The sequence below is a fragment of the Micromonospora xinjiangensis genome, from assembly GCF_056150165.1.
The window spans coordinates 639,986-696,283 of sequence record NZ_JAXCFO010000003.1 but is presented as its reverse complement, the minus strand read 5'-3'; the positions used below and the strand labels follow the sequence as shown (position 1 = coordinate 696,283).

Here is a 56,298-nt window from a genome sequence, read left to right as displayed (position 1 = left end):
ACCGCGGCCACCGCGGTCTCGGCCTCGGCCAGCTCCGCCGCGTCGCCCACCCGGTGGGCGACGAGCAGACGTACCCGATGGGCGAAGACCAACGTGCCGCGCGCCGCGAGACCGGCGAAGAGCCGGTCCACGGCGCTGCCCCCGCCGGGCGCCACGGCGGCCGCGCGGGCGGCGGCGGCGAGCGCCGGCAGGTCGTCCGCGCCGACCCGCAGCGCGCCGCCGAAGACCCCGGTCGCCCCGGCCAGAGACCCCGCCGGGCCGGTCTCGACCACCTGGCCGCGCTCCTCGCGCACGGCAACCCGGCCGGCGGCGGGCGGATCGGTGAGGACCAGCGCCACGGTCGGCCCGACCGGGCTGGTGGCCAGGTGCCTGAGCACGGCCGTGTGCGCGACCAGATCGGCGCCGGTCACCAGCACCGGGCCGGCCGTGCTGTCCGCCAGCGCGGCCAGCTCGTCGAGGTCGGCGGCGAACCGGACGTCGTCGGCGCCCGCCCGGCGACACTGCGCGGCGAGCCGCGCGGCCACCGTCTCCCCGGTGCGGGTCGGCAGGCCCGCCGCGGCCGCGCCGCCGACGAGCACGATCGCGAGCGTCACCGCGGGACCGCGCCGTGGTACGCGTCGAGCGCCTCGGCGACCGTGCCGTCGAGCGTCAGCCGCCCCCCGTCGAGGTAGAGCCCCCGACGGCAGAAGCGGGTGAGGTCCTTTTCGTTGTGTGACACCAGCACCAGAGTGCGCCCCTCCCCGAGCAGTCGATCGATGGTCGCATAACACTTCTCGCGGAACTCCGCGTCCCCGACCGCGGTCACCTCGTCCATGAGCAGGATCGGGTGCGGCAGGTGCGAGATGATCGCGAAACCGAGCCGCACCTTCATACCGGACGAGTAGTGCCGCACCGACGTGTCGATGGCCCGCAGCACCTGCTCCCCGGCGAACGAGACGATCTCGTCGAAGTGCCGCCGCAGGTAGCCCGTCGAGAGCCCGTGCAGGCCGCCGACCAGGTACAGGTTCTCCCGACCGGTCAGGTCGTTGGAGAAGCCGGCGGAGAGCTCCAGCAACGGCGCGACGTCACCGCGCACCCGGATGCGGCCCTCGTCCGGGATCAGCACCCCGGCGATCAGCCGCAGCAGCGTGCTCTTGCCGGTGCCGTTGCGCCCGATCACCCCGACGGTCTCACCGGCCCCCACCGTGAACGACACGTCCCGCAGCGGCCAGAACTGGCCCGACGACGCGTTCCGCGCGCCACGGTGGATCACCAGGTCGCGCAGGCGCAGCTGCCGGCGCCGGTAACGGACGAACCGGATGCCCAGGCCGTCCGCCTCGATGATCGGGTCGGCCACGTCAGAGTTCCTTCAGCACGGCCGGTTCGAGCCGGCGGAACGACCACCAGCCGAAGGCCAGCACCACCAGGCTGATGCCCACGGTCGTGGCGAGCAGGCGGGCGTCGGGGAACTCGTCCGGATACCAGATCGAGTGGTGCAGCTGGAAGATGCCGACCAGCGGATTCAGCTCGTACGCGACCTTGAGCCAGCCGGGCAGGTCGGAATCCCGCACCAGGCTCAGCGGATAGATGATCGGCGTCGCGTAGAACAGCACCCGGATGACCAGCCGCATGAACCGCTCCACGTCCCGCATGAGCACGTTGACCGCGGAGAGCAGCAGGGACAGCCCGATCAGCAGGACGCCCTGCACGACCACGGCGAGGGGCAGGGCGAGCAGGGACCAGCCGAAGTCCACCCGCCCGTGCGCCGCGTACGCCACCGCGACGGCGACGAGGATCGGCAGGCCGGCCGCGTACTCGGCGAACCGGCCGGTGACCCGGCCGATGGGGAACACCTGCCGCGGCACGTTCATCACCGTGATCAACCGGGACTGGCCGGTCAGCGCGTTGGTCGCCTCGCTGAGCGCCGAACTCGTCCACATCCAGGCGAAGATCCCCGTGATGAGGAAGAGCGGGTACGACTGCGCCGCCTCGCCCAGGTGCCGCCCGGTGTCCCGGGAGTAGAGCACCCCGAACACGAACCAGTAGATCGCGCCCATGCCGAGCGGCTCGATTAGCGACCATACGTAGCCGAGCACCGACTGCTGGTACTTCACGGCGAGGTCGCGCTTGACCAGGATGCGCAGGGAGTTGCGGTGTGACCACAACGCCGCGACCCCAGAGGTCACCGCCGCCTCCCGCCTTCGAAACGGACGACAGGCTAGCAGCCGGTGGACGAACGGCCCGGGAGCGCGTTCAACACTCGATCACGTTGACGGCCAGACCGCCGCGTGCCGTCTCCTTGTACTTCACCTTCATGTCCGCGCCGGTCTCCCGCATGGTCTTGATGACCTTGTCCAGCGAGACGGCGTGCACCCCGTCACCGCGCAGCGCCAGCCGGGCGGCCGTGATCGCCTTGATGCTAGCCACCGCGTTCCGCTCGATGCAGGGGATCTGCACGAGGCCACCGACCGGGTCACAGGTCAGCCCCAGGTTGTGCTCCATGCCGATCTCGGCCGCGTTCTCGACCTGCTCCGGCGAGCCGCCCAGCGCCTCGGCCAGCCCCGCCGCCGCCATCGAACACGCCGAGCCGACCTCGCCCTGGCAGCCGACCTCGGCCCCCGAGATCGAGGCGTTCTCCTTGAACAGCACGCCGATCGCACCGGCCGCCAGCAGGAACCGCACCACGCCGTCCTCGGAGGCGCCGGGCACGAACCGGGTGTAGTAGTGCAGCACGGCGGGGATGATCCCGGCCGCGCCGTTCGTGGGGGCGGTGACCACCCGGCCGCCGGCCGCGTTCTCCTCGTTGACCGCGAGCGCGAAGAGGGTCACCCAGTCCATCGCGTGCAGCGGGTCGTCGCCGCCCGCCTCGGCCTCCAGCCGGCGGCGCAGCTCGGCGGCACGGCGGCGCACCTTCAGCCCCCCGGGCAGCACACCGTCACGCTCGCAGCCCCGCTCGACGCACTCCCGCATGACCCGCCAGATCTCCAGCAGGCCGGCGCGCACCTCGGCCTCGCTGCGCCAGGACAGCTCGTTGGCGAGCATCACCTCGCTGATCGACAGCCCGGTCGCGGCGGTGACGTCCAACAGCTGCGCGCCGGTGAGGAACGGGTGCCGGACGTGGGTGGTGTCCGGGACGATCCGGTCCGCGCCGGCCGCCGCCTCGTCGACCACGAACCCGCCACCCACCGAGTAGTAGGTGCGGGCGCGCAGCTGCGCGCCGGTGGCGTCGTACGCCGCGAAGGTCATCCCGTTCGGGTGGTACGGCAGCGAGCGGCGGCGGTGCAGCACCAGGTCCCGGTCGGGGTCGAAGTCGATCTCGTGCGCCTCGAGGAGGCTGATCCGCCGCTCCGCCCGGATCCGGGCCACCCGGTCCGCCACGCCGTCGGTGTCGACCGTCTCCGGCGCCTCCCCGGCGAGCCCCAGCAGCACCGCGCGGTCGCTGCCGTGACCGTGCCCCGTCGCGCCCAGGGAACCGAAGAGTTCGGCCTGCACCCGGGCGGTGTCGGCGAGCAGCCCGTCGGCCTTGAGCCCGCTGACGAAGGTGCGAGCCGCCCGCATCGGCCCGACGGTGTGCGAGCTGGACGGCCCGATGCCGACGCTGAAGAGGTCGAAAACGCTGATCATGGCTGCACTTTCCTCGCCGTCGCCCACGTCCCGCGGGTACGGCCCGCTCGTGGCCGCCCGGGTCGGGCAGCCGGTCGGGACCCGGGGTGTGGGTGCCCAGCCCACGAGCCTACCTGCCCCGACCACGCCCGGCTCGGCAGTCGCCCGCCCTCCCACCCCGGCGCTGTCCGCCGGACCGTGGCGGCTCGGGGGCATCGCCGCCGCCCGGCCCGGGTAACCACCTACGGGTACGCAGGCCCCCGATCGTCCTGCCGACGGAGGGCGCGCTGGCTGCGCGTTCCTACCGTGGACTGCAGACGCGGCGCGGTACGCCGCAGAGTGGGAGTACGACGATGAGTCGCAAACTGGTCCGGCCCCGCCAGGGGCGCATGCTCGCCGGTGTCTGCGCCGGCCTGGCCCAGCGGTTCGGCATGTCGGCCGGCATGGTCCGGCTGCTGTTCCTGCTGTCGCTGCTGCTGCCCGGGACCCAGGTGATCGTGTACCTGGTGCTCTGGGTCCTCATGCCGAACGAGGACCGCTACCTGGTCACGTCCCGCTGACCCCGCCCGCCCGCGGCGCCCGCGCCGCCGGGCGACGACTGGGGCGGCACGATCTCCGACAGTGCCGCCGCCGCACGCGGCGGCGCCCGCCCCGGACGTGGGGCGGGCGCCGTCGACGGTGCCGTCAGGGGGCCACGTAGGTGACGGTCACCTTCTCGTAGCCGAGCGAGCCGAGCAGACCCTCCAGCATCTTGCGGGTGTTCTCCTCGGCCCGAGCGCCGAGCCCGCTGTCGCGGGCGGCGGCGGTGATCCGCTCCTCGGCGAGGCGGTAGACCTCCTGCTGCCGGTTCGGGTCGCCGCCGAACACGTCGCCCAACCGGTTGAGCAGGCCCCGCCGTTCGGCGAAGACGTAGCTCTTCTCCAGGTCCAGGTTGGTCTCGCCGAGCTGCGGCGCGGGCAGCTTGACCTCGACGGACTTGCCGTCGGCCGACTCCACGATCGCGCCGTCGGAGATCTTGCCGAAGTCCACGTACGCCTCGACGCTGCCCGCCCCGACGAAGAGCGTGCGCTCGTTGAGCAGGAAATCCGGCACGTACTGGCGGTCCTTCTCAAGATCGACGACCACCTGGAAGTTGCCCTCGGCCGCCACGTAGCGGCTGAGGTCCTGGATCGACTTCAACAGCGTCGGCTGGCTGCGGTCCGTCCGCTCCTCGGCGAACGGGTTGCGGAAGCTGGGCCAGAGCCCGGCGGTCTGCACCCCGAGCAGCACGATCACCGCGAGCGCGGCCGCGCCGAGCACCAGGAGCAGGCCCCGGGTGGGGCGGGCTGCGGGCTGCGGCGGTGTCACCGACCCCTCGGGGGCGGCGTCGGAGCGGCCCTTGAGCGCGTCGCCGGTCGGGTATCCCGGGAACTCCCTGGTGGGCTCGTTGCTGTCAGCGTCGCGGGCCATCGCCCTCACCGTCCTCGTCAGACACTGCCGTCTGCATTGACGGTACGTCCGCCGTACGACAGGCGCGCGCCGAGCCGGCAGACGGGCCGTAACCGCAGGTGAGAGCCGGGGTGAGGCCCGCTCAGGCGAAGGCGCTGACGCCGGTCAGCGTCTGCCCGACGACGAGCTGGTGGATCTCCGAGGTGCCCTCGTAGGTCAGCACGCTCTCCAGGTTGTTGGCGTGGCGCATCACCGGGTACTCGCCGGAGATCCCGTTGGCGCCGAGGATCGTGCGGCACTGCCGGGCGATGTCCAGCGCCTCCCGCACGTTGTTCAGCTTCCCCACGCTGACCTGCTCGGGCCGGAGCCGGCCGGCGTCGGCGAGCCGGCCCAGGTGCAGCGCCAGCAGGTAGCCCTTCTGCAGCTCCACCGTCATGTCGGCGAGCTTGGCCTGGGTGAGCTGGAAGCCGGCCAGCGGACGGCCGAACTGGGTGCGGGTGGTCGCGTACGCCAGGGCGGTCTCCAGGCAGTCCCGGGCGGCACCGAGCGCGCCCCAGACGATGCCGTGCCGGGCCTCGGTGAGGCAGCTCAGCGGCGCCTTGAGGCCGACCGCCTCGGGCAGTCGCGCGTCGGCCGGGAGCCGGACGTCGTCGAGCACGATCTCCCCGGTCACCGACGCCCGCAGGGACATCTTGTGCCGGATCTCCCGCGCGCTCACCCCGGGGGTGTCCATCGGTACGGCGAAGCCGCGCACGCCGTCCTCGGTGCGCGCCCAGACCACGCCGACGTCGGCGATCGGCGCGTTGGTGATCCACATCTTGCCGCCGGTGAGCACCCAGTCGCCGCCGTCGCGGCGGGCCCGGGTGGCCATCGACGCCGGGTCGGAGCCGTGGTCGGGCTCGGTCAGCCCGAAGCACCCGATGGCCTCCCCCGCGGCCATCGCCGGCAGCCACCGCTGCTTCTGCTCCTCGCTGCCGTAGCGCCAGATGGCGTACATGGCCAGTGAGCCCTGCACCGAGACCAGCGAGCGGATCCCCGAGTCGCCGGCCTCCAGTTCGAGGCAGGCCAGCCCGTACGCGACCGCCGAGGCGCCGGCGCAGCCGTAACCGGTCAGGTGCATGCCGAGCAGGCCGAGCTTGCCGAACTCGCGGGCCAGCTCGCGGGCGGGCACCTGGCCCTGCTCGTACCAGCCGGCGACGTGCGGGCGGACCCGATCGTCGACGACCTGGCGCACGACGGCGCGGATCTGCCGCTCCTCCTCGCCGAGCGCGGAGTCCAGGTCGAGCAGGTCGAGCGGGGCGGTGGGCTGGCTCATGGCAGCCACCCTAACGAAGGCTCAGCCGGCGACGCGAGGACGCGTTACTCCACCGCCTCGGAGAGCACGAGCACCCGCGCGTGGATCTGGTTGCGCTGCTGGAGCGCCGCCCGCAGCGCCCGGTGCAGGCCGTCCTCCAGGTAGAGGCCGCCGTTCCACTGCACCACGTGCGGGAACAGGTCGCCGTAGAAGGTGGAGTCCTCGGCGAGCAACTTGTCGAGCGCCAGCTCGCGCTTGGTGGTGATCAACTGGTCCAGGCGCAGCGGCCGCGGCGGGATCTCGGCCCACTGCTTGAGCGTCAGGTTGTGCTCCGGGTAGGGACGCCCGTCCCGGACCGCTCTGAAGATCACGACGGCACGCTCCCCTCCCCGTGGCCGGGCCGACCGACGGCGCCGTGCCGGGTCGCGACGTGGCGCCGCGCCACGCGGCACCGATGACCGTGCCAGCCTAGCCGCCTGTCGCACACCACGTTCTGCTCCCCGATGTCAGTTTCGCTACCGCTCGCCCGATCTTCAACAGCGCTCGTCGGCGTGCCGCTCAACTCCACCGGCCGCGCCGGACCACCTCGTCGACCGGGCGGCGTCCGCGCCGCAGCGACGCCGACCGGTGGTCCGGCGCCCGGTAACCCACGGTGACCGCGCCGATCGGCTCGAACTCCTCCGGTACGCCGAACGCCTCCCGGTACGCCGCCAGCCGCCGCGGCGGGATGCCGAAGAAACACGCGCCGAGCCCCTCGTCCACCGCCGTGAGCAGCATCAGCAGGGCGGCGAAGCCGGTGTCCACGTACCAGTAGGGCACCGGCCAGCGCTCGGCGGCGCGGTCCACCCAGCCCTTGTCCGGCTCGGCGTACCGCTCCAGGTACGCCGAGCGGTTCGCGTGCGGTACGACGATCAGGGGCGCCCGCCGCATGCCCGCCAACCAGCGCTCCCGCCCGCCGCCACCGGGCGTGGCCGCCGCCCAGAAGCGCTCCCGGTCGGCGGCCTCCTCCAGCACCAGGAAGCCCCAGCCCTGCGCGAAGCCGGCGGACGGCGCGTGGACCGCGTGGTCGAGCAGCCGCTGGACCACGTCGGGCGGGACCGGACGATCCGGGTCGTAGTTGCGCACCATCCGCCGGCGGCTGACCACCTCGGCGAACTCCATACGGTTCTCCCCCGCCGGTCAGGCGCCGGGCCGGATGCCCCAGACGCCCCGCCAGGTCTCACCCGGCTTGAGCATGATCAGGTCCCGACCGGAGCGGAAGGCGTCAGGTGGGCAGGTCATCGGCTCGATCGCGACCGAGCGGCGGTGCCGCTCGCCGGTGAGCGTGTCACCGGTGAAGACCTGCCACCAACCGAACTCGCGGTCGGCCCAGATGGTGACGCCCGCCGCGCCGTCCGGCGCGGCGAGGCTCACCGACGACCCGCCGTCGGCCTCCCGGACCACGTCACCGAAGGACAGGTCCAGGACGGCGTCACCGATCCGCCGCGGGCTCGTGAAGTCGTACTCGGTGCCGGCCACCTCGGTCGCGCCGATCGGCAGCAGCCGGTTGTCGAGCACCATCCGCGTCCCGCCGGGCACCCGCATGGCCAGGTCGTCGACCGCCACCCCGGGGAGCTGGAGGTACGGGTGGACGGAGAAACCGAACGGCGCCGGCTCGCCGGCGATGTTGCGTACGTCGTGCTCGACCCGCAGCCCGTCCGGGCCGACGCTCCACCGGCTCCGCAACCGCAGCGACCACGGGTAACCGGGCTGCGCCGGCAGGTCGTAGCCGAGCGTGACCGCGTCGGCCGACTGCTCCAGCAACTCCCAGCGCACCCAGTTGACCAGCCCGTGGATCGCCACGTGCCGCTCCGGCTCGGTCAACGGCAGCTGGTGCGTCCGCTCGCCGAGCGTGTACCGGCCGTCGCGGATCCGGTTCGGCCACGGCGCCAGCACCTGGCCCGCGCAGCCGGGACAGAGCTCGTCCTCGGCGTACCCGTCGAGGTAGTCGACGCCGTCGTGCCGGTACGTCCGCAGCCCGCCGCCCACCTCCACGACGACGGCCTCGTGGCCGGCGGCGGAGATGGTCCACTGGGTGCCCGAGAGGGGCCGCTGGTCAGGGGTGTCCATGTGGGCGACCCTAACGGGTCACTCGCGGTCACCACCCGACGCCGGCGCCCGCCCGCCGTCGGTCGCCGCGGCGGCCGTCTCGCCGTCCCCGGTCGCCGGCCGGTCGGCGACCGGCGTCGCGGCGGCCCGGTAGCGCAGCAGGGCCGGGAAGGCGACCGCGAGCACCACCACGAGCACCGCGGAGGCGACACCACCGGCCACCCAGGCGACTCCACCGCCGAAGCCCGCCGCCATGGCGCCGGCCCGCAGGTCGCCGAGGCGCGGGCCGCCGGCTACCACCACGGTGTTGACGCCCTGGAGCCGGCCACGCATCCGGTCCGGCGCGTAGATCAGCAGCATGGACTGGCGCAGCACCGCGCTCACGAGGTCGGCCGCGCCGGCGACGCCGAGCAGCAGGACCATCAGCCAGAGCTGGTGCGCCAGCCCGGCCGCCGCGATGGCCACCCCCCAGGCGACCACCGCGAGCACCAGCCCGAGGCCCTGCCGGCGGAGCCGGCCGATCCAGCCGGACGTGAGGCCGCCGAGCATGGAGCCGATCGCGATGGCCGCGTAGAGCCAGCCGACCGCCTCACCCCCGTCGAACCGCTCGTGGGCGATCTCCGGGAAGAGCGCCCGGGGCATCGCCAGGATCATGGCGATCAGGTCGACGGCGAACGAGAGCAGCAGCACGGGTGTGGTCGCGAGGTAGCGGAAGCCGTCCACGACGCTTGCCAGCCCCGCCTTGCGCGGCGCGCCGTCACCCTCCGGGTCCGGCTCGGGCGGCAGCGCGGGCAGCCGCAGGGTGGCCCAGAGCGAGACGGTGAACAGCAGCGCGTCGATTCCGTACGCGATCGGCAGCCCGAGGTCGACGTCCCACCACGCGAAGATCAGCCCGGCCGCGAGCGGGCCGACCACCGAGGCCGCCGTGAAGGTGGTGTAGTTGAGCGTGCTCGCCGCCGGCACCAGGTGCTCCGGCACCAGCTTCGGCAGGATCGCGCTGCGGGCGGGCGAGGTGATCGCGAACGCGATCGACTGCACGGCCACCAGCACCAGCAGCAGCACGGGGCTGCCCACCTGGAGCAGCGACTGCGCCAGCAGCCCGAGGGTGGACGCCCAGAGCAGCGCGCCCGCGGCGAGCAGCACCTTGCGGCGGTCCCGGGCGTCGGCGACCGCGCCGCCCCAGAGCCCGAAGATCAGCAGGGGCAGGAACCCGGCGATGCCGAGCAGGCCGACCCAGAGCGAGTCGGTGGTGAGGTCGTACATCTCCACGGGCACGGCGACCGCCGTGAACTGGAAGCCGAACATGGCGACGCCGTTGCCGAGCCACATCCGCCGGTAGTCCGGCACCCGCAGCGGTCGCAGGTCGATCGCCCAGCGGCGCGCCCCGCGCTGCCGGGTCTGCTTCTCCTGGGTCACGGGGCCAGCCGTTCGACCGTCCAGTCTCCGGCGTCGCCGCGCCGGAACCGCAGCCGGTCGTGCAGCCGACCGGCCCGCCCCTGCCAGAACTCCACCGAGCGCGGGCGGACGCGCAGGCCGCCCCAGGTCGGGGGCGCGGGAATGACCGGCTCGTCGGCGAACCGCTCCGCGGCCTCCCGGTAGCGCTCCTCCAGCGTGGCCCGGTCCGGGACGACCTGGGACTGCGGGCTGGCCCAGGCGCCCACCTGGGAGGCGCGGGGCCGGGTGGCGAAGTACGCCTCGGTCTCCGCCCGCGACACCGGCTCGACGGTGCCGGCCACCACGACCTGTCGCTGCATGGGGAACCAGGGGAAGACCAGACTGGCGTACGGGTTGGCGGCCACCTCGGTGCCCTTGCGCGAGGCGTGGTTGGTGAAGAAGACGAACCCCTCCGGGTCGTACCCCTTCAGCAGCACGGTGCGCCCGCTCGGCCGGCCGGCGGCGTCGGCGGTGCCGACGACCATCGCGTTCGGTTCGGGCAGCCCGAAGGCCACCGCGTCGGCGAACCAGCGGGCGAACTGGGTGTGCCAGTCGCCGGCCAGGTCAGCCTCGGAAAGGCCCTGGTCCGCGGCGTACTCGTTACGCATGGCGGCCGGGGCCGGTGTGTCGCCCGTCACGTTCCTACTCCTTCTCACCGGGCCCGCGCACACCGGTCCGGCTGGCCAGCCCGTACCGACCCATCCTCGCCCACGCCGTGAGCCGCTCGCGCCCGTGGGGATGTCGCGTGCGGCACAGTCGGACGGGTCGCGTACCGGGTTACTCAGCAGGCAAGATGTTCCGAACACATCCCTGAGGGTCGTCTACGGTGCTCGATCGGCTGGGCCGCGTTGAGCTCGACGGGGCGCCGACCAGAGCCAGGAGAGCGACATGGCCGACTTCAAACCGGGGCTGGAGGGCGTCGTCGCCTTCGAGACCGAGATCGCCGAACCCGACCGCGAGGGTGGTGCGCTGCGCTACCGCGGGGTCGACATCGAGGATCTGATCGGCCAGGTCTCCTTCGGCAACGTGTGGGCGCTGCTGGTCGACGGCCGCTTCGGGCCGGGCCTGCCGCCGGCGGAGCCGTTCCCGGTGCCGGTGCACTCCGGCGACATCCGCGTCGACGTGCAGTCCGCGGTCGCGATGCTCGCCCCGTACTGGGGGCTCAGCCAGCTCCTCGACATCTCCGACGAGCAGGCCCGCGAGGATCTCGCCCGGGTCTCGGTGACGGCGCTCTCCTTCGTCGCCCAGTCCGCCCGTGGCCTCGGCCTGCCCGCCGTGCCGCAGAAGGAGATCGACAAGGCGTCCACCATCGTGGAGCGCTTCATGAAGCGCTGGCGGGGTGAGCCGGACCCGCGGCACGTCAAGGCCGTCGACGCGTACTTCATCTCGGCCGCCGAGCACGGCCTCAACGCCTCCACCTTCACCGCCCGGATCGTGGCCTCTACCGGCGCGGACGCCGCCGCCTGCATCTCCTCCGGCATCGGCGCGCTCTCCGGCCCGCTGCACGGCGGCGCGCCGTCGCGGGTGCTGAACATGCTCGAGGCGGTCGAGCGCAGCGGCGACGCCGAGGGGTACGTCAAGGGTGTGCTCGACCGCGGCGAGCGGCTGATGGGCTTCGGGCACCGGGTCTACCGGGCCGAGGACCCGCGCGCCCGGGTGCTCCGCCGGACGGCGAAGGAGCTCGGTGCGCCCCGCTTCGAGGTGGCCGAGGCGCTGGAGAAGGCCGCGCTGGAGGAGCTGCACAACCGCAAGCCCGACCGGGTGCTGGCGACCAACGTCGAGTTCTGGTCGGCCGTGGTGCTCGACTTCGCCGAGGTGCCGGCGCACATGTTCACCTCGATGTTCACCTGCGCCCGGATGGGCGGCTGGAGCGCGCACATCCTGGAGCAGAAGAAGCTCCAGCGGCTGGTCCGGCCGTCCGCCCGCTACGTCGGCCCGGCTCCCCGCAAGCCGCAGGAGGTCGAGGGCTGGGACGCCATCCCGCACGGCGTCTGAGGTCGCGGAGCGAAGGGCTCCCCGCGCCGCACCGCCGGCGCGAGGAGCCCTTCCTGCTGCACGCCCGCACCGCACCGCGCGGCACCACCGCACGCGCCCCCGCCGTCCACCCGGTGTCGTCGCCCCTCCCCCGGTCGAGGAGGGGTCCATGCCCACCTTCACCGTCACCCTCGGTAAGAGCCCATCGGGCGGAGCGGACCCACCTCGCCCCCTTGCTCTGCACCCGCGTCTGCACCGGTCACCGTCCGCATCCGCCGCTCCGCCCACGCGGCTCGATCGTCGGGACGTAGCGCCAGGTCACCCGCGTGGTGCATCCACGGTCGCAGAGCAGAGGCGCGGGAGAGGGTCGGTGGTCGCCGGAGGCGCTGCGGAGGCTGTGGCGTACGCCTCAAACCGGGGGACGGGACCGAAGCTCGGGCGCCCGTGCCGGGATGGCAGGATGGTGTCTCGGCAGTGCCGCCGGACCAGGCTCGGATCCCGGCCGCCGCGCGCCCCGCGCCCGCTGCCCGTCCGCGCCGCCAGTCGACCGGGCCCCGGCCCACGCGGAAGGATCTTGAAGACCGTGGCTGACGCACCGACCATCCGGATTCCCGACGAGATCAAGCCCGCCGACGGACGCTTCGGCTGCGGGCCGTCCAAGGTCCGTCCGGCGGCGGTGTCCGCCCTCGCCGACGTGGCCACCAGCTACCTCGGCACCTCCCACCGGCAGAAGACGGTCCGCGACCAGGTGGCTCGGCTCCGGCGCGGCATCGCCGAGTTCTTCTCCCTGCCCGAGGGGTACGAGGTGATCATCGGCAACGGTGGCACCACGGCCTTCTGGGAGGTCGCCACGTTCGGCCTGATCCGCGACCGGGCCCAGTTCGCCAGCTTCGGCGAGTTCGGCGCCAAGTTCGCCAAGGCGGTCAAGGACGCGCCGTTCCTCGGCGAGCCGACCATCCGGAAGTCGGACGCCGGCACGGCGCCGAGCCTGGTCGCCGAGGCCGGGATCGACGTGTACGCGACCCCGCACAACGAGACCTCCACCGGCGTCGCCGTCCCGATCTCCCGGGTGCCCGGCGCCGACGAGGGGTCCCTGCTGCTGGTCGACGCCACCTCCGGCGCCGGCGGTCTCGACGTGGACGTCGCCGAGACGGACGTCTACTACTTCGCCCCGCAGAAGTGCTTCGGCTCGGACGGCGGGCTCTGGCTGGCCCTGATGTCCCCGGCGGCGCTGGAGCGGGCCGCCGAGATCAAGGGGTCCGGCCGTTACATCCCGGCCTTCCTCGACCTGGTCACCGCCATCGACAACTCGCGGCTCGAGCAGACCTACAACACCCCGGCGCTGGCCACCATCTTCCTCGCCGCGGAGCAGACCGACTGGATGAACTCCCAGGGCGGTCTGGCCTGGGCGGCGAAGCGGACGGCCGAGAGCGCCTCCATCGTGTACGGCTGGGCCGAGCGCTCCGAGGTGGCGACCCCGTTCGTCACCGACCCGGCGCTGCGGTCCAACGTGGTCGCCACCATCGACTTCGCCGAGGGGGTCGACGCCGGTGCGATCGCCAAGGCGCTGCGCGCCAACGGCATCGTCGACACCGAGCCCTACCGGAAGCTCGGCCGCAACCAGCTCCGGGTGGCGCTCTTCCCGGCCGTCGAGCCGGCCGACGTCGAGGCGCTGACCGCGTCGATCGACTACGTGGTCGAGCGACTCTGACCGACATGACGGTGGGTGGCCGCCGTAGCGCCTGGCGGCCACCCACCGTGATCATCGCCGCAGCTCATCCACGACATGCGGGTGTCGCTTCCCCCACCTGAGGGCAGATGAGCGTACGGTGGTGCGAGACGCCCGGGTGGCTGACTCGTGGCGTGCGGCCAACGAAGCGGGACGGAGGCAACGCTATGCGCCCAGTACGCTTCGTCGCCCTTTCCGAGGACGGCCAGGCTCTGGTTCTCGCCGACGAGGTGGGGCGGCTGCTCGCGCTGCCCATCGACGAGCGCATCACCACGGCGCTACACGCCGAACCGGGTGCCCCGCCGCTCGCGGTGGCGCCGGCCGCTGCCGCCGATCCGATCCCGTCCCTGTCGCCGCGCGACATCCAGGCCCGCATCCGCTCCGGCGAGTCCGCCGAGGACGTCGCCCGGATCGCCGGGGTGCCGGTCGACCGGGTGCTGCGCTACGCCGGCCCGGTGCTGCAGGAGCGGGCGATGCTCGCCCAGCACGCCCGGCGCACCCGGTTGAAGGGCGCGGAGAAGCCGACGCCGCTGGCCGAGGTGGTCAACGGGCGGCTGGCCCAGCACGGGATCGACACCGAGAAGATCTCCTGGGACGCCTACCGGCGGGACGACGGCACCTGGCGGATCATCGCGACCTGGCCGTCGGGCAAGGCCACGGCGCAGGCGGTCTGGGTCCTCGACAAGACCCGGCAGGCGGTCGCCCCGCACGACGACATGGCGCAGTACCTGTGCGCCGAGCGGCCCACGCCCATCCTCGGCCAGGAGCCGGCGCCGGAGCGGGGCGGGCACGCCCTGCCGGGGCCGTCCCGGGGCGAGCCGAGCCGCGGCGGGCACGGGTTGCCGGCGCCCGCCGAGCACTCGCGTCCCGGGCGTGACCCGATCCGCGCCGGGCGCGACGCCCTCCTCGCGTCCCTCGACCGGCCGCTCGGCGGGTCCTCCGGCCGCGGTCTCGAGCCGCGCACTCCGGCCGCGCTGGCTGGCTCCGACGCGCCGCGGCAGCGGGCCGTCGCCGGTGGCGCCGCCGCGCTCCTCGGTGGTGGGCCAGGCTCGGCGTTCGACGACGACTCGGACGCGCCGAAGGAGGTGCCGGCCGTGCCGTCGCTGGCGGTGCTGCGGCCGCGCCGCACCGGGGCGGCCGCGGCCGCCGGGGGCGAGGCGACCGACACCACCGGCAAGCCGCGTAAGCGCCTGCCGAGCTGGGACGACGTCCTGTTCGGCAGCGGGCCGGCGGCGCGCGAATCCTCCTGACGCACCCCGCAACGGGCGGGTGGCGGTCCGCCGCCCGCCCGCGTGGGGAGGCACGTCAGGTGCCACGGTGGCAGGCTCGGGTCCATGGAGTACACGAATCTTGGCCGCACCGGCCTCTCGGTCAGCCGTCTCTGCCTCGGCACGATGAACTTCGGCCCGCAGACCAGCGAGCCGGACAGCTTCGCGATCATGGATCGCGCGCTGGAGCACGGGGTCAACTTCTTCGACACCGCCAACGTGTACGGCTGGAAGGTCGGTGAAGGGGTCACCGAGCAGATCATCGGTCGCTGGTTCGCCCAGGGTGGTGGCCGCCGCGAGAAGGTCGTCCTGGCCACGAAGGTCTACGGCCGGATGGGCGACTGGCCCAACGAGAACGGTCTCTCCGCCCGACACATCGTCCGCGCCTGCGAGGACTCGCTGCGCCGCCTCCAGACGGACACCATCGACCTGTACCAGATGCACCACATCTCCCGGACCACGCCGTGGGAGGAGATCTGGCAGGCGATGGAGACGCTGGTGACGCAGGGCAAGGTGCTCTACGTCGGATCGTCCAACTTCGCCGGTTGGCACATCTCGGTCGCGCAGGCGGCCGCCGCCACGAGGAACTTCCTCGGCCTCGTCTCCGAGCAGTGCATCTACAACCTGATGACCCGGCACGTCGAGCTGGAGGTGATCCCCGCCGCGCAGCACCACGGCCTGGGCATCATCCCGTGGTCGCCGCTGCACGGCGGGCTCCTCGCCGGCCTGCTGCGCAAGATGGCGGAGGGCACGGCAAAGCGCGGCACGGACGGCCGGTCGGCCGACGCGCTCGCCACGCACCGGGCCACCATCGAGGCGTACGAGAAGCTCTGCGCCGATCTCGGCCACGACCCGGCGGATGTCGCGCTGGGCTGGCTGCTGTCCCGTCCCGGGGTGACCGCGCCGATCATCGGCCCGCGCACCGTCGAGCAGCTGGACCGGTCGCTGGGCGCCCTGGACGTCCGTTTCGACGAGGCGACCCTGACCCGGCTCGACGAACTGTTCCCGCCCCTGGGCAAGGGCGGCCCGGGCCCGGAGGCGTGGGCCTGGTGACGACCGGCGCCGGGCGCACCCCTCACAGCGGCCAGGCGGCGATCCGGTCGTAGCGGGGCCGGGGGCCGAGGTGGCTGCGTACCAGCACCACCTCGGTCGCCGGCCACTCCGGGCCGAGGTAGCCGTCCAGCGTGGCCCGGTCCGCCTCGATGTCGGCGTCGTCGACGCGGTCACCGGGCCGGGCGACGGTGAGGTGCGGACGGAACGGCTTCTCGTCGTGCGGCAGGCGGGCGTTGCGCAGCCGGGAACGGACCAGCCGGGCCAGGGTGGTCAGGGCGTCGACCTCGCCCCGGACATCCACCCAGAGGATCGTGAAGCGGCCCCGCCCGAACCGGCCGCCGCCGCCCAGCCGCAACCGCGGCGGGGCGTCCCGCGCCTCCCGGAACCACTGGGCGGCGAGCCCGAGCGCGCTCTCCACGTCGACGAGCCGGGCCTCCTCGACCTCACCGAGGAAGGCGAGCGTGAGGTGGGCGTGCGCCGGGTCGGCGAGCCGGACGTTGGTCCCGGCGGCGGCCGCCGCGCCGACCCGGAGCCGGCCGACCTGGGCGGTCAGGTCGGCCACCGCCTCCGCCGGCGGGTTGACGCTGACGAAGAGCCGCAATCCGCGTACGCCTCAGCGGTGCTGCTGGCGACGGCCGGCCCGGGCGGACGGGAGGTTGAGCCCGGCGGCGTGCAGCAGCCCCTCGACCCGGACGCGCTCGATCTCCCGGTCGACGCCGTCCAGTTCGCTCAGGTACTCGGTGATGCCGAGGGCCCGGCAGGCCAGCCGCAGCCGGTCGTCGTACGCCTGGAGTACGGCGCCGTGCCAGACCATGGGCCGGCCGCCGCCGCCGAGCCGCTGGCCACCGAGGCGGCGCAGGTCGGCGGCGAGTTGCTCCAGCGGTCGCCGGTCGTGCCTGTCGAACTCGGACAGGTCGATGTCCCTGGTCAGCGCGTCGGCCTCGATGGCCTTGTCCAACCGGGCGATGATCCGTCGCTCGCGCCGGCGGTCGCGCCATTCGGTGTAACCGCAGACCACCCGGTCGAGGATCTCGTCGTAGCAGAAGAGCAGGGCGATGACCGCGGGCAGGCTGGCGACGGCGAGGAACGCGAGGACCAGCAGCAGCACGCGTCCAACTCCCACGTATCGACGCTAAGCTCCGCCGTGCCACTCCGCCACCGAAATGGCGGCATCCGCTGCGATCCGTACCACCGGACTCCCGCCGGGTCCGGACACGCGGAGGCCCCCGCGACCCGGACTCGGGTCACAGGGGCCTCTTCCCGCTCAGCTCTCGGTCTGCGTCACGTAGAAGCGGGGCAGCGGCAGCACGCGGAACCGCAGTCGGGCTCCCGAGCGGCGCAGCTGCCAGGCCAGCGCGAGCAGCGCGGTGGTCAGCGAGATCAGCGCGCCGATCCAGATGGCGGCCCCGGCGCCGAAGGTCTCCGCGACCCAGCCGATCACGGGCGCGCCGACCGGGTTGGTGCCGAGGAAGACGAGCACCCACAGGGCCATGACCCGACCGCGGAACGCGGCGTCCACGCCCAGCTGCACCCGCTGGTTGGCGGCCTGCGCGAAGAAGACCATGAAGAACCCGGTCGGAACGAGCAGGGTCACCACCAGCCAGTACGTGGGAGCGAGCCCGACCAGCGTGCCGAAGCTCGCGCAGCCGATGGCCGCGCCGAGAACCAGCCAGACCGAGGGCCGGCTGCGCCGGCCGGTGCCGGCGAGGGCGCCGCCGAGCGCGCCGATCGCCAGCGCGGTGCTGAACAGGCCGAACGAGGCGGCGCCGGTGTTGAACACGGTCTTGGCGAGCGCGGCCAGAGTGAGCTGGAAGTTGAACAGCGACATGCCGATCACCGACATGACGACCATCGGCAGCAGCAGGTCGGAACGGTGCCAGACGTATCGCAGGCCATCGATCACCCGGGCCTCGGCGCGCTCGTCGCGCGGCGGCAGGGCCTCCCGGTAGAGCTCCGACGTCCGCATGCGGACCACGTTGACCAGCGGCGCGATCGAGCTGAGCGCGGTGAAGAGGAAGACCGGGCCCACGTCGAACGCGGCGATCGCCAGGCCGGCGACGGCCGGGCCGATGATCCGGGCGGAGTTGAACACGGCGGCGTTGAGCGAGAGCGCGTTCGGCAGCAGGGAGACGCCGACCAGTTCGGAGACGAAGGCCTGCCGGACGGGGGTCTCCACGGCGTTCGCGACGCCGAGCAGGGCGGCGAACGCGAAGACGTGCCAGAGCTGCACGAGGTCGGTGAGGACCAGCAAGCTCATGCCGAGCGCGAGCAGGGTCCAGAGGGTGTTGGCGGCGAAGAGCAGGAACCGCTTGTCGTACCGGTCGGCGAGGCGGCCGGAGAGGAGCGTGAGCAGCAGGACCGGGGTGAACTGGAGGGCCGTGACCACACCGAGGGCGGTGGCGGAGTTGCCGGAGAGGTCGAGAACGAGCCAGTCCTGCGCGATGAACATCATCCAGACGCCGATCAGTTTGATCAGCTGCCCGGTGGCGAAGAGCCGGTAATTGCGGACCTGTAGGGACTGGAACATCCTGCTCAGCCTGGCCTGCACTCTTGGTGCGCCTCCTCGAGTCGTACGCGTCATCGACGACGGACGGCGCGGACCCGGTGGCGCGGGCGCGTGAGTCAGGCGCGAGCGAGCTGCTGGAGGATCTCGGCGGCCCTCTGCAACGTCTCCCGGTCGGCCTCGGTGAGCTCGGCCAGCCGGTGGGCCAGCCATTCGTTACGTGCGCGCTCGAACTGGTCGAGCACCGCCCGTCCCCCCTCGGTCGGCGCGAGGATCACCTGGCGACCGTCGGTCGGATGGGGTGTGCGCTGCACGAGGCCGCGCTCCTCCAGCTTCGCGACGATCCTGGTCATCGTCGGCGGTTGCACCCGCTCGATGTCGGCGAGTTCCCTGGGCGTCAGCGCACCCGCCAGCTTGAGGCTGGTGAGCGCGGAGAGCTGGGTGACCGTCAGGTCGCCGACCGGGCGAGCCTGTCGGACCCGCCGGTTGAGTCGGGTGATCGCATCACGCAGCTGGGGAGCCAGCCGCGCCGGTGGCACGCGTTTCGCCGTCACCGTCCGCTCCGTCACGATAGTTAGCTTAACTAATGAGCATGGCTAACGACATCTGATATGACCAGGCTCACGGGGACTTGGCCTCTCCCGGGGCCGGCTGTCCACTCTTGGTCAACCGGCCCCGGGGCGGGCGTCACAGCACAACGGCCTCGATCGGCCCGCGCAGGAAGTAGACGACGAAGAGCGCGGCCACCCCGTACAGCAGCGGGTGGATCTCCCGGGCCTTCCCCTTCGCCAGCTTCAGCAGGACGAACGTGATCACGCCCGCCCCGATGCCGTTCGAGATCGAGTACGTGAACGGCATCAGCACGATCGTGAGGAACGCCGGGATCGCGATCTCGTAGTCGGCCCAGTCGATGGTCCGCACGGCGGTCATCATCAGGAAGCCCACCACGACCAGGGCCGTCGAGGCCGCCTCGAACGGCACGACCACCACCAGCGGCGCCAGGAACATGGCGAGCAGGAAGAGCGCGCCGGTGACCAGGTTCGCCGCACCGGTCCGGGCGCCCTCCGCCACACCGGCGGCGCTCTCGATGTACGAGGTGTTGCTGGAGGTGCTCGCCGCGCCGCCGGCGGCCGCGGCGATCGAGTCGACCAGCAGGATCTCCTTGGCCCGCGGCGGGGTGCCCCGCTCGTCGAGCATGTTGCCCTCCTGGCCGACCGCGACCATCGTGCCCATCGTGTCGAAGAAGTCCGTGATCAGCAGCGTGAAGACGAACATCAACGCGACCAGCCAGCCCGCGCGGCTCCACGAGTCGAGCACGTTGAAGTTGCCCAGCAGCGACAGGTCCGGCACGTCCACGACGGTCTTCGGCAGCTCCGGCACGTTCAGCGACCAGCCGGCCGGATTGGGCTTGCCGTCGACCACGGACGGCCCGACGTTCGCGACCGCCTCCACGATGATCGCCAGCACGGTCGAGCCGAGGATGCCGATCAGGATCGCGCCCCGGACCCGGCGTACCACCAGCACGAGCGTGAGCAGCAGCCCCACCACGAAGACCAGCAGGGGCCAACTGGCCAGCTTGCCGCCGATGCCGAGCCCGACCGGGACGGTGGTGTTCGCCACGTCCGGGATCCGCCGGACGAAGCCCGCGTCGACCAGGCCGATGATCGTCAGGAAGAGGCCGATGCCGACGCCGATCGCCGTCTTCAGCTGGGTCGGCACCGAGCGGAACACGGCGGTACGCAGCCCGGTCAGCACCAGCACCGCGATGATGACGCCCTCGATCACCACGAGACCCATGGCGTCGGCCCAGGTCATCTCGGGCGCGATCTCGTACGCGACCAGCGCGTTGACGCCGAGGCCGGCGGCGAGCGCCAGCGGGAACCGGCCGACCACGCCCATGAGAATGGTCATGAGGCCGGCGACCAGCGCCGTGGCCGCGGCGATCGCCGGAATCGGAAGGGCCTTGCCGTCGCCGTCGACGGCGCTGCCGAGGATGAGCGGGTTGAGCACCACGATGTAGGCCATCGTGAAGAAGGTCGCCAGGCCACCGCGTACCTCGCGGCTCAGCGTCGAGCCACGGGCGGAGATCTCGAAGAAGCGGTCGAACGCGTTACGCGGCGCAGCGGGGGCGGGTGGTGTGCCGTTGCCGGGCGGCTCTACTGCCATCAGGTCCTCGCAGGTGATCTTCAGGGTTCGTCGCGCGCATCGTCCCAGATCAACGGCCGGGCAGGAAAGTTGATCGCGTAGGCTTGCCGGGTGCCGAGACAGCAGCCCCCGCGGCCCGAGCCGCTCGACCCGCCGATGGTGCCCTTCGCGCTCGCCGGCATGCTCGGCTGGGCGATCGCCGGTCTCGTGCTGTTGCTCTTCTTCCGCGACTGGCTGACCGAGACCGGCCATCAGAACTGGCTGTGGATCTGCCTCGCCGGCTTTCTGTGGGGCATCCCCGGTCTCGCCGTGATGATGCGGCACGACGCGAACCGCCGGCGCCGCCGCGCGGCCGGCCGCTGACCGCGCCGCACGCTGCCGCCGACGTACGGCTCAGGAGTGGCCGTACGGCTCCGGCGGCTCGGCCCCCTCGACCGAACCCGGGGCCCGGCTCACCGACACGGCCTCCACCGCGCTGTCGTCGTAGACCGTCGGCATCTCGTCGACGGACGTCTCGGCCGCCTCGATGAGAGTTTCGGAGTGCGCGCCGCAGCCGTGGTCGACGCTCACCACCCGGCCGTCGTCCGGGGCGTAGAAGTTGCCGCACGCGCCGAACGCCTGCCGCAGCGCACCGGCCAGTGGAAGGTAGAAGCCGCAGGTGCCGCAGCGCGCCGCGGCCGGGGCCGCGGTGGAGATCGGGGCGGAGGGACCGTGGTCGCCGTCGTACCACCGCTGGGCGGCCTCGCTGCGCCCCTCCCGGGAGAGCACCCGGGCCCGGCCGAGGCCGAGCTCCCACGCCGTCTCCTCGACCGCCGGGTCGTCGGACAGCACGTAGCCGGGGGCCAGCCGCTCGTCGTCGGGCGGGGTGGGGAGCAGGTCGCCCGGGCCCAGGTCGCCCGGCTTGAGCCGCTCCTGCCAGGGCAACCAGCCGGGGGCGAGCAGGGCGTCGGTGCCGGGCAGCAGGACCGTCTCGCAGAGGGTCACGTTGCGGCTGCGCGGCACCCGGGTGACGGTGACGGCCCAGCGCCAACCGCGATAGCCGGCCAGCCGGCACTCGAAGTAGTGGGTGACGAGGCGTTCGCCCTCGGCGACGGCCTGCAGGTGCTCGCCGACGTCGGAGGGGTCCACCTCGGTGATGCCGGCGCGGGCCACGTCGACGGCGGCGGCGCAGATCTGGTCGAGTCGAGCGGCACGGGTGGAGGCGGGCCTGGTCACCCGACCATTGTTCCCCATGCACACGTCCCCGGCGACAGGGACTCCCCGACCACGTTCTGCTCAACTGGTGCGGCACGCCCCGATCCGATGGGCGAGGATGGTGCACATGCCGTCGTCATCTCGCCCCGAGCGTTCCGTCCTCGGGCGGACCGTCGGCACCGGCATCCGTCTCGTCCGGCTGCTGCTGCGCGGCTCGGTCGGTGGCGGGCGCTGGGTGACCCGCAGCGCCGGCCGCGCCCGCACGCGGGGCGCGGGCGGCGAGGTCGGCATGGTCCGCCTCTTCGACCTGCACGCGCTCTCCTGCGCCGGTGACACCCTGATCGCCATCGGCCTGGCCGGGACGATCTTCTTCAACGTGCCGCTCGGCGAGGCCCGCAGCAAGGTGGCGCTCTACCTGTTGGTGACCATGGTGCCGTTCGCCATGCTCGCCCCCGTGGTGGGGCCGCTGCTCGACCACTTCCGGCACGGCCGCCGGTACGCGCTCGCCACGACGATGCTCGGCCGCGCCTTCCTGGCCTGGCTGATCAGCGACCACATCCACGGCTTCGGGCTCTATCCGGCGGCGTTCGGGGTGCTGGCGCTCTCCCGGGCTTACGGGGTGGCCCGCTCGGCGGCGGTGCCGAGGCTGCTGCCCGAGGGGTTGGGCCTGTCCCAGGTGGGGGCGCGGGCCAGCGTCTACGGCACGGTGGCGGGTGCCCTGGTCGCCCCGATCGGGTTGGCCGCGTTCTGGTTCGGGCCGCAGTGGCCGCTGCGGGTCGCATCGGTGATCTTCCTGGTCGGCATGGTGATCTCGCTGCGGCTGCCGCCGAGGGCCGACTCGGAGCCGCCGGAGCGGGTGCCGCGCCCGCTGCGGGCGCTGTGGCGGCGTTCCGGCGACCGGCCGTTGGGCCGGGGCCGGCCGTCGGGCCGGCTGGTGATCGCCACCCTCATCGGGGCGGCCACCCTGCGCGCGATCTACGGGTTCCTGCTGCTCTTCCTCGCGTTCGCCATCAAGAAGGGCGACCTGACCACGGCCGTCTTCGGGCGGGACCTGACCGACGAGGCGGCGTTGGGCCTGGTCGGCGCCGCACTGGCCGTCGGCACGTTCCTGGCCACCGCGGTCGGCACCCGGCTGCGGATCCACCGGCCGACCGCCATCCAGTCCAGCAGCATGATCATCGTGGCCGGTGTGGCGGTGCTCGCCGTGCTGAAGTTCTCGCTGCCCATGGTGGCCCTGTTCTGCCTGGTGACCGCGATGTTCAGTGGTGTCGCCAAGCTCGCCGTGGACGCGTCGATCCAGGAGCGGATCCCGGAGCGGCTCCGGGCGAGTTCCTTCGCCCACTCCGAGACGGTGCTGATGCTGGCGTTCGTGCTCGGTGGAGGGCTCGGCCTGGTGCCGTTCGCCGGTCGGATGGGCATCGCGGTCGCCGCCGGGGTGGGCGTGCTCGCCGCTGTCCGGGGTGTGCTGGTCGCCGGCAAGCTGCGCAAGGAGCGCCTCGCCGGCCGGCCGCTCGGCGACGACGAGTTGGCCGACGAGGCGGCCGCCGACGCGGAGGCGGTCCCGGAGGTCGACGATCCCCGCCCGACCTCGCCGGCTCCGGCGCCGAGCGAGACGGCTGGTTACGAACCGGGGGTGGCCCCGCCCGGCTTCCACCTCTACCGGCCGTCCTCGGCGGTCGGCAGCGCGGGTGGAGGCGCCGGGAGCGGCGACGAGGACAGCCATCGTGATCCCCGCGGGCCGGTGTCGTGACCGGTCTGCTGGTGGTCACCGCGGTACCCGCCGAGGCGGACGCGATCCGGGCGGGCCTCGCCGCTGCGGCGGCGGAGGCGGTCCGGGCGGGCGTCGACGGCCCGGCGGTGACAGTGCGCCCGGTCGGGGTGGGGCCGGCGGTCGCCGGGGCGGCCACCGCTCGGCTGCTGGCGCTCGCCGAGGCGGCGGGCCGGCCGTACCGCGCGGTGATCAGCGCCGGCGTGGCCGGCGGCTTCGTCGGCCGGGTCGCGGTCGGGGGCACGGTGCTGGGCACGGCGAGCATCGCCGCGGACCTCGGCGCGGAGTCGCCGGAGGGCTTCATCCCGATCGACGACCTCGGCATGCCGCCCGCGCTGCTGGGCGGCGGGAGCGTCGTCCCCGCCGATCGGGAACTGCTGGCGATGCTGCGGGCGGCGCTGCCGGACGCCACGGTCGGGCTAGTGCTCACGGTCAGCACCGTGACCGGCACCGCGGCCAGCACCGAGCTGCTGGCCAAGCGCCACCCGGACGCCGTGGCCGAGGCCATGGAGGGGTACGGCGTCGCGGTCGCCGCCGCCCAGGCCGGCCTGCCCTTCGCGGAGCTGCGCACGATCTCCAACCCGATCGGCCCGCGGGACCGGAACGGCTGGCGCCTGCGCGAGGCGCTCGCCGCGTTGACCGAGGCCGCCCCGGCCCTGACCTGACCGCGCTGGCCACACCTGGGTGAGCTGCCGCCCACGACCCGGGCTCACGCGCTCGGCTCACCGACTGCCCGGCAGGTCACCCCGCAGCGCCGCCGCTCGGCCCACCGGGTGCCCCCGGCAGGTCACCCCGCAACGCCAGCCGCAGCGCCGCCGGTCGACTCGCCTCCAGCTCGAAGCCGCACGCCAACAGGAAGCTGACCTCGCCGAACTCCGCGGTCGCGTGCGCCGCCCGGATCCCCGCCCGCTTCATCTCGTCGGCGAGCATCGCGATCAGCCGCCGGCCGATGCCCAGCAGGCGCAGCTCCGGTGCGACGACGACACCGTCGAGAACGATCTCCCGGAGGTCACCGAGGTCTTCCCCGAGGAGCAGGTCCTTGCTTCGCTCGTGGGCGCGTAGCTCACCGACCGGAGCGCCGTCCGGCAGCTCGGCGAGGAGTCGCCAGGAACCGCACGGCAGCCCCTCGGTCGCCCGCCGCAGCCGGACCCGCCGGCGCAGCCGCTCGCGCCAGCGCCGCTCGTCCCGGCGCATGCGGTCGAGGTCGTAGGTCACGAATGGCACTCGTAGCGGCCACTTCTCCGGCGGCAGCGTGTACCAATGCGCCCACCACGCGCCCGGCCAGTCGGTGAGCCTCCGCACCTCCCGGACGTCCAGGTGCGGCGGATACCGTCGGCCGGCGTCGTCCCGTGGCTCGTCGTCGGGGAGCCCCGCCCCCTCACCGGGCACCTCACCGCCGGGCACGCCAATCGTCACCGTCCCGCCGGCCGCCCGCACCAGCCGTTCCACCGTCGCGAACCTCGGCTCGGCGCCGCGGCCACCCTCGATCCGGGCGACGGTGCTCTTCGGCACGCCCGACCGCTCCGCCAGTTCACGCTGGCTGAGGTCGGCGCGCCGCCGCAAGGCTCGGAGCGCCCCTCCCACGTCGACCCGCCCGCTGACTTCGGTCACCTCGGGATCGTCTCCGCTGTGCGATCCATCTTCAACAGCCACACCCGCAGCTGTGGATAACCCTGTGGACAAGTCCTGGACTCTGCCTGATCGAGTTGTCATGCGGAGACTGTCGAGCTGCCCCATTTCTGAGACCGACGCGAGCACCAGCGGGCTGGCGCACCTGAGAGCGACGCCCCCACCGAAGAGATCACCACCGGCAATCCGCCCGAGGACCGGTCGCCCCATTTCTGGGGCAGCTCGACAGGCCCCGCGCACCCACCGCAAGCTGGGATCGCTCCCCCGACCCGCCCTTCACCCCGGCCCCCGGCCCCCGGCCTTCGACCACACAGCTCGCCATCAGACCCACACCAGCCCCGAACCCAGCCGGCGGCGAACTCGACACGCCCCGCCCCACACACCCACCGCAACCTGTGACGCAACCCCGACCGGCTCTCCACCCGGCCCCTGTCGACCACGCAGCGGTCAGCCCTCACGTCGGCCGGGGGCGTGGGCCGGGGGCGTGGGCCGGGGGCGCCGGCTGGGGCATGGGCCGGTCAGGCCACAGCCGCACGGGCTGGTTCGAGGAGGCGGAAGGGGGCGGGGCTACGGTGGGAGTGTGGCGCTTTCGTTGGCATTCTCGCCCTGCCCCAATGACACGTTCATCTTCCACGCCCTGGTGCACGGCCGGGTGGCGGGCGCACCACCGGTCGAGGTGACGTACGCCGACGTGGACGTGACCAACACGGCGGCCGAGCGCGGCGCGTTCGACCTGGTGAAGGTCAGCTACGCGGCGCTGCCGTGGCTGCTCGACCAGTACCACCTGCTGCCCTGCGGCGGCGCGCTCGGCCGCGGCTGCGGGCCCCTCGTGCTCACCCGCGGCGACCGGGCCGACCTCAGCGGCGCGACCGTGGCGGTCCCCGGCGAGCGGACCACCGCGTACCTGCTCTTCCGCCTCTGGGCGGCCGAGCACCCGCCGGCGCGGATCGAGGTGGTGCCGTTCCACGAGATCATGCCCGGCGTGGCCGCCGGCCGGTACGACGCCGGCCTGGTCATCCACGAGGCCCGGTTCACCTACCACCGGCACGGACTGACCGCCCTCGTCGACCTCGGCGAGTGGTGGGAGGGCGACACCGGACTACCCATCCCCCTCGGCGCGATCCTCGCCCGCCGCGGCGCCGTCGACCCGGAGGCCGCCGCCGCCTGGATCCGCGAGTCGGTGCGGCAGGCGTGGGCCGACCCGGCAGCCAGCCGGGAGTACGTGCTCTCGCACGCGCAGGAGATGGAGCCCGACGTGGTGGACCGGCACATCGGCCTCTACGTCAACGAGTTCTCCGCCGACCTGGGGGACGCCGGATTCGCCGCCGTGGACGCGCTGCTCGGCCGGGCCGCCGACGCCGGGCTCGTGCCTCAGACCTCCAGCTCGCGCGCCACCGCGTGGACCAGCTGAGCGATCTTCTGCGCCGTGCGCCGGTCCGGGAACCGGCCACGGCGCAGGTCCGGCTGGACCTTCGCCTCCAGCACCTTGATCATGTCTTCGACGAGGCCGTGCAGCTCCTCGGCGGGCCGGCGGCGCAGCTCGGCCACGGAGGGCGGCGCCTCCAGCAGCTTGACCCCCATCGCCTGCGCACCCCGGCGGCTGTCGACCACGCTGAAGTCGACGCGCTGACCACCCTTGAGGTCGGTGACACCCGCCGGTAGCGCGCCCTTCGGCAGGAACACGTCGCCACCCTCGTCACTGGTGACGAAACCGTATCCCTTGGTCGCGTCGTACCACTTCACTCGACCCGTAGGCACCTGAGATCCCCTGCTTCGTGTGAGCCGTCTACTTCTCCAAGGCTAGCTGGATCATGCCGTCGAGTGCCCCCGGGAATTCGGTGAGATCATCGAGCACCATGTGGGCACCCGCGGCCCGCAGCTCATCCGGCGAACACGGGCCGGTGGCCACCGCGATCCCCGGCACCCCGGCCGCCGCCGCGGCGACCATGTCGGCCACGTGGTCCCCGACGTAGTGGGTCGCGCCGTACTCGCGCAGGGCTGTCGCCTTCTCCTCGGCGAACAGGTCGCCGGCCAGCTCGTCCACCTCCAGCCTGAGGTGGTCGAGGTGCAGCCGGGCCAGCCGCCCGATCTTCGAGGTGACCACGAGCACCCGGCCACCCCTCGCGCGGATCGCCTCGATCGCCTCCCGGGCGCCCGGCAGCGGGACGGTCGGCGTGATCGCGTACGCCGGGTAGAGCTCCCGGTAGAGCAGCACGGCCGACTCGACCTGATCCGGTGGGAACCACCGCGCGATCTCGGTGCGCAGCGGCGGCCCGAGCCGGGACACGGCCGCGTCGGCATCCACCGGCACACCGGTACGCGCGGTGAGCGCCCGGTAGGCCGCGGCGATGCCGGGACGCGAGTCGACGAGGGTCATGTCGAGGTCGAACCCGACCGTCAGCGGAGCCATGCGGAGAAACGTACCGCCGGAGCCCGCGGCACCCCCGCGAGCGGTGCCCGGCGGAGGCCGACCGCACACGACCCAGCCGGACGTCCGAGGGGCGGGACTACCCCCGACCGGGCTAGCGTGGAACGACGATGACCACCTCACTCGCCGACCACCTCCGGTCGCTGCCCGACGAGTCGCTGGCCGCCCTCCTCCAGCTGCGGCCCGACCTCGTCGTACCCGTGCCGGCCGACATCACCGCGCTCGCGACGCGGGCGCAGTCCCGCGTGTCGGTGGCCCGGGCACTGGACGGGCTGGACCAGTTCACCCTCCAGATCCTCGACGCGGCCCGCCTCACCCGGGGCCCGGCCGACGGCACCACCTCCACCGAGGCCGTACTCGCCATGGCGACCGCCGGGCCACAGCCGCCCGCGCCGACCACCATCCGGGGCGCGGTCGACCGGCTGCGCGCCCTCTTCCTGCTGTACGGCCCGGAGAGCGCCCTCAGCGTGGTGGCGAGCGTCGACGAGGTGTCGCCGTACCCCGCTGGGCTCGGTCGGCCCGCTGCGGAGCTGGACCCGCGCACGGCCGCGCTCTGCGCGGACCCGGCGAAGCTGCGCCGGACGCTGCTGGCCGCGCCGCCCTCAGCCCGGGCGATCCTCGACCGGCTCGCGGCCGGGCCGCCGGTCGGGAGCGTGCCCGCGGGAGCCTTGCAGGCCCCACCGGTGGGCCAGGAGGACGCGCTGCCGCCCGACCCGGTCAACGGCGGCGCACCGACCGGTTCCCCCGTGCGCTGGCTGGTGGACCACCGACTGCTCGTGCCGATCTCCGCCGGCACCGTGGAGCTGCCCCGCGAGATCGCCCTGCTGCTGCGGCGCGACAGCGGGCCGCTCGGACCGCTGCGCACCAGCCCGCCGACGGTCACCGCCGCGCCCCGCGAACCGAAGGCGGTCGACTCCGCGGGTGCCGGCCAGACGATGGAGGTCGTACGCCACACCGAGGGGCTGCTGGAGCAGCTCGCCGCCGAGCCGGCGCCGGTGCTCCGCTCGGGCGGCATCGGCGTACGCGACCTGCGCCGCCTGGCCCGCGTCGCCGGGCTGGACGAGCCGACGGCGGCGCTGCTGCTCGAGGTGGCGTACGCGGCGGGGCTCCTCGGTGAGCTGGAGCTGCCCGGCGTCACCACCGCCCGCTACGGGGCCGACCAGCAGGTGCTGCCGACCGCCGGGTACGAGGTGTGGCGGGCCGCGTCCCTGGCCCAGCGGTGGGAGCAGCTGGCCCGTGCCTGGCTGACCATGACCCGGCAGGTGGGGCTCGTGGGGCAGCGCGACGACCGGGACCGCCCCATCACGGTCTTCTCCGCCGAGGCGGAGCGGGCTGGGGCACCGGCCACCCGACGCGCGGTGCTCGGGGTCCTCGCCGACCTGGAGCCGGCGACCGCGCCCACCCCTGACGAGGTGCTGGAGCTGCTCGACTGGCGGGCGCCCCGGCGCAGTCGCGGACGGGAGACCGCGCACCGGGAGGTGCTCGCCGAGGCCGCCCAGTTGGGTGTGACCGGGCTGGGGGCGCTCACGTCGTACGGGCGCCTGCTGCTGGCCGACGTCACCGGTGCGGACGACGCCACCGACGACCCGCTGGGCCTGCGCCTGGACGCCGACAGCGAGGAGCCGTCGACGGCGGCACGGGCGCTCGACGCGCTGCTGCCCGCCCCGGTGGACCACTTCCTCGTGCAGGCCGACCTGACGGTGGTCGTGCCCGGGCCGCCCGAGCCGACGCTCGCCGCGGAACTGGACGCCGTCACCGAGCCGGAGTCCGCCGGCGGGGCGAGTGTGCACCGGCTGACCACCGCCAGCGTGCGCCGCGCCCTGGACGCCGGCTACACCGCCGACGACCTGCACGGGCTCTTCCGGCGGCGGTCCCGGACGCCGGTCCCGCAGTCGCTGACGTACCTCATCGACGACGTGGCGCGTAAGCACGGCGGGCTGCGGGCCGGGTCGGCCGGCGCGTACCTGCGCAGCGACGACGAGGCCCTGCTCACCGAGGTGTTCGCCGACCGGCGGCTGGAGTCGCTGTCGCTGCGCCGACTGGCGCCGACGGTGCTCGTGAGCCCGTACCAGATCGGCCGGCTGCTCGGGGCGCTGCGGGACGCGGGCTACGCCCCGGTGCCCGAGGACGCCAGCGGAGCCGCGGTGCTCTCCCGCCCGAAGACCCGGCGCGCGCCCGCGCGGGTTTCGGTCGCCACCCGGACGCTGGATCCGTTGGCCGCGCCGAAGGTGCCGATGCCCCGGCTCCTCGGTGTCGTGGAGCAGATCCGGCGCGGTGACGCGGCGACACGCGCGGCCCGGCGAGCCCCGGCGGCGGTACGGGCGGGCGCGCGGGGCGCGACCGGCCCGGCCCCGGTGCAGGGGCACTCCGACGCGTTGGCGGTGCTCCAGCAGGCGGTACGGGACAAGGCGCTGGTCTGGGTCGGCTACGTCGACGCTCACGGGGCGACCGCGTCCCGGCTGGTCAAGCCGGTCTCGATCGGCGCGGGTTACCTGCGGGCCGAGGACGAGCGTACGGAGATGCTGCACACGTTCGCGCTGCACCGGATCACGGCGGCGGTGCCGGCGGACTGAGCGCGGAAGGGGTCAGCGGCGGCTGCGGCGGACGGTGCCGACGATCGAGACGATCAGCAGCAGCGCGAACCCCGTGCCGGCCGTCTCGCCGACCGAGCTGACGAAGCCCTGCCGGAGCACCAGCCAACCGAAGAGGAACCAACCGAAGAGGATCACCGCGGCGACGAGGTATGCCACCACGGTCGCCGTGGAGACCTCCTCGCTCCGGTCGTGCTCCCCGGCCACGTCCCGATCGACCGTCATCGTCGCCTCCCCGCCCGGCTCGACGCCCGATGTCCAGCGTGGCACCGTCGCGGCGGAAGTGACAGGGGATAAACCCTGAAGTCACGGCGTGTCGTCGCCGTACCCGTGGATCACGTGCCGGGGCGGCGCCCGACCAGCACCACGCGGCTGCCGACCTTGCCCAGTTCCCAGTAGCGGACGGCGTCGGCGTGCAGCAGGTTGACGCAGCCGTGCGAGCCGATCGACGTGTCGTGCAGGTAGGTGGTGGTCTCGTGGAAGCCCATCCCCTGGGTGAAGTGCTGCCAGTAGGGCAGCCAGACCTCGTACGGGTTCGACCACTCCTTGATGTTGCGGTAGTTGATCGTGAAGGTGCCGGCGGGCGTCCGGTAGCCGGGCATCCCCGTCCGGGTGACGGTGGGCTTCACGAGGACCTTCCCGTTACGCATCACCCAGGTGGTCTGCCGGGTCAGGTCGATGCAGAACGTGGTGCCGGAGCCGGCCCGGCACCGGCCGGTGTCGGTGGTGGCGAGCCGCCGGGCCACGTCGTACGTCGTCGGGCCGGCGCGGCCGTGGGCGGGTCGGATGTCGTACCTCTTCTGGAACTTCTTGATCGCGGCGCAGTCCGCGGCGGACTGCCGGCCGTCGACGGTGACCGGGCCGAAGCCGCCGAGCCGGGCGAGGTACGTCTCGACGGCGCGCTGGTGCTCGCCCTGTGGGCAGCCGGCCGGCTTCGGGCTGGCGGTGGTCGGCTTCGGTTTCGGCGCGGTGCGGGTCGGCGTGGGCTCGGCCGTCGTCCTGGCGGGCGTCGGCTTCGGTCTCGGCGTGGCGGACCGCTGGCCCGGCGCGGGCGTGCCGCTCGCCCCCGTTGCCTGTTCCGCCGCACCGACCGGGGCGGGTCCCCCGCCCCCACTCCCGCCGGCCTGCGGATCGAACGCACACGCACCGGCGCCGACCAGCGCGACCACCACCAGGGCGACCAGCCGGGAAGTGGTGCGGAAACGCGTCATGGTGCCTCCCCTGGGCAGTCGTCCCCTTCTTAGACGTTTGCGAGTGCCCGCACGGTTGCGCGCGGTGCGCGTTTTCCTGCCGGCCTCCCGGCGCGTGCAACACTGGATGGTCGGCCTGCGGTGGGTAAGCCACCTCGCGGGCAATCGACGATCCGCCCCGAGAGAGGACGCTGGCGTGAGCGGTGGACCACTGATCGTGCAGTCGGACAAGACCCTGCTGCTGGAGATCGACCACCCCGACGCGCAGGCGTGCCGGATGGCCATCGCCCCCTTCGCCGAGCTGGAGCGCTCCCCGGAGCACGTGCACACCTACCGGCTCACCCCGTTGGGGTTGTGGAACGCGCGGGCCGCGGGGCACGACGCCGAGGGCGTGGTCGACGCGCTGATCAAGTACAGCCGCTACCCGGTGCCGCACGCACTGCTGGTGGACGTGGCCGAGACGATGGACCGGTACGGTCGGCTCCAGCTCGCCAACGACCCGGCGCACGGCCTCGTCCTGCGCGCCTTGGACCGCCTGGTGCTGGTCGAGGTGGCCAAGAGCAAGAAGCTCGCCGGCATGCTCGGCGCGAAGATCGACGACGACACCATCCAGGTGCACCCGTCCGAGCGGGGGCGGCTCAAGCAGGCGCTGCTCAAGCTGGGCTGGCCGGCGGAGGACCTGGCCGGCTACGTGGACGGCGAGGCGCACCCGATCGACCTGGCCGAGGCCGGCAAGGACGGCCGCAAGCCGTGGACGCTGCGGTCGTACCAGCGGGAGGCCGTCGAGGCGTTCTGGGCCGGCGGCTCGGGCGTCGTGGTGCTGCCCTGCGGCGCAGGCAAGACGCTGGTCGGCGCGGCCGCGATGGCCGAGGCGAAGGCCACCACGCTGATCCTCGTCACCAACACCGTGGCCGGGCGGCAGTGGAAGCGCGAACTGGTCGCCCGCACCTCGCTCACCGAGGACGAGATCGGCGAGTACTCGGGCGAGCGCAAGGAGATCCGCCCGGTCACCATCGCCACGTACCAGGTGCTCACCTCGCGGCGCGGCGGTGCGTTCACCCACCTCGACCTGTTCGGTGCGCGCGACTGGGGCCTGGTCATCTACGACGAGGTGCACCTGCTGCCCGCGCCGATCTTCCGGTTCACCGCGGACCTCCAGGCCCGCCGCCGGCTCGGCCTCACCGCCACGCTGGTCCGGGAGGACGGCCGCGAGGGCGACGTGTTCAGCCTCATCGGCCCCAAGCGGTACGACGCGCCGTGGAAGGACATCGAGTCGCAGGGCTGGATCGCCCCGGCCGAGTGCACCGAGGTACGGGTGACGCTGACCGACGCGGAGCGGATGGCGTACGCGACGGCGGAGGCCGAGGAGCGCTACCGGATGGCGGCGACCGCCCGCACCAAGCTGCCCGTGGTGAAGGCGCTGGTCGACCGGCACCCCGACGACCAGGTGCTCGTCATCGGCGGGTACATCGACCAGCTGCACCAGCTCGGCGAGTACCTGGACGCGCCGATCGTGCAGGGCTCCACGACGAACAAGGAGCGGGAGCGGCTGTTCGACGAGTTCCGCTCCGGTTCGCTGCGGACGTTGGTGATCTCGAAGGTCGGCAATTTTTCGATCGACCTGCCCGAGGCGGCCGTGGCCATCCAGGTCTCCGGCACGTTCGGGTCACGGCAGGAGGAGGCGCAGCGGCTGGGCCGGGTGCTGCGGCCCAAGGCGGACGGCCGGCAGGCGCACTTCTACACGGTGGTGTCCCGGGACACGATCGACACCGAGTACGCCGCGCACCGGCAGCGGTTCCTCGCCGAGCAGGGCTACGCGTACACGATCGTGGACGCCGACGACGTCCTCGGCCCGAAACTCCCGACGGTCGACTGACCGCTTCTCACGACGTGGACCGCCCCGATCGGGGCGGTCCACGTCGCGTACTCCGCAGGGGTGACGGCCCGTCGATCCCGACGGCGCTTCGCTAGTTGCCGCCCCCGGCGCGGAACGCCACCCAGGCGTCGCTCATCCGGTCCGCCTGACCCGGCGTGAACATGTTCATGCAGGAGTCCTGGGTGTAGTCCATGAAGTTGTGGATCGGGTCCAGCCCGGGTGCGGTGCAGGTGTCCGCCCCCACCGGGCAGTCGAACTGCGGGTGCGCCTCACGCGGAGTGTCGGCGACGAAGTCACCGGCCGCGGAGCACCCGTGCGCGAAGGTGTGCTCCAGCATCAGCCAGTGCCCGACCTCGTGGGTCAGCGTGTCACCCAGGGAGTACTTCCCCGCCGTGCCGCCCGGCATCGACTCGTCGAGCATCACCACGCCGTCGATGTAGTCGCGGCCGTTGTTGTAGCCCTTCGGGAAGTACGCCCAGCCGAGCAGCCCGCCGCCGATGTTGGCCGCGTACACGTTCAGGGTGCGGGCGTCGCCGGTGTACAGCGCCTTCTTCATGTCCCGCTCGTTCTTGCCGGGCACGACCGTGTACCAGTCGCTGTTCACCGTCCACGTGGTGTCGACCAGCTCGAACCGGAACGGCGTGTCGGAGGCGTCGGGCGCGGTACGGCCCGCGAACGAGTCGTTCAGCACCTCCATCTGGTCCGCGATCATCGTGTTCCACCGGGCCGTCTCGGCCGCGCTCAGCGGGTGGTCGGAGATCATGTGGAAGACCGTCGGCACGGTGACGCTGCCGTTGGGCAGGCGCGGCGAGTCCTTGATGACGCCGTAGGCGTTCGCCTCGTTCTTCGAGTACAGCTCCGGCTCCTGCGCGGTGGCGCCCTCGGCGACCCGGGCCACGCTGTGCGCGTCGGCGCCCGGCTCGCACACCGCGACGCCCGGGGAGACGGTCGCGGGGGCCGCCGCCACGGCGCCGTAGGCGCCACCGGACGCCAGGAACGTCGCGGCGGAGGCGGTGAGGACTGCCAGTCGGAAGATCGGTCTCCTGTGCATCGGTGCACCTTTCAGGGGATGGAGAGCGGTGCGGAATCGACGCGGGGTTGCCATGAGCAGGTGTCGATGGCGTCGTCTTCCCGGTATCAGAACACGTCGGTGACGCCGACAAAAGGGGGCCTGAGCAGGGCATATGTGGGTGTAACAGGAAGCGGTCGGGGAGCGCTGTTAGACGGGCGTCCAGGGCCGGCGGGCGAAGATCACGGAGGTGTGACAGGCGTTCTCCTCCGGTCGATCATGCAGTTGTGGTTCCCGGATCACCCCGGTCCGCCCCTTTCGCGAGGTGCCACAACCGCGTGATCGGCGGGGAGGGGCGGCGTTCGGGCGCGGCCCGGCCGGCTACAGCACGCGGGTGATGTGGTCGGCGGCGATCCGCGCTTCGAGCTTCGCGCGGTCGAGGTTCGCGCACACCACCACGGACGCACCCACGGAGAGCGGGGCGAGCAGCCACTTCACCGGCTGCTCGTGCTCGGCCGCGTCGACGAGCAGCCGGTCACCGGCGCGCAGGCCCCACATCTGCGCCATCTCCCGGGCGAGCCCGCCCCACTGGCCGTACGTGGTGCCGTCCGGGGTCGCCGGGTCGGACGGGCGGATGGCGGCGTAGTGCGGCGTCGAGTCGCTGTGCCGGAGCACCTCGGCGGACCAGTCGAGCCAGCCCACGGGCACGTCGGCCAGCGGCGCCGGTCCGGTGCCGACGAGGTAGCGGTGGGTGCCGTCCGGCACGTCCTCCAGCCAGTCGTCGAGGCGCTCCGGGGTCACGAACACCGCGTCGTACGGCAGGTCAGCACCCGGTTCGAGCACCGGCAGCCCGGCGGTGGCGCGCGGCCGGAACGACACCGCCATCCCGACCGACCAGGCGCCCAGCAGCACCGCGGCCGTACGCCAGTGCGGCGGCAGCAGCACCGCGACCCGGCTGCCGGGGGTCAGCCCGCAGCCGTCGCGGAGCAGGCCCGCGCTGCGCGCCGCCCACTCGCCGACCAGGCTCGCGGTGAGGTCGACCCGCTCCCCGGTGGCGTCGTCCAGGTACGTGAGCAGGGGCCGGTCGGCGGCGCTCGGCGGATCGGCCGCGACGGTCGAGGGCGCGATGGCGTTCATGGGGCACTCCTCCTGCCGGTCCCGCCCACCATAGCCACCGCGCCCAGGAGCCGCCCGCGACCGTGCGGCCGCGGGCGGCTCGTGTCCCACGACTACCTCGCCGGCACCACGTCGGCCGGCCGCTCGACGGTCACCGGAACGCCGTAGTCGAACAGTTCGAGGGTGCCGTTGGTCGTGCCGGTGTCGAGCCGGCCCTTCGCCGTGGACTGCCACGTACTGGTGAACGCCACGGTGGCGACCCGGCCGTCGGCATCCGTGGTGACGTCACCGGACGTGGCGGTCGACCCGTTCGCGTCCCGCGAGCCGTACTCGAAGTGCAGGGAGCCGTCCGGATTCTCGGTGATCGTGGCCTTCGCGTCCCGCAAGGCCTTGAGCAGGTCCGCCGGGTCGGGCGAGACGGTGCCCAGGACGCCGTTCCCCTCGTCGTAGAGGGACAGCCGGTCATGCCGGCCCGGGTACTGACCGTAACGACCGTACGTCTCACCGGGGCCCTTGTCGGGCGGCAGGGCACCCTGCGGTCGCTCCCCGCCGATGTACCGGGTGCCGTCGATCAGCAGCTCGGTTACGACCGCGTCGTCCTGCGGCGCACGGACGTACCCCGTGTCGGTCCTCGGGTCGAACGCCCCCTCGTAGGTCAGCCCGCCGCCCGAGTAGGTCAACCGCATCCGGTAGCTGATGTTCTCGCTGGCGCTGAGCGCCGACACCAGCCTCAGCTGCGGCGACACCGGCTGTGCCCCCGCGGGCCCCTCGGCCGTCACGGCCGGTCGGTCCGCCGGGATGGTCGCCACGGTCGCCGCGGTGGCCACGCCGAGCGCCAGGAAGGCGCAGGTCGCGCCGACCATCGCGGTGGTCCGGCGCCGTCGCGCCCGCCGGCCACGGTCGAGCAGCGTCCCGACCGGGGGTACGGAGTCCGGCTCGCCGTCGACGATGTCGTGGAGCCGGTGGGCGAGCTGTTCATCGAGCGTGTTCATCTCTGGTCACCTGCTTGTCGCGTAGGAGGGTTCGTCGAGGAGGTGGCGGAGCTTGTCCAGCGCCTTGGCGTTCTGGCTCTTGACCGTGCCGAGCGAGCAGCCCAGGACGCGGGCGACCTCCCGCTCGGTCAGGTCCTCGTAGTGGCGGAGCACCACGACCGCGCGCTGCTTCGGCGGCAATGTCAGCAGCGCCCGACGCAGGACGATGGTGTCCGGATTCGCGCCGCCCGCCGGGGCGGCGCGCTCGGGGACCTCCGCCACGAGGCTCTCGCGACGGCGTCGCCGCCAGCCGGACGTGTGGTTGTTGACCAGGGCGCGGCGCAGGTACGAGTGCGGGTCGTCGAACCGCGACACGCGCCGCCACCGCTCGTACACCTTGACCAGGCTGTCCTGGAGCAGCTCCTCGGCACGCCACCGGTCGCCCGTCAGCAGCATGGCCAGCCGGATGTGTCGCTGCCAGGCCACCTCGACGAACGCCACGTACGACCGGTCCGCCGTGGACAGTGGTTGTGTTTGGTCGGTCACGCCCCTAACACGGCGCAGCGCCACGGAAGGTTGTCTCCGACTTCCCGGCCAGCTGCCGCCCGCTTCCTCCCCACGCGGCTGCCGGTCGTGGCCGAGCCCGCGCGGCGGCTGGCCTTTCCTTCGTCGACTGTTCACGTCCGCGCAAGCTGGTGCTCCTCCACGGGTGCCAGCCTCCGTCCGGGTACCACCTACGGAGGAACTCCTTGACATTGAGAAGAGCACTCACCGCGCTCACCGCGGCGGGTGTGGCCACCGCCGGCCTGACCGGCGCCACCCCCGCCTCCGCCGGCGGCAGCCACCACCACCCCGGCAAGCCGCTCGCCTTCGACCGCGTCGCCACCTACCCCGTCTTCCAGAACCGGCCGGCCGGTGAAAACCCGACGTCCCCGACCGTCGCCGAGATCTCGACGGTAAGCGAGGACGGCCGCACCCTGGTCTACACCGACGCGCTGGGCCGCCGGATCGGCTTCCTCGACATCTCGCGTGCCGACAAGCCCCGTGGCCTCGGCACCCTCTCCCTGGCGCAGCTCGGCGACGCCGAGGACGAGCCCACCTCGGTCGCCGTGGTCGGCCGGTACGTGCTCGTCGTCGTGAACACCAGCCGCGGCTACACCGAGCCGTCCGGCCGGCTGGACGTCATCGAGCTGGCCACCCGCAAGCGGGTGCGCAGCTTCGACCTGGGCGGCCAGCCCGACTCGATCGCGATCAGCAAGGACAAGCGGTACGCCGCGATCGCCATCGAGAACGAGCGCGACGAGGAGGCCACCCCGCCCGGCGGCGACGAGGGCGACCTGCCCCAACTCCCCGGCGGCTTCGTGCGGATCGTCGACCTTTCCGGCGCCGCACCGGCCGGGTGGCGGCTGCGGACGGTGCCGCTGACCGGCCCGAACGGCCAGGCGCTGCCCGCCCTGGTCGCGGCGGGCCTCGCGGCGCCGGTCGACCCGGAGCCGGAGTACGTCTCGATCAACAGCCGTAACGAGCTGGCGGTCACCCTTCAGGAGAACAACGGCGTCGCCCTCGTCGACCTGCCGACCGGCCGGATCACCAAGGTCTTCAGCGCGGGCACCGCGACCGTCGGCGGGATCGACACCGCCAAGGACGGCACGATCAGCCTGACCGGCACCATCACCGACGTGCCGCGGGAGCCGGACGCGGTGGCCTGGATCGACGACCGCTACCTGGCGACGGCGAACGAGGGCGACTGGCGCGGCGGCACCCGCGGCTGGTCGATCTTCGACAGCCGCACCGGCACGGTCGCCTGGGACGCCGGCAACAGCTTCGAGCGGCTCGCCGTCACGCACGGGCTGCACAACGAGGACCGCGCCGGCAAGAAGGGCACCGAGCCGGAGGGCGTGGCCGTCGCCGAGTACGACGGCGTGCGCTACGGCTTCGTCGGCTCGGAGCGCAGCAACTTCGTGGCCGTGTACGACCTGAGCAACCCCACGAAGCCGGTCTTCCGGCAGGTGCTGCCGTCGACCAACGGGCCGGAGGGGCTGCTGCCCATCCCGTCGCGGGGGCTGTTCGCCGTCTCCAGTGAGGAGGACGACGCCTCGGTCAACGTCCGGGCCTCGGTCTCGCTCTACCGCCTCGGCCACGACACGCCGGCCGTCCCGAGCATCGTGTCCGGCTCCGACAAGCAGGGCACCCCGCTCGGCTGGGGCGCCCTCGGCGCGCTGAGCGCGGTGCCGGGCAGGCCGGACCAGCTCTACAGCGTTACCGACGCGGCGTACTCGCAGACCCGCATCCTGACCATCGACGCGAAGCGCTCACCGGCCGTCATCACCGGCACGCTGGCCGTGAAGGACCCCGCCGGCAAGCCGGTCGGGTACGACGCCGAGGGCATCGCCGCGCGTCCCCAGGGCGGCTACTGGCTCGCCGTCGAGGGCGCCACGGGCCCGGAGAACGCCCTGGTCCGGCTGGACGCCGCCGGTGTCACCCGGCAGGTCGTCCCGCTGCCCGCGGACGTCGCCGCCGGTCTCGGCAAGCAGGGCCTGGAGGGCGTCGCGGCCACCACCGACCGGCGCGGCCGGGAGATCGTCTGGGTGGCGGTGCAGCGTGAGCTGTCCACCGACCCGGCGGGCGTCGTCCGGCTGGGCCGGTACGACGTGACGGCCGGCACCTGGAGCTGGTTCGGTTACCGGCTGAACACCACCACCGTGTCGGGTGACTGGATCGGCCTCTCCGAGATCACCGTGGTCGGCGACCGGCTCGCGGTGATCGAGCGGGACAAGCTGAACGGCCCCGCCGCCGCCCTGAAGCGGGTCTACACCGTGCCGATGCCGGACGCGGCCGCGGCACCGGGCCCGCTGCGCGTGCTGTCGAAGACGCTCGCCGTCGACGTGCTGCCCGCGCTGCGCGCGACCGACGGGTGGACCCAGGAGAAGCTCGAGGGTCTGACCGTGGCCGGCAACGGCCAGGTGTACGCGGTCACCGACAACGACGCCGTCCAGGACGCCACCGGCGAGACGGTGTTCCTGCGACTCGGGTCCAGCCGGGAGGTCTTCGGGCGCGGCTGACCCGCGGCGGACCGGCAGCGGTCGGCCGGCCCGCCCCCGGCCCGGCGTCCACCCCACGTGGTGAACGCCGGGCCTTCGGGATCGACGGGAAGGGCGTCGGGGTCAGGGGCGGCGGAGCAGGTAGCGGGCGCGGCGGCCGGCGTCGGTGAAGCCCAGCCGGCGGTAGAGGGCGGCGGCGGGGTTGTCGTCGTTGACGCAGAGCCACGCCTGCCGGGCCCCGTCGGCGGCGAGCGACCGCAACGCGCTCGCCACCAGGTACGCCCCGAGCCGCCGGTTCCGCCACTCCGGCACCACGCCGACCTGGTCGACCCACGTGCCGATGACGTTCACGAACCCGACGGCCCGCCCGTCCGGCCCCCGGGCCAGCAGGGACAGGTCGGGGCGGTACTCCTCGTCCTCGCGCAGGTCCCCCAACCAACCGTCGGCCCCGGGATCCCGGAAGCCGGGCCGGTCGGCGAAGGACGCCCGGTAGGTCTCGAACAGCTCCGGCCCGACCTGCCAGGTCACCGGCTCGGTGCGTACCCCCTCGGGCGCCTCCGGGCTCGGGAGGGCGTCGAGGTCGTGCCGCAGCACCCACTCGACGAAGGTCCGTTCGAAGCCGCGCGCGGTGAGCAGCGCGTCCCCGCCCGGGCTCCACGACTCCGTGGTCACCAGCAGGTCGGCGTCGCCGGCCCGCTCGGCGGCCCAGTCGAGCAGGCGGCCGCCGAGCCCCCGGCCCCGCCAGTCCGGACGCACCAGACCCGTCGCGGTGGCCGGTCCCGCGCCGGCCGGCCGCGCGGTGTTGCCGACGCCGGCGGCCGGCGGCGCGGTGTTGCCGACGCCGGCGGCGGCGACGAGCCGGCCGTCGTGCCAGGCACCGAGCGTGTACGTCTGGAGCAGCCGCGCGCGCAGCAGCGGCGCCCGGCCGAACAGCGGGAGGCCGCCGTCGGCCGCGAGGCAGGCCTCGGACAGCCGGGTGAGCGCCGGGAGATGGGTCTCGTCGAGTTCGCCCCAGTCGAGGGTGTCTGTCTGCTCCACGTCGTCCTTCGTCGCGTCGTACCCGAGGGCCGCGCGTGCGCGCGCCCGGTGGCCCAGTAGGCGACGGGTGCGGCCGGGGTGTCAACCGGATTCGCGTCCGCCCCGAGCCGCGCACGAGGGCGTTGGGGCGCCCCGAACATCACCGGCCGCCGCTGGCGCGCACCCCGCCCGGCTTCTCCGTGACGCACGCCATGCAACCCCTGAGCCCGTCGTCCCCGTTTCAGGACTGCGCCGTCAGCGGCGTCATGCGAATGGGGAGCCCGATGAACACTGCGCGCAACTCGCCGGGAGACGACCCGCGGTTCTCCGCCCCGGCGTACCGACACGCCCAGGCCGACCGCGACCAGGGCGTGGACGCCGCGCCGGAGCGGGCCGCGTGAGCGGGCGGGGACTCCCGCGCCGCGGGCTGCTGGCCGCCGCGGTGCTGGCCGTCACGGGCGGTGGAGCGGCGGGAGCGAACGCCGCCTGGCACATGGCCGGCGGCGACGAGTCGACGCCCGTGGCGGCGGGTCGGGGCGCCGCCGCTCCCTCGCCCACGCCCCGCCCGACCCCGGACCACCTGGCGCTCGCCCGGGCGAGGATCGCGGCGTACGTGGAGCGGATCGGGCACGGCCGGGTCACGGTGGCGGTGCGGGACCGGAGCTCCGAGATCGCGCTCACGGTGGGCACCACCCGGTTCCAGACGGCCAGCATCGTGAAGGTCGACATCCTGGCCGCCCTGCTGCTGCGCGCCCGGCAGCGGACGGAGAAGATCACCAGCACCGATCGGCGCAACGCCAAGAAAATGATCACGGTGAGCGACAACGCGGCCGCGACCGCGTTGTACCGCCGGATCGGCGGGAAGTCGGGGCTCGCCTCGGCGAACAGGACCTTCGGCATGACGGAGACCAGACCGAACACGTCGTGGGGGATGTCCACCACCACCGCGGCCGACCAGATCCGTCTGCTCACCTCGCTCACGGCCGAGGACGGCCCGCTGGACGAGGAGGGGCGCGGCTACCTCTTCGACCTGATGAGCCGGGTCGACGAGGAGCAGGACTGGGGCGTTCCCGCCGCCGCCGGCCCGGCCACCACGGGGGTGTACGTCAAGAACGGGTGGGACACGATCACCGCCGACGACGGCCTCTGGCAGGTCAACACGATCGGGCGGCTCGTCGAGCCGGGGCACGACTGGCTCGTGGCGGTGCTGTCGCACCACCACAGGACGCAGGCGGCGGGCGTACGCATGGTCGAGGCGGTGACCAGGTACGCCATGACCGAGCTGCGGAAGATCCCCGCGCCGTCCTGACCCGGCGCGGCCGGGGACGCCGGGTCAGGAGCCGGGCAGTTCGGGGCCGCCGTCCAGGATCGGGGCGAGCAGGTCGCCGGACTTCTCGACCCGCCTCAGCACCTCGTCGGCCGTGTACGGCTTCGTCGCCGGCCGCTTGCCGGCCGCGCCCGCCTCGACCTCGTCCCACGTCAGCGGCGTCGACACCGACGGCACCGCCTGCGCCCGCAGCGAGTACGGCGCCACCGTCGTCTTCGCCGCGTTGTTCTGGCTCCAGTCGATGAAGACCTTCCCGGGGCGCAGGTTCTTCGCCATCTTCGACACGATCAGCTTCGGGTGTTCGCGCTCCAGCTCCTGGGCGATGCGCTTCGCGTACGCCGACACGTCGTCGGAGGGCTGGGTGCCCGAGATCGGGCAGCAGAGCTGCATGCCCTTCTTCCCGGACGTCTTCGGATAGCTGTCGACGCCGTCCTCGGCCAGCCGGTCGCGCATGAGCAGCGCCACCTGGCAGCACTGCTTCAGCGCCGCCGGCGCACCCGGGTCCAGGTCCACCACCATCATGTCGGGGTGCTCGCCGACCTTCCACTGCGGCGTGTGCAGCTCCAACGCGGCGAGGTTGGCCAGCCACACCAGCGTGGGCAGGTCGTCGGCGACCACGTAGTCGATCGTCTCCCGGCCCTTGCTCGACCCGGGCGCGGGCAGGGTCTCCGTACGCACCCAGCCGGGCGTCGCCGCCGGGGCGTTCTTCTCGAAGAACGAGCCCCCCTCGACGCCGTTCGGGAAGCGGATCCGGGTCAGTGCCCGGTCACGCAGGTGCGGCAGGAGCACCGGCGCGACGCGGGTGTAGTAGTCGATCACCTCGCCCTTGGTGAACCCGGCGCTGGGGTAGAGCACCTTGTCCAGGTTGGACAGCTCCAGCGCGCGCCCCTCCACCTCCACCCGGAACCGGTCAGTCGGCATCGGTCACCTCCTCGGCCGGTTTGTCCGGTCGCAGCCGGAGCACCCGGGGGAACCGCAGCCGCCCGTCCGGGGTGCGCTGGCCGTACTTCACCTCCACCACGACCCGGGGTGTTACCCAGATCGCGCCGCGGGCATCCTCACGCGGCACGTCCCCGGCGAACGGCGAGCCGGGCGCACGCAGTGGCTCCAGCTCGGCGAGGAGCTGCCGCTCGACGGCCGCGCCGATGCCGCCACCGACCCGGCCCCGGAACGTGAGCCGGCCGTCGGCGCGGGGCACGCCGACCAGCAGCCCGCCGATCTTCCGCGCCCCCGGGCGCCACCCGCCGACCACGAAGTCCCCGGTGACCTCCAGCTTGACCTTCACCCAGTCCGGCGAGCGCACCCCGGCCCGGTAGACCGAGTCGACCCGCTTGGCCATCACCCCCTCCAGGCCGTTCTCGCCGGCCGCCTCGTAGGTGGCCGGACCGTCGGAGAAGACCGGCGGGACGGCCCAGCGGGCGCCGCCCAGGCTGAGGTCGTCGAGCGCCGCGCGGCGGCGTTCGTACGGCCAGCCGGTCAGGTCCTCGCCGTCGATCCGGAGCAGGTCGAAGATCATGTACGTCACGGGGATGACCGCGGCCAGCCGGGCCGCCTTGTTCCGGTCCCGCACGTGCATCCGTTCGGCGAGCGCCGTGAACGAGGGCCGGCCCGTCTCGTCGAAGAGCACCACCTCGCCGTCGAGCAGCGCGTCGTCCACCTGGTGGTGCAGGGTGGCGAGTTCCGGGTACGCGGCGGTGATCTCCACGCCGGAACGCGCGTACAGGTGCTGCTGGCCGCCGGAGATGTCGGCGAGCGCGCGCACCCCGTCCCACTTGAACTCGTACGCCCAGCCGGCACCCGCCGGGAGCTGCCCGGTCATCGCGAGCATCGGCTTCAGAGGCGCGCCGGGCACCTCCTGACTGTAGTTCGCGGCGGAAGTCCTCGCGCCCGCTTCGATCCTTTGCGATCCTGATCTGTACCGGGGAGAGGAGCTGGCATGCGGGCCATCTGGAAGGGAGCCGTCTCGTTCGGGCTGGTCTCGATCGCGGTGAAGCTCTACTCCGCCACCGAGGAGAAGGACATCCGGTTCCACCAGGTGCACCGTGAGGACGGTGGCCGGATCCGCTACAAGCGCACCTGCTCGGTCTGCGGTGAGGAGGTCAGCTACGACGACATCGCCAAGGGGTACGACATCGGCGGCGGGGAGATGGTCATCCTCACCGACGAGGACTTCGCCGACCTGCCGCTGAGCACCTCGCACGCGATCGACGTGCTGGAGTTCGTCCCGGCCGAGCAGGTCGACCCGATCCTCTACAACAAGGCCTACTTCCTGGAGCCGGAGGGCACGGCGACCAAGCCGTACCTGCTGCTGCGGGAGGCGCTGCTCGACTCGGAGCGGGTGGCGATCGTGAAGGTGGCGCTGCGCCAGCGGGAACAGCTCGCCACCCTGCGGGTCCGCGAGGGTGTGCTGCTGCTCAACACGATGCTCTGGCCCGACGAGGTGCGTACGCCCGACTTCGGCTTCCTCGACGAGGACCTGAAGGTCCGTCCCCCGGAGCTGGCGATGGCCAGCTCGCTCATCGACTCGATGACCGGCGACTTCGAGCCGGACGCGTTCACCGACGACTACCGCGCGGCGTTGCAGGAGGTCATCGACGCGAAGGTGGAGGGCCGGGAGGTCGTCCAGCCGGAAGAGGTCGAGGAGGCCCCGCCCGCGGCGGTGGACCTGATGGCGGCGTTGAAGGCGTCCGTGGAGCGGGCGAAGGCGGCTCGTGGCGAGCCGGCCCGGGGCGGCGGCGCCGAGCCCACACCGATCTCGGCGGCCCGGTCCGCCCAGAAGAAGGCGGCGGAGAAGAAGGCCACCAAGGCGCCGGCGAAGAAGACCGCCGAGAAGAAGGCCGCGCCGAAGAAGGAGCCGGCCAAGAAGGCGGCGCCGAAGAAGACCGCCGCGGCGGAGAAGAAGGCGGCGCCGAAGAAGGCGCCCGCGAAGAAGACCACCCGCAAGACCGCCTGATCCCGCTCCGGCGCCGCCCGGGCCGTCAGCCGCGGCCGAGCTTCTCCGTCGGCGTGACCCGGACGATCACCCGCTGCTCACCGGGCCGGCGGAACGGGTAGGTGTCCTGCCCGAGGTACTTCTTCGCCATCCGGTCGATGTGCTCGTCGGCGCCCTCCGTCACCAGCTCGACGGTGCCCTTGACCCAGAGCGTGCGGAAGTCGTCCGCCCTGTCGGCCACCGAGATCGCGACCTGGGGGGTGCGCCGCATGTTCTCGTACTTCACCCGGCCCTTGACGGTGTTGAAGATGATGTGCTCGCCGTCGGTGTCCACCCAGACGGGGGTGACGTGGGGGGTGCCGTCCTCCTCGATGGTGGCGACGTGGGCGAGCTGCGGTTCGGACAGCAGGGCGAGGTCTTCATCGGTGAGGATCTTCATGGTCGAAATCTACCGGCGGTCCCGCCGCCGGGCCGACTTCTCCGCGCTTCGGGTTTGCCTTGACGCCGACGGCAAGGTCTAGCGTTCAGCGCGAGGCCAGCAACGAGGAGGTCGGATGCGGATCGGCGAACTGGCGGAACGCGCCGGCACGAGCACCCGGGCGTTGCGGTACTACGAGACGCACGGCTTGGTCCGGGCGGCCCGCTCGGCGAACGGCTACCGGGTCTACGACGAGTCCGAGTTGCACGTCGTACGCGAGATCCGGGCTCTGCTCGCGGTCGGCTTCGGGCTGGACGACATCCGCCCCTTCGTGGCCTGCCTGCGCGCGGGCAACGCGTCGGGGCACGTCTGTCCGGATTCCGTGGCCGTGCTGCGACGCAAGCTCGCCGAGGTGGACGCCGGCATCGAGCGGCTGCACGGCGTCCGCCGGGAGCTGCGCGACCAGCTGGCCCACGCCATCGCCCAACGGGAGGAAACATGCCGCAAACTGCGGAGAACGCCCTGACCGCCGTCACCGACGAGAGCTTCGCCGGCACCGTGCTGGCCGCCGACCGACCCGTGGTGGTCGACGTGTGGGCCGACTGGTGCCCACCCTGCCACGCCATCTCCCGCAGCCTGCGTGAGCTGGCCGAGGAGTTCGCCGGGCAGTTGGAGATCGTCACGCTCGACTCGGACGAGAACCCCGAGGTGACCCGCCGCTACCAGATCATGTCGCTGCCGACCCTGCTGGTGTTCCGCCGGGGCGAACTCGTCGGCACGATGGTCGGCTCCCGCCCGAAGAACCACCTGCGGGCGGCGCTCGGCCGGTACGTGGAGGGCTGACCGGGGCGGCATTCCGGCATGCCGGGGCGGGCACCGGAGGCGTCCGGGCGGGTACCGTGTGCGTCGGCGTCCCCCCGGCACCGGTGCCGGCCACCCACCTTCCCCAGGGAGTCGACGAGTGAGCGAGCGGACTCAGAACCGGTCGAAGACGGAGCGGCGGCTCGCCGCCCAGTTGGCCGCGCAGAAGGCGGCCGAGGCGAAGCGTCGCCGGCAGCAGTGGATCGGCGGCCTGGGCGGTCTGGCGGTGGCCGCGGTGCTGATCACCGTCTTCGTGATCGTCGGCCAGGGTGGCGACGACGACGCCCCGCAGGCGGGCGCCACCCCGTCCGCGAGCGCCCCCGCCGACGAGGCGGCCGCGACCCCCGGCGCACCGCAGCTCCCCGAGGGCGCCGACCCGGCGCTGGGCACCAAGCCGACGGTCAAGGCCGGCACCGGCGAGCTCAAGAAGCTCACCGTCACGCCGCTGATCAAGGGCACCGGCCCGGCGGTCACCGCCGGCCAGACGATCACCACGAACTACGTCGGTGTCTTCTACAAGGACGGCAAGGAGTTCGACTCCTCCTGGAACACCGGCCAGCCGGCCAGCTTCCCGATCGGCGTCGGCCAGGTCATCCAGGGCTGGGACCAGGGCCTCGTCGGGGTCACGGTGGGCAGCCGGGTGCAGCTCGACATCCCCGCCGAGCTGGCGTACGGCAACGACGGCGCCGGCGGCCGCCCGGCCGGCCCGCTGCGCTTCGTCGTGGACGTGCTCGCCGCCCAGTAGAAGCCAGCGGCACCGGTTCGTCCCGGTCCGTCACCTGATGGCGATGCAGTTGCCCACAGAGGGCTTCCGGCCCGTCACGCACCTCCAGTAGGTTCCGGGTCACCCTGGGTCGTTCCGCGGCCCCGGGTCGACTCTGACACCACGCGGAGGTGCACGTGACGGCGCTGGACGGCCCCGGGCGGACCGCCCGGCTGATGTGGCGGCACTACGAGCCGGTGCACGCCGTGACCTACTTCCACCCGCGCGCCCGCGCCGCCTACGAGGCGGCCGGGCTGCGTGGCTACTGGCGGGGCTACTTCGCCGGCCGGGCCGCCCCGCTCGGCCCGACCGAGGCCCCTCCCGTGATCGCCGCGTTCTTCACCTTCGCGCCGCCGATGGTGAGTCGGGCGCTGCCGGCCGTGTGGCGGCTGGCCACGCCGCAGGAGGCGCTCCGGGCCCGGCTCACCGGTGCCGTGCAGGCGCTGGCGGAGCTGACGTACGAGCTTCCCGAGTCGCACCTGGTCGAGGCCGCCGACCTGCTGGAGGCGGCGGCCGGTGCGGTGGAGACCTGTGGGCGGGTGCTCGGCGCGGCCAACGCGGCTCTGCCCACCGGCGAGTACCCGCTGGCCCGGATCTGGCAGTCCACCACCACCCTGCGCGAGACTCGGGGCGACGGGCACGTGGCCGCGCTGGTCGCCGCCGACCTGGACCCGGTGGAGACGCTGGCCTGGCGGGTCGCGGTGGACATGCCGGCGCAGAACCTGCTCGGGCGGGGCTGGACCGAGGAGCAGTGGCAGGCCGCCCGGGAGCGGCTGGCGGCCCGGGGTTGGCTGACCCGGGACGGCAGGCCCACCGAGCGGGGGTACGCCGGCTTCGAGGCGGTCGAGGACGCCACCGACGCCGCGGCCGCCCGGCCCTGGAAGGCGCTCGGCGCCGAGCGCACCGAGCGGCTGCGCGACCTGCTCGAACCGATCGCCCGCGCCTGCCACACCATCCTCCCGCCCGACAACCCGATCGGGCTGCCGGCGCTCGCGGCCTGACCGCCGCCGGGCGCGCTGCCGGCATCGGCTGAACGGCCGGTACCACGCCGGAGACGGCACCGGCAGGATCGGCCATCGTGATCATGACGACGGCCGGGGCGGACGCCTGCCCTCGTTGCGGCAAGACGACCGTGTCGGCGCTGGAGGCCATGCCTTGGTGCGCCGCCTGCGAATGGAACCTTGACGGTTACGACCGGGCGCGCCAGGCGCCGGAGTTCGGTTGGGCGTGGATCGACCGGCGCACCCACCGGCTGGCCGGGCGCCTGACGCGCCAGCAGTACGACGCCCTGGTCGACCGTCCGCTCGAGTCCACCGGTATCGGACCGGCCGGCGTGGCGACCGCGGCGGCGTCGCTGCTGCTCGTCGCCGGTGTGCTGGCGCTTGCGGTCACAGGCGGGTGGCTGTTGTTCGCGTACCCCTTCCCGAACATCGCCGTCGTCTTCGGCGTGGCGATGATCGGTCTTGCGGTGGCGCTGCGCCCCCGGTTCGGCCGAATCGACCCCGACCTGGAGATCCTCTCCCGGGAGGAGGCGCCCGAACTGCACGCACTGGTGGAAGAGGTGGCGAGGGCGGTGGGTGCGCCGCTGCCACACGTCATCGGGGTGGACGCCAGCCTCAATGCCTACGCGACCCAGGTGGGGCTGCGCCGACGGCGTGTCCTGGCCCTCGGGCTTCCGCTGTGGGGCGCACTGGACGGGCAGCAGCGGGTGGCGCTGCTCGGGCACGAACTAGGTCACTTCGTCAACGGCGACGTACGCCGGTTGCCAGTTACCCAGCCGGCGCTCACCATGCTCGGCACCGCCGCCGACCTTTTCCGCCCCGTGGACTCGGTCCGCGGCGGAGGACTGGTGGAGATGATCGGGGACGCACTGGGGCGGATGTTCTCCTGGATCGTGTCCCGGCTGCTGTTCGGCGGTCATCTCCTGCTGGTCGCCACCGCACTGCGGGACAGCCAGCGGGCCGAGTACCTCGCCGACGAGAAGGCCGCCCGGGCCGCGGGCACGGACGGGGCGGTCCGGTTGCTGGACGTGCTGCTGCGCTCCGAGTCCCTGGCACTCGTGGTCCGTCAGGCGTCGCGCGCCGGGCACGGGCCGGCAGCGTGGCAGGCTGGGACGGCCCGCTCACTGGCGGCCGCCGCCGGGCAGCTCCCGCTGCTGCGCCAACTGTCCGTCCGGGAGCAGACGTCCCTGTTCGCCTCGCACCCGCCGTACGGGCTGCGCCACCGCATGCTCGCCACGAGGGCCAGGCAGGAGCCGCAGGTGACGGTCAGCGAGGACCGGACCGTACAGATGGACGCGGAGCTGTCGCGGTACTACGCGCGGGTGAGCCGCGACGTCGCCTGGTCCGGCTGACCCCGGCCGCCGGGGAGACCGCCGGGCCTCGGTCGGGCAGGATGGGGGCGTGGTAGATGCGGTGATCTTCGACCTGGACGGCGTGATCGTGGACTCCGAGCCGGTCTGGGAGGAGGTCCGGCGGGCGTACGTGGCGACGCACGGCGGGACCTGGCAACCCGACAGCCAGCGCCGGCTGATGGGCATGAGCACCGGAGAGTGGGCCCGCTACCTGAGCGACGAGCTGGGCGTCGACCGCACCGCCGCGCAGGTCGCCACCGAGGTGGTCGACGAGATGACCCGGCGGTACGCGGACCACGTCCCGCTGATCGACGACGCCGACCTGGTGGTGCGCCGGGTCGCCGAGCGGTGGCCGTTGGGGCTGGCCAGCTCGTCGCCGACCCGGCTGATCGCCGCGACCCTGGAGGCCACGGGCCTGACCGGCATGTTCCGCGCGACGCTCTCGACCGAGGAGACCGCCCGGGGAAAGCCGGCGCCGGACGTCTACCTCGCGGTGGCGCAGCGGCTGGGGGTGGACCCGGCGCGCTGCGCCGCAGTGGAGGATTCCTCCAACGGCGTGCGGTCGGCGGCCGCCGCCGGGATGCGGGTGGTGGCGGTGCCGCACGGGGCGTACCCCCTGGACCCGGACGCGGAGGCCCTCGCCGCCGTGCTGCTCTCCTCGATCGACGCGCTCACGCCGGAGGTCGTCGACGCGCTCGGCTGAGCGTGCCGCGCCCGCCCGGTTCGTCGGCACCCACTCCCGGAATGATCGGTGACCCGCCGGGTAGGGGCAGTGCGGGACGTTCCGGGAGGAGACGGCGATGAAGGCGATCGTGTACGAGCGCAACGGCGACCCGTCGGTGCTTCAGCTGGTCGACCGGCCGACGCCGGAGCCGGGGCCCGGCGAGGTCCTGGTCCGGGTGGCCATCTCGGGCGTGAACCCGACGGACTGGAAGGCCCGCCGGAGCACCCCGCTCCAGAACGGGTGGCAGACCCCGGGTCAGGACGGCGCCGGGGTGATCGAGGCGGTCGGTGAGGGCGTGGACCAGGAGCTGATCGGCGAGCGGGTGTGGCTCTGGGAGGCGGCCTGGCAGCGGCCGTGGGGCACCGCCGCCGAGTACACGGTGATCCCGGTCCGGCAGGCGGTGAGCCTCGGCAGTGCGTCGTTCGACCTGGGCGCCAGCCTCGGCATCCCGTTCCTCACCGCGCACCGGTGCCTGACCGCGGGCGAGTACATGCCCGACAAGCTGCACGCCGGGGCGCTCAGCGACCACACGGTGTTGGTGCAGGGCGGGGCGGGCGCGGTGGGCAACGCGGCCATCCAGCTCGCCCGCTGGGCCGACGCCTGCGTCGTCGCCACGGTCAGCAGCGCCGAGAAGGCGCAGCTCGCGGCGGCGGCCGGCGCCAGTCACGTCATCAACTACCGGGAGCAGGACGTGGTCGAGGAGGTACGCAAGATCGCTCCCGACGGCGTACACACGATCGTCGAGGTCGCTCCGGCGGCCAACGCGGCCGCGGACGCGCAGGTGCTGCACAACGGCGGCGCGATCTGCGTGTACGCCGACGAGGGTGGCAGCGACGTGACCATCCCGGTCCGGCCCTCGCTGGGGCCGAACGCGCGCTGGCAGTTCGTGCTGGTCTACACCGAGCCGAAGGCGGCCAAGGCGCAGGCGATCGTCGACATCTGCGCGGCCGTCGCCCAGGGGGCTGTCCGGGTGGGCGAGGAGGCCGGGCTGCCGCTGCACCACCATCCGCTCTCCGCGACGGCCGCGGCTCACCAGGCGGTGGAGAACTCGGTGGTCGGCAAGGTGCTGATCAACACCGGCGAGCGTGACGCCGGCCCGACCGCCTCCTGAGCTGGACGAATTCGCCGAACACCGGCGGAGATTTCGCCGTCATCGGGACGTACGCGAACAACTCTCGCAATAATGGCATTGCGGGTCGCCCCGCAAAGGAACGGGCGGCCCCGGCGCGGTGCGAACGCCGGGGCCGCCCCTGGGGAGGCAGGTCCTTGGAAGGCTCTCCTACCCAAGCAGGCGTACGCCCGGGGAGAAACGTTACGGCGCGGCGAGCTCGCGGATGCTGAGTTTGCCCTCCGCGTACCGCGATCGGACGACCTTCTTGTCGAACTTCCCGACGCTCGTCTTCGGCACCGCGTCGATGAACGCCCACCGCTCGGGCAACTGCCAACGGGCCACCGAGGCGGACAGGAAGTCCCGCAACTCCTCGGCGCTCACCGAGGCGCCCTCCCGGACGACCACCGTCGCCAGCGGACGCTCGTCCCAGCGCTCGTCCGGCACCCCGACCACACAGGCCTCCAACACCGCCGGGTGCCCCATGAGCGCGTTCTCCAACTCCACCGAGGAGATCCACTCCCCGCCGGATTTGATGACGTCCTTCGCCCGGTCGGTCAGCGTGATGAAGCCGTCCGGCGAGAGCGTCCCCACGTCGCCCGTACGTAGCCACCCGTCGCGGAACTTCTCCTCGTCCGGGGTCTCGTCGCCGACGTACCGCGCGGTGACCCACGGCCCACGGACCTCCAGCTCGCCCACGGACGTGCCGTCGGCGGGCAGCGGCTCCCCCGCCGGCCCGACGATCCGCGCCTCGACCCCGGCCGGCACCCGCCCCTGCGTGTACCGGTAGCGCCAGGCCTCCTCTCCGCTCACGCCGGCCGGCGGGCGGGAGACCGAGCCCAGCGGCGACATCTCCGTCATGCCCCAGGCGTGGATGACCTGGATGCCGTGCCGCTCCTCGAAGGCGTGCATGAGCGCCGGCGGGCAGGCCGAGCCGCCGACGATCACCTCCTGCAGGGACGAGGTGTCCACGTCGTGGCTGTCCAGATAGGCCAGCAGGTCCGTCCAGATGGTCGGCACCGCGCCCGCCAGGGTCGGCCGCTCGGCGGCGATCATCTCGGCGATCGGCGCGGCCTGGAGGAACCGGTCCGGCATGATCAGCGAGGCGCCGGAGAGGAAGGCCGCGAAGGGCAGCCCCCAGGACATCGCGTGGAACATCGGCACGATGGCCAGTTCCCGGTCGGTGGGGCCGAGGCCGAAGCCCTCCGGCATGCACACCTGGAGCGAGTGCAGGTAGATCGACCGGTGCGAGTACGCCACGCCCTTCGGGTGGCCGGTGGTGCCGGACGTGTAGCAGAGCGCCGCCGCGTCCCGCTCGTCGACCACCGGCCAGTCGTACGTGTCGGGCCGACCGGCGAGCAGGTCGTCCCAGCGGTGCACGGTGATCCGGCCGCCGGCCGCCTCGACCAGCGGCGTCGGGTCCCCGCCGCCGACCACCACCACGTGCTCGACGGTGGTCATGTCGCCGATCGCGCGGGCCAGCAACGGGATCAGCGTGGTGTCGACCAGCACCACCCGGTCCTCCGCGTGGTTGGCGATGTAGGCGACCTGGTCGGGGAAGAGGCGGATGTTCAGGGTGTGCAGCACGGCGCCCATGCTCGGCACCGCGAAGTACGCGATCAGGTGCTCGTTGTTGTTCCACATGAACGTCGCGACGCGCTCGTCGCCGGTCACGCCGCACTCGGCGCGCAACCCGTGGGCGAGCCGGGCGGCGGCCCGGCCGACCTCGGCGTACGTCATTCGCCGGGGCTCGGCGCCGGTCCACGTGACGACCTCGGCCGTGCCGTGCACGGTGGCGCCGTGGTCGAGGATCCGGGAGACCTGGAGGGGGGCGTCCATCATCGTGCTACGCATGGGTGACAAGCTAGTGTCGCCGGTCACACCTTGGGAACCCTGGAACGCCCGCCGCCCGGGGCGCCGGCCCGTAAATTGTCCGGGTGAGCATCTCCTGGGCCGATTCGTACGTGGGGCAGCTGCGTGCCCTGGCCGGGGACCGCACGCTGATGTTCGTCGGGGCCCGGGCCGTGGTGCGGGACAACGCCGGGCGCGTCCTGCTGATCCGGCGCTCCGACAACGGGCAGTGGGCGATGCCCGCCGGCGCCATGGAGCTGGGTGAGTCGATCGCCGACTGCGCGGTACGCGAGGTGCGCGAGGAGACCGGCCTGCGGGCGCTGCGGGTGAGCGCGTTCGCCCTCTACACCGGCCCGGACCGCACCCACACCAACATGTACGGCCACACGTACCAGATCTTCACGACCGCTTTCCGGGTCGAGGAGTGGGACGGCACGCTCTCCCGGGTGACCGACGAGACCACCGACGCCGGCTTCTTCCACCGGGAGCAGCTCCCGGGCCCGCTCTCCCCCTCGGTCGTGGAGACCCTCGCCGACCTGGACGTCTTCGAGCAGACCAACCGCCTGATCCTGAAGTGACCCGCCCGACCCCGGAGCGGTCGTCAGATCATGGTCTGCGACTTCGCCTCCATCTCGGCGGCGGCCTGGTCCTTGGACTCCTTGGAGAGCGGCTTGCCGCCCGGAGCCGCCGCCTTGCCGCCCAGCGGGTCGGCGCCGCCGGTGGCGCCCTCGGGGCCGGTGCCCCGCAGCTGCGCGTTCGGCATGGCGAGCGTGACCACCACGGCCGCGATGGCGATCAGCCCGGCGGTCAGGAAGACCATGTGCAGCCCGTCCACGAACGCGTCCTGGATCGCGGCGCGTACCGGCCCGGGCAGCGCCATGATCGTCGCCGGGTCGTTGATCGAGATGTTCGTGCCGCCGGACGCCTCGACCGCGGCCCGCTGCGGCGGCGGGAGCTGCGCGATGGCGGCGGGCAGCCGGTCGGCGAGCCCGCTGGCGAGCCGCGACGACAGCACCGTGCCGAGGATGGCCACGCCGAACGACCCGCCCAGCGACCGGAAGAACGTCGCCGAGGAGGTGCCGGCGCCCAGGTCCCGCACCGAGACGGCGTTCTGGACGGCGAGGATCAGCGACTGCATACACAGGCCGAGCCCGACACCGATCACGACCATGTAGCCGAACGCCGTCCAGAGCGAGCTGTCCACGTGGAGCTGGGTGAAGAGGAGCATGCCGGCGAGCAGCACGATCGAGCCGGCGACCGGGAACCACTTGTACCGCCCGATCCGGCTCATGGCCCGCCCGGTGAGGATCGAGGTGACGATGATGCCGGCCATCATCGGCAGCATGAGCAGCCCGCTCTGGGTCGGTGAGGCGCCCTTCACGATCTGGAGATAGAGCGGGATGAAGATGATCGACCCGAACATCACCAGACCGAGCACGAACCCGCTGAGGTTCGCCAGCGAGAAGGTGCGGTTGCGGAACAGGCGCAGGGGCAGGATCGGCTCCGCGACGCGGGACTCCTGGAGCACGAAGAGCACGGCGAGCACCGCACCGGCCGCGAACAGCCCGATGATGACACCGGAGCCCCACGCGTACTCGTTGCCGCCCCAGCTCAGCGCCAGCAGCAGGCTGCTCACCCCGGCCACCAACAGCCCCGCCCCGAGCCAGTCGATGGCGTGGTCACGGCGCTGGAACGGCACCAGCCGCATGACGTGGTAGCAGACCACGATGGCCAGCAGCGCCAGTGGGACGTTGATGTAGAAGATCCACCGCCAGTTGGTCTCCGCGAAGTACCCGCCGACCAGCGGCCCGGCCACCGAGGAGATGCCGAAGACCGCACCGAAGAGGCCCTGGTAGCGACCGCGCTCCCGGGGGGAGACGACGTCCGAGATGATGGTGAAGGCGAGCGTCATGAGGCCGCCCGCGCCCAGCCCCTGGATGCCCCGGGTGAGGATCAGCTGGGTCATGTTCTGCGACAGCCCGGCCAGCAGCGAGCCGAGCAGGAACGTGCCGATCGAGAAGAGGAAGACCGGTCGGCGCCCGAGCAGGTCGGCCGTCTTGCCGTACAGCGGCGTCGACGCGGTCGAGGCGAGCAGGTACGCGGTCACCACCCACGAGTAGTGGTTGATCCCGCCCAGCTCGCCGACGATGGTCGGCAGGGCCGTACCGACGATGGTCTGGTCGAGTGCCGCGAGCAGCATGCCGGTCATCAGGCCGAGCATGAGCAGGCGGATCTGACGGCTGTTCAGTACCGGCGTGGCGGCTGCGTCCGTGGTCACCCGCCCTTCTTTCCCGGCGTACGCGGAACATGCCCGGTCGCCGGGGGCAACTTCCTCCGCCCGTCGATCAAGAGGTTCGCGGCGGTCGGGGAGATCCTTCCTGCCGCAAACCTCTTGATCAGCGGGCTGGCCTCCGGACGGGTGGGGGTCAGTGCCGGCCCTCGGCGAACTCTTCGACGATCTTGGCGCAGAAGGCCGGCAGGTCGTCCGGCTTACGGCTGCTGACCAGGCCGTTGTCGGTGACGCAGGGCTCGTCCACCCAGTTCGCGCCGGCGTTGGTGAGGTCGGTGCGCAGACTCGGCCAGGATGTGATCCGCCGGCCGCGCACCACGTCCGCCTCGACGAGCGTCCACGGACCGTGACAGATCACCCCGACCGGCTTGCCCGCGTCGAAGAACGCCCGGACGAAGCGCACCGCGTCCGGGTCCGCGCGCAGGAAGTCCGGGTTCGCGACCCCGCCGGGCAGCACCAGCGCGTCGTACCGGCCGGCGTCCGCCTCGGCCACGGTGACGTCCACGTCGTACGTCTTCGAGTGGTCGAGGTGGTTGAAGGACTGGATCGAACCGGGCTTGAGCGAGACGAGCTCCGCCGTGGCGCCCGCGCCCTCCACCGCCTCGCGGGGCTGGACGTACTCGACCTCCTCCACGCCGTCGGCGGCCAGGAAGGCGATCCGCTTGCCCTGAAGTGTCGTCGCTGCCATGTCGGTACATCTCCTCTCCGGGTATCTGCGGATCGTTCCCGGGGCGCACCGGGCGAAACCCGACGTACGGTGACCCCCGCCACCGGCGACACTTCCGCACCGGCCTGGTTTGACCCCACCGGCCAGGGGGATCCCGGAAGGCATGGCAGGAGGAGCAGCAGCGGAACAGCGGCGGCTCGCCGGCGTCGTGGAGAGCTGGCAGGGTCGCCCGGTCCTGGTGATCGGTGACGCCATGCTCGACGAGTGGCGGTTCGCGGAGTCCGACCGGCTCTGCCGGGAGGCGCCCGCGCCGGTGCTCACGCTCCGCCGGCGGATCTCCGCGGCGGGAGGGGCGGCGAACACCGCGGTCAACGTGGCCGCGCTCGGCGGCCTCGCGGTGCTGGTCGCGCCCGTCGGCGCCGACGTGGCCGGCGACGAGGTGCACGACTGCCTGGACCGGGCAGGCGTCTGGGACCGCACGGTCAACCAGCCCGGCCGGCCCACGCCGGTGAAGAGGCGGATGCTTGCCGGGAACCAGATCCTGCTCCGGGAGGACTCCGGCGAGCCGGACGACCCGCTCGACCCGGACGGCGAGCAGCGGCTGCTCACGGCGCTGGACTGCGCCACCGAGGAGCTGCGCGCCGCCGCCGGTGGGGAGGCGCCCACCCTCGTGGTC

53 protein-coding genes and 3 pseudogenes (2 of these 56 only partly in view) are annotated in these 56,298 nt (G+C 73.1%); 23 read left to right on the top strand and 33 right to left on the bottom strand.

Features of this window, described 5'->3' with window-relative positions; translation table 11 throughout:
* The 4 genes and pseudogenes from SM573_RS15155 to SM573_RS15140 all read right to left on the bottom strand — a co-directional run.
* Positions 1 to 593 (bottom strand): annotated as a pseudogene (locus SM573_RS15155) (DUF5941 domain-containing protein); its annotated part reaches 1,380 nt to the left of the window's first position; the annotation flags it as partial.
* A complete protein-coding gene (locus tag SM573_RS15150; protein WP_474616321.1) occupies positions 590 to 1,336 on the bottom strand; it encodes an ABC transporter ATP-binding protein in 747 nt (248 codons plus the stop codon). The pseudogene SM573_RS15155 and the gene SM573_RS15150, both read right to left, overlap by 4 nt.
* A gap of 1 nt (position 1,337) precedes the next feature.
* A complete protein-coding gene (locus tag SM573_RS15145; RefSeq protein ID WP_474612805.1) occupies positions 1,338 to 2,165 on the bottom strand; it encodes an ABC transporter permease in 828 nt (275 codons plus the stop codon).
* Positions 2,166 to 2,232: 67 nt separating this feature from the next.
* Positions 2,233 to 3,603 (bottom strand): L-serine ammonia-lyase, encoded by a 1,371-nt coding sequence (locus SM573_RS15140; RefSeq protein ID WP_474612804.1) that lies wholly within the window; start codon positions 3,601 to 3,603, stop codon positions 2,233 to 2,235.
* Between the two features lie 332 nt (positions 3,604 to 3,935).
* On the opposite strand from SM573_RS15140, the gene SM573_RS15135 reads away from it, so the two are divergent.
* Complete coding sequence (locus tag SM573_RS15135) at positions 3,936 to 4,142, top strand: PspC domain-containing protein (RefSeq protein WP_474612803.1); 207 nt, start codon at positions 3,936 to 3,938, stop codon at positions 4,140 to 4,142.
* 124 nt (positions 4,143 to 4,266) lie between these two features.
* Here SM573_RS15135 and SM573_RS15130 read toward each other — a convergent pair whose 3' ends face one another.
* The 7 genes and pseudogenes from SM573_RS15130 to pdxH form a co-directional block, all read right to left on the bottom strand.
* A complete protein-coding gene (locus tag SM573_RS15130) occupies positions 4,267 to 5,031 on the bottom strand; it encodes a DUF4230 domain-containing protein (protein WP_474612802.1) in 765 nt (254 codons plus the stop codon).
* Positions 5,032 to 5,152: 121 nt separating this feature from the next.
* A complete protein-coding gene (locus SM573_RS15125) occupies positions 5,153 to 6,325 on the bottom strand; it encodes an acyl-CoA dehydrogenase family protein (protein ID WP_474616320.1) in 1,173 nt (390 codons plus the stop codon).
* 44 nt (positions 6,326 to 6,369) lie between these two features.
* Positions 6,370 to 6,675 carry a type II toxin-antitoxin system VapB family antitoxin gene (locus SM573_RS15120; RefSeq protein WP_091593012.1) on the bottom strand — a complete coding sequence of 102 codons (306 nt, stop codon included), beginning with the start codon at positions 6,673 to 6,675 and terminating at the stop codon, positions 6,370 to 6,372.
* A gap of 187 nt (positions 6,676 to 6,862) precedes the next feature.
* Positions 6,863 to 7,465, bottom strand: coding sequence for a nitroreductase family protein (locus SM573_RS15115; protein WP_474616319.1), 603 nt, complete (start codon positions 7,463 to 7,465; stop codon positions 6,863 to 6,865).
* An 18-nt stretch (positions 7,466 to 7,483) separates the two neighbouring features.
* On the bottom strand, positions 7,484 to 8,413 hold the full coding sequence (locus SM573_RS15110; RefSeq protein WP_474616318.1) for an aldose 1-epimerase family protein: 930 nt from the start codon (positions 8,411 to 8,413) through the stop codon (positions 7,484 to 7,486).
* A 114-nt stretch (positions 8,414 to 8,527) separates the two neighbouring features.
* Positions 8,528 to 9,808 (bottom strand): annotated as a pseudogene (locus SM573_RS15105) (MFS transporter); the annotation flags it as partial.
* Positions 9,805 to 10,434, bottom strand: a complete 630-nt coding sequence (gene pdxH / locus SM573_RS15100; RefSeq protein ID WP_474612908.1) for a pyridoxamine 5'-phosphate oxidase — start codon at positions 10,432 to 10,434, stop codon at positions 9,805 to 9,807. The gene pdxH and the pseudogene SM573_RS15105, both read right to left, overlap by 4 nt.
* A 280-nt stretch (positions 10,435 to 10,714) precedes the next feature.
* Between pdxH and SM573_RS15095 the strand changes: the two genes are divergently transcribed.
* The 4 genes from SM573_RS15095 to SM573_RS15080 all read left to right on the top strand — a co-directional run bounded on the left by SM573_RS15095 (position 10,715) and on the right by SM573_RS15080 (position 15,850).
* Complete coding sequence (locus tag SM573_RS15095; RefSeq protein WP_474612798.1) at positions 10,715 to 11,821, top strand: citrate synthase 2; 1,107 nt, start codon at positions 10,715 to 10,717, stop codon at positions 11,819 to 11,821.
* Between the two features lie 562 nt (positions 11,822 to 12,383).
* Positions 12,384 to 13,511 carry a phosphoserine transaminase gene (gene serC, locus SM573_RS15090; protein ID WP_474612797.1) on the top strand — a complete coding sequence of 376 codons (1,128 nt, stop codon included), beginning with the start codon at positions 12,384 to 12,386 and terminating at the stop codon, positions 13,509 to 13,511.
* A 185-nt stretch (positions 13,512 to 13,696) separates the two neighbouring features.
* Positions 13,697 to 14,779, top strand: coding sequence for a septation protein SepH (gene sepH / locus SM573_RS15085; RefSeq protein WP_474612796.1), 1,083 nt, complete (start codon positions 13,697 to 13,699; stop codon positions 14,777 to 14,779).
* A gap of 84 nt (positions 14,780 to 14,863) precedes the next feature.
* Entirely contained in the window at positions 14,864 to 15,850 is a 987-nt protein-coding gene (locus SM573_RS15080) for an aldo/keto reductase (protein WP_474616317.1), read from the top strand.
* 22 nt (positions 15,851 to 15,872) lie between these two features.
* On the opposite strand, the gene thpR is transcribed toward SM573_RS15080, so the two are convergent.
* From thpR to SM573_RS15055, 5 genes are all read right to left on the bottom strand, one after another.
* A complete protein-coding gene (gene thpR / locus SM573_RS15075; RefSeq protein ID WP_474612794.1) occupies positions 15,873 to 16,451 on the bottom strand; it encodes an RNA 2',3'-cyclic phosphodiesterase in 579 nt (192 codons plus the stop codon).
* Between the two features lie 12 nt (positions 16,452 to 16,463).
* Complete coding sequence (locus SM573_RS15070) at positions 16,464 to 16,973, bottom strand: hypothetical protein (protein ID WP_474612793.1); 510 nt, start codon at positions 16,971 to 16,973, stop codon at positions 16,464 to 16,466.
* Between the two features lie 141 nt (positions 16,974 to 17,114).
* A complete protein-coding gene (locus tag SM573_RS15065) occupies positions 17,115 to 18,398 on the bottom strand; it encodes an MFS transporter (protein ID WP_474612792.1) in 1,284 nt (427 codons plus the stop codon).
* Between the two features lie 74 nt (positions 18,399 to 18,472).
* Entirely contained in the window at positions 18,473 to 18,922 is a 450-nt protein-coding gene (locus tag SM573_RS15060; RefSeq protein WP_474612791.1) for a MarR family winged helix-turn-helix transcriptional regulator, read from the bottom strand.
* Between the two features lie 118 nt (positions 18,923 to 19,040).
* Positions 19,041 to 20,519 (bottom strand): NCS2 family permease, encoded by a 1,479-nt coding sequence (locus SM573_RS15055; RefSeq protein WP_474616316.1) that lies wholly within the window; start codon positions 20,517 to 20,519, stop codon positions 19,041 to 19,043.
* Positions 20,520 to 20,609: 90 nt separating this feature from the next.
* On the opposite strand from SM573_RS15055, the gene SM573_RS15050 reads away from it, so the two are divergent.
* Positions 20,610 to 20,861, top strand: a complete 252-nt coding sequence (locus SM573_RS15050) for a DUF2530 domain-containing protein (protein WP_474612789.1) — start codon at positions 20,610 to 20,612, stop codon at positions 20,859 to 20,861.
* A 30-nt stretch (positions 20,862 to 20,891) separates the two neighbouring features.
* Here the strand turns inward: SM573_RS15050 and SM573_RS15045 are convergent, their stop codons facing one another.
* Positions 20,892 to 21,731 carry a DUF3027 domain-containing protein gene (locus SM573_RS15045; RefSeq protein WP_474612788.1) on the bottom strand — a complete coding sequence of 280 codons (840 nt, stop codon included), beginning with the start codon at positions 21,729 to 21,731 and terminating at the stop codon, positions 20,892 to 20,894.
* An 88-nt stretch (positions 21,732 to 21,819) separates the two neighbouring features.
* Here SM573_RS15045 and SM573_RS15040 point away from each other — a divergent pair, with 88 nt between their 5' ends.
* Together SM573_RS15040 and SM573_RS15035 are read left to right on the top strand one after the other, a co-directional pair.
* Complete coding sequence (locus SM573_RS15040; RefSeq protein WP_474616315.1) at positions 21,820 to 23,442, top strand: MFS transporter; 1,623 nt, start codon at positions 21,820 to 21,822, stop codon at positions 23,440 to 23,442.
* A complete protein-coding gene (locus tag SM573_RS15035) occupies positions 23,439 to 24,125 on the top strand; it encodes a futalosine hydrolase (RefSeq protein WP_474616314.1) in 687 nt (228 codons plus the stop codon). The genes SM573_RS15040 and SM573_RS15035 overlap by 4 nt, the downstream gene beginning before the upstream one ends.
* A gap of 76 nt (positions 24,126 to 24,201) precedes the next feature.
* Here SM573_RS15035 and SM573_RS15030 read toward each other — a convergent pair whose 3' ends face one another.
* On the bottom strand, positions 24,202 to 25,071 hold the full coding sequence (locus tag SM573_RS15030; protein ID WP_474616313.1) for a GNAT family N-acetyltransferase: 870 nt from the start codon (positions 25,069 to 25,071) through the stop codon (positions 24,202 to 24,204).
* A 598-nt stretch (positions 25,072 to 25,669) separates the two neighbouring features.
* On the opposite strand from SM573_RS15030, the gene SM573_RS15025 reads away from it, so the two are divergent.
* Positions 25,670 to 26,500 (top strand): 1,4-dihydroxy-6-naphthoate synthase, encoded by an 831-nt coding sequence (locus tag SM573_RS15025; RefSeq protein WP_474612784.1) that lies wholly within the window; start codon positions 25,670 to 25,672, stop codon positions 26,498 to 26,500.
* Here SM573_RS15025 and SM573_RS15020 read toward each other — a convergent pair.
* Together SM573_RS15020 and SM573_RS15015 are read right to left on the bottom strand one after the other, a co-directional pair.
* Positions 26,461 to 26,847, bottom strand: a complete 387-nt coding sequence (locus SM573_RS15020) for a cold-shock protein (RefSeq protein WP_436656301.1) — start codon at positions 26,845 to 26,847, stop codon at positions 26,461 to 26,463. The genes SM573_RS15025 and SM573_RS15020 overlap by 40 nt on opposite strands.
* 28 nt (positions 26,848 to 26,875) lie before the next feature.
* A complete protein-coding gene (locus SM573_RS15015; protein ID WP_474612783.1) occupies positions 26,876 to 27,499 on the bottom strand; it encodes an HAD family hydrolase in 624 nt (207 codons plus the stop codon).
* Positions 27,500 to 27,627: 128 nt separating this feature from the next.
* Between SM573_RS15015 and SM573_RS15010 the strand changes: the two genes are divergently transcribed.
* Positions 27,628 to 30,090, top strand: coding sequence for a helicase-associated domain-containing protein (locus SM573_RS15010; RefSeq protein ID WP_474616312.1), 2,463 nt, complete (start codon positions 27,628 to 27,630; stop codon positions 30,088 to 30,090).
* A gap of 12 nt (positions 30,091 to 30,102) precedes the next feature.
* Here the strand turns inward: SM573_RS15010 and SM573_RS15005 are convergent, their stop codons facing one another.
* Positions 30,103 to 30,333, bottom strand: coding sequence for a hypothetical protein (locus SM573_RS15005; protein ID WP_474612781.1), 231 nt, complete (start codon positions 30,331 to 30,333; stop codon positions 30,103 to 30,105).
* Between the two features lie 110 nt (positions 30,334 to 30,443).
* Complete coding sequence (locus tag SM573_RS15000; protein ID WP_474612780.1) at positions 30,444 to 31,319, bottom strand: L,D-transpeptidase family protein; 876 nt, start codon at positions 31,317 to 31,319, stop codon at positions 30,444 to 30,446.
* A 175-nt stretch (positions 31,320 to 31,494) separates the two neighbouring features.
* Between SM573_RS15000 and SM573_RS14995 the strand changes: the two genes are divergently transcribed.
* On the top strand, positions 31,495 to 33,174 hold the full coding sequence (locus SM573_RS14995) for a DNA repair helicase XPB (protein ID WP_474612779.1): 1,680 nt from the start codon (positions 31,495 to 31,497) through the stop codon (positions 33,172 to 33,174).
* Positions 33,175 to 33,265: 91 nt separating this feature from the next.
* Here SM573_RS14995 and SM573_RS14990 read toward each other — a convergent pair whose 3' ends face one another.
* The 4 genes from SM573_RS14990 to SM573_RS14975 all read right to left on the bottom strand — a co-directional run bounded on the left by SM573_RS14990 (position 33,266) and on the right by SM573_RS14975 (position 36,816).
* A complete protein-coding gene (locus SM573_RS14990) occupies positions 33,266 to 34,225 on the bottom strand; it encodes a zinc metalloprotease (RefSeq protein ID WP_474616311.1) in 960 nt (319 codons plus the stop codon).
* Between the two features lie 339 nt (positions 34,226 to 34,564).
* Entirely contained in the window at positions 34,565 to 35,320 is a 756-nt protein-coding gene (locus SM573_RS14985; RefSeq protein ID WP_474612777.1) for a TIGR03089 family protein, read from the bottom strand.
* Between the two features lie 92 nt (positions 35,321 to 35,412).
* Entirely contained in the window at positions 35,413 to 36,291 is an 879-nt protein-coding gene (locus SM573_RS14980) for a hypothetical protein (protein WP_474612776.1), read from the bottom strand.
* 6 nt (positions 36,292 to 36,297) lie between these two features.
* Positions 36,298 to 36,816 (bottom strand): SigE family RNA polymerase sigma factor, encoded by a 519-nt coding sequence (locus tag SM573_RS14975; protein ID WP_474616310.1) that lies wholly within the window; start codon positions 36,814 to 36,816, stop codon positions 36,298 to 36,300.
* A gap of 203 nt (positions 36,817 to 37,019) precedes the next feature.
* Here SM573_RS14975 and SM573_RS14970 point away from each other — a divergent pair, with 203 nt between their 5' ends.
* On the top strand, positions 37,020 to 39,332 hold the full coding sequence (locus tag SM573_RS14970; RefSeq protein WP_474616309.1) for an esterase-like activity of phytase family protein: 2,313 nt from the start codon (positions 37,020 to 37,022) through the stop codon (positions 39,330 to 39,332).
* A gap of 102 nt (positions 39,333 to 39,434) precedes the next feature.
* Here SM573_RS14970 and SM573_RS14965 read toward each other — a convergent pair whose 3' ends face one another.
* Positions 39,435 to 40,349 carry a GNAT family N-acetyltransferase gene (locus SM573_RS14965; protein WP_474616308.1) on the bottom strand — a complete coding sequence of 305 codons (915 nt, stop codon included), beginning with the start codon at positions 40,347 to 40,349 and terminating at the stop codon, positions 39,435 to 39,437.
* A 376-nt stretch (positions 40,350 to 40,725) separates the two neighbouring features.
* On the opposite strand from SM573_RS14965, the gene SM573_RS14960 reads away from it, so the two are divergent.
* Entirely contained in the window at positions 40,726 to 41,637 is a 912-nt protein-coding gene (locus tag SM573_RS14960) for a serine hydrolase (protein WP_474612772.1), read from the top strand.
* Positions 41,638 to 41,661: 24 nt separating this feature from the next.
* Here the strand turns inward: SM573_RS14960 and ligD (SM573_RS14955) are convergent, their stop codons facing one another.
* Positions 41,662 to 42,576, bottom strand: coding sequence for a non-homologous end-joining DNA ligase (gene ligD / locus SM573_RS14955; RefSeq protein WP_474612771.1), 915 nt, complete (start codon positions 42,574 to 42,576; stop codon positions 41,662 to 41,664).
* Positions 42,566 to 43,507 carry a non-homologous end-joining DNA ligase gene (ligD, locus tag SM573_RS14950; protein ID WP_474612770.1) on the bottom strand — a complete coding sequence of 314 codons (942 nt, stop codon included), beginning with the start codon at positions 43,505 to 43,507 and terminating at the stop codon, positions 42,566 to 42,568. The genes ligD (SM573_RS14955) and ligD (SM573_RS14950) overlap by 11 nt, the downstream gene beginning before the upstream one ends.
* An 84-nt stretch (positions 43,508 to 43,591) precedes the next feature.
* Between ligD (SM573_RS14950) and ku the strand changes: the two genes are divergently transcribed.
* Positions 43,592 to 44,608, top strand: a complete 1,017-nt coding sequence (gene ku, locus SM573_RS14945; RefSeq protein WP_474616307.1) for a non-homologous end joining protein Ku — start codon at positions 43,592 to 43,594, stop codon at positions 44,606 to 44,608.
* 25 nt (positions 44,609 to 44,633) lie between these two features.
* Here ku and SM573_RS14940 read toward each other — a convergent pair whose 3' ends face one another.
* On the bottom strand, positions 44,634 to 45,026 hold the full coding sequence (locus SM573_RS14940; protein ID WP_474612768.1) for a PPOX class F420-dependent oxidoreductase: 393 nt from the start codon (positions 45,024 to 45,026) through the stop codon (positions 44,634 to 44,636).
* Positions 45,027 to 45,141: 115 nt separating this feature from the next.
* Between SM573_RS14940 and SM573_RS14935 the strand changes: the two genes are divergently transcribed.
* From SM573_RS14935 to SM573_RS14905, 7 genes and pseudogenes are all read left to right on the top strand, one after another.
* A complete protein-coding gene (locus SM573_RS14935; protein ID WP_474612767.1) occupies positions 45,142 to 45,531 on the top strand; it encodes a MerR family transcriptional regulator in 390 nt (129 codons plus the stop codon).
* The gene (locus tag SM573_RS14930) at positions 45,504 to 45,848 is read left to right on the top strand and encodes a thioredoxin family protein (protein ID WP_474616306.1); all 345 of its coding nucleotides are present in this window, start codon (positions 45,504 to 45,506) and stop codon (positions 45,846 to 45,848) included. Before SM573_RS14935 ends, SM573_RS14930 begins: the two co-directional genes overlap by 28 nt.
* An 83-nt stretch (positions 45,849 to 45,931) precedes the next feature.
* A pseudogene (locus tag SM573_RS14925) lies at positions 45,932 to 46,611 on the top strand (FKBP-type peptidyl-prolyl cis-trans isomerase).
* Positions 46,612 to 46,805: 194 nt separating this feature from the next.
* On the top strand, positions 46,806 to 47,630 hold the full coding sequence (locus SM573_RS14920) for an SCO6745 family protein (protein WP_474612907.1): 825 nt from the start codon (positions 46,806 to 46,808) through the stop codon (positions 47,628 to 47,630).
* 83 nt (positions 47,631 to 47,713) lie between these two features.
* Complete coding sequence (locus tag SM573_RS14915) at positions 47,714 to 48,982, top strand: M48 family metallopeptidase (protein ID WP_474616367.1); 1,269 nt, start codon at positions 47,714 to 47,716, stop codon at positions 48,980 to 48,982.
* A gap of 49 nt (positions 48,983 to 49,031) precedes the next feature.
* Positions 49,032 to 49,685: an HAD family hydrolase gene (locus SM573_RS14910; RefSeq protein ID WP_474612765.1), complete on the top strand. Its 654-nt coding sequence runs from the start codon at positions 49,032 to 49,034 to the stop codon at positions 49,683 to 49,685.
* Positions 49,686 to 49,782: 97 nt separating this feature from the next.
* Entirely contained in the window at positions 49,783 to 50,817 is a 1,035-nt protein-coding gene (locus SM573_RS14905; protein ID WP_474612764.1) for an NADPH:quinone reductase, read from the top strand.
* 201 nt (positions 50,818 to 51,018) lie between these two features.
* Here the strand turns inward: SM573_RS14905 and SM573_RS14900 are convergent, their stop codons facing one another.
* Positions 51,019 to 52,653, bottom strand: coding sequence for a fatty acid--CoA ligase (locus SM573_RS14900; protein ID WP_474616366.1), 1,635 nt, complete (start codon positions 52,651 to 52,653; stop codon positions 51,019 to 51,021).
* A 98-nt stretch (positions 52,654 to 52,751) separates the two neighbouring features.
* Here SM573_RS14900 and SM573_RS14895 point away from each other — a divergent pair, with 98 nt between their 5' ends.
* The gene (locus SM573_RS14895; protein ID WP_474612763.1) at positions 52,752 to 53,243 is read left to right on the top strand and encodes an NUDIX domain-containing protein; all 492 of its coding nucleotides are present in this window, start codon (positions 52,752 to 52,754) and stop codon (positions 53,241 to 53,243) included.
* Between the two features lie 23 nt (positions 53,244 to 53,266).
* Here SM573_RS14895 and SM573_RS14890 read toward each other — a convergent pair whose 3' ends face one another.
* Both SM573_RS14890 and SM573_RS14885 read right to left on the bottom strand, forming a co-directional pair.
* Entirely contained in the window at positions 53,267 to 54,943 is a 1,677-nt protein-coding gene (locus SM573_RS14890; protein ID WP_474612762.1) for an MDR family MFS transporter, read from the bottom strand.
* 148 nt (positions 54,944 to 55,091) lie between these two features.
* A complete protein-coding gene (locus SM573_RS14885) occupies positions 55,092 to 55,643 on the bottom strand; it encodes a type 1 glutamine amidotransferase domain-containing protein (protein WP_474612761.1) in 552 nt (183 codons plus the stop codon).
* Between the two features lie 142 nt (positions 55,644 to 55,785).
* Between SM573_RS14885 and rfaE2 the strand changes: the two genes are divergently transcribed.
* On the top strand, positions 55,786 to 56,298 hold the 5' end (the start) of the coding sequence (gene rfaE2 / locus SM573_RS14880) for a D-glycero-beta-D-manno-heptose 1-phosphate adenylyltransferase (protein ID WP_474616305.1). It continues 1,296 nt past the right edge of the window; only the first 513 of its 1,809 coding nucleotides appear in the window; the start codon lies at positions 55,786 to 55,788; its stop codon lies off the right edge, out of view.

Bases quoted from the DNA above. Each gene is read 5' to 3' on its own strand.
- SM573_RS14980 (WP_474612776.1), bottom strand. From the start codon at position 36,291: ATGAACACGCTCGATGAACAGCTCGCCCACCGGCTCCACGACATCGTC.
- SM573_RS15045 (WP_474612788.1), bottom strand. From the start codon at position 21,731: ATGGGGAACAATGGTCGGGTGACCAGGCCCGCCTCCACCCGTGCCGCT.
- SM573_RS15040 (WP_474616315.1), top strand. From the start codon at position 21,820: ATGCCGTCGTCATCTCGCCCCGAGCGTTCCGTCCTCGGGCGGACCGTC.
- SM573_RS14985 (WP_474612777.1), bottom strand. From the start codon at position 35,320: ATGAACGCCATCGCGCCCTCGACCGTCGCGGCCGATCCGCCGAGCGCC.
- SM573_RS14930 (WP_474616306.1), top strand. From the start codon at position 45,504: ATGCCGCAAACTGCGGAGAACGCCCTGACCGCCGTCACCGACGAGAGC.
- SM573_RS15110 (WP_474616318.1), bottom strand. From the start codon at position 8,413: ATGGACACCCCTGACCAGCGGCCCCTCTCGGGCACCCAGTGGACCATC.
- SM573_RS15055 (WP_474616316.1), bottom strand. From the start codon at position 20,519: ATGGCAGTAGAGCCGCCCGGCAACGGCACACCACCCGCCCCCGCTGCG.
- SM573_RS15095 (WP_474612798.1), top strand. From the start codon at position 10,715: ATGGCCGACTTCAAACCGGGGCTGGAGGGCGTCGTCGCCTTCGAGACC.
- SM573_RS15015 (WP_474612783.1), bottom strand. From the start codon at position 27,499: ATGGCTCCGCTGACGGTCGGGTTCGACCTCGACATGACCCTCGTCGAC.
- SM573_RS14940 (WP_474612768.1), bottom strand. From the start codon at position 45,026: ATGAAGATCCTCACCGATGAAGACCTCGCCCTGCTGTCCGAACCGCAG.
- SM573_RS15115 (WP_474616319.1), bottom strand. From the start codon at position 7,465: ATGGAGTTCGCCGAGGTGGTCAGCCGCCGGCGGATGGTGCGCAACTAC.
- ku (WP_474616307.1), top strand. From the start codon at position 43,592: ATGCGGGCCATCTGGAAGGGAGCCGTCTCGTTCGGGCTGGTCTCGATC.
- SM573_RS15080 (WP_474616317.1), top strand. From the start codon at position 14,864: ATGGAGTACACGAATCTTGGCCGCACCGGCCTCTCGGTCAGCCGTCTC.
- SM573_RS15125 (WP_474616320.1), bottom strand. From the start codon at position 6,325: ATGAGCCAGCCCACCGCCCCGCTCGACCTGCTCGACCTGGACTCCGCG.
- SM573_RS14920 (WP_474612907.1), top strand. From the start codon at position 46,806: ATGTGGCGGCACTACGAGCCGGTGCACGCCGTGACCTACTTCCACCCG.
- SM573_RS14900 (WP_474616366.1), bottom strand. From the start codon at position 52,653: ATGGACGCCCCCCTCCAGGTCTCCCGGATCCTCGACCACGGCGCCACC.
- pdxH (WP_474612908.1), bottom strand. From the start codon at position 10,434: ATGCGTAACGAGTACGCCGCGGACCAGGGCCTTTCCGAGGCTGACCTG.
- SM573_RS14905 (WP_474612764.1), top strand. From the start codon at position 49,783: ATGAAGGCGATCGTGTACGAGCGCAACGGCGACCCGTCGGTGCTTCAG.
- SM573_RS15005 (WP_474612781.1), bottom strand. From the start codon at position 30,333: ATGACGGTCGATCGGGACGTGGCCGGGGAGCACGACCGGAGCGAGGAG.
- SM573_RS14885 (WP_474612761.1), bottom strand. From the start codon at position 55,643: ATGGCAGCGACGACACTTCAGGGCAAGCGGATCGCCTTCCTGGCCGCC.
- SM573_RS15010 (WP_474616312.1), top strand. From the start codon at position 27,628: ATGACCACCTCACTCGCCGACCACCTCCGGTCGCTGCCCGACGAGTCG.
- sepH (WP_474612796.1), top strand. From the start codon at position 13,697: ATGCGCCCAGTACGCTTCGTCGCCCTTTCCGAGGACGGCCAGGCTCTG.
- SM573_RS14990 (WP_474616311.1), bottom strand. From the start codon at position 34,225: ATGCACAGGAGACCGATCTTCCGACTGGCAGTCCTCACCGCCTCCGCC.
- SM573_RS15000 (WP_474612780.1), bottom strand. From the start codon at position 31,319: ATGACGCGTTTCCGCACCACTTCCCGGCTGGTCGCCCTGGTGGTGGTC.
- SM573_RS14935 (WP_474612767.1), top strand. From the start codon at position 45,142: ATGCGGATCGGCGAACTGGCGGAACGCGCCGGCACGAGCACCCGGGCG.
- SM573_RS15135 (WP_474612803.1), top strand. From the start codon at position 3,936: ATGAGTCGCAAACTGGTCCGGCCCCGCCAGGGGCGCATGCTCGCCGGT.
- SM573_RS14915 (WP_474616367.1), top strand. From the start codon at position 47,714: ATGACGACGGCCGGGGCGGACGCCTGCCCTCGTTGCGGCAAGACGACC.
- SM573_RS15140 (WP_474612804.1), bottom strand. From the start codon at position 3,603: ATGATCAGCGTTTTCGACCTCTTCAGCGTCGGCATCGGGCCGTCCAGC.
- ligD (WP_474612771.1), bottom strand. From the start codon at position 42,576: ATGCCGACTGACCGGTTCCGGGTGGAGGTGGAGGGGCGCGCGCTGGAG.
- SM573_RS15130 (WP_474612802.1), bottom strand. From the start codon at position 5,031: ATGGCCCGCGACGCTGACAGCAACGAGCCCACCAGGGAGTTCCCGGGA.